Here is a 56,521-nt window from a genome sequence, read left to right on the forward strand (position 1 = left end):
GCGTGGTCGTTAGAAGGGGATAGGGAAGGAACGCTTGTCATGCCGTGACCATGACGACGCTTCCACAACAGGTCGAAGTGTGCTGATTTCGAATTTATTCCGGGATCGATACACTTGCCATTGCATCACGCCATTCTCGCCACCCCTGTATCTCGCTCCGGATTGTCTCGCCGCTGATCGTCGCTGGCGGATCGGACAGCAAGGGAACGATGGTATTCACGAAGTCTACAAGTGGGCCCCGACGTTCGGAAGTTATGCCGTCGGTGCTATAGCTGACCCGGCGACCGATGCGCTCCCAGAACTCGAAAATCTGCCGAAGGACAATGGTTCGTCTTTCGTCTCTGGCCCTCCGTTTGTCCGGTTCGTCGAGCGTGTGTGCGGAATGCTTCCCAGCGCTTCGGGTCAGGCTGTGGTCAATGTGTTCGACCGTGGTCACGGCGTTATGAAACATGCGGCGCCAAAACTCGTTGGGATCGTCTGCTCTCTGCCCTGCGTTCGGATAGTCGATGTGGAGATTTGAGAATCCTTGTGACGCTTTCTTCAAATAGTGCTCTGCCCGGCGGAGATCCTGTAAAAAGGCCTCCAACTGCTCCGGACCTTTTTCAATCTGTTTGACAATGGTAACTACGGATGTTTTGACGGTGTCCGGAGCCAGCGCAAACGCAAGTCTTTGTGACAGGTCGTCCAGTTTGCTGCGCTCGACACTAAACCTGATGGCCAGATCAGATTTCATGGCATCCTTCAACGCGCCTTCAGGGCCGTAGTTCCAGATGCCCCAGTTCACCGATTTTCTTGCCACGTTAGTCTGCTCCTCAGCACATTCTGTTCTTACATGTGGATCGTTTAGAACCACCAACCGCAGACCCTATACGGCTCAATAAGTGTTTTAAACCTCTCATCTGGCACGCAGCAGACGGTTCGAGACAGTCGGAGAGAAATGGGCTCGATCCCAATAGTGTACTGACCACAAAAACAAATTTGGATCGTCACACTTCGACCTTCCCATATACGTTTTCCACAGTGCTGCCAGACCTGCCGGAAGTCACCGACTGCTTCGTAAAGGTCCTGTGGCACGTGGTTTGGACCAACTGTTTTCCATCGATGCCGACAGGTCGAAAACAGTTGCCACGGTTTGCCTCTTCACCGGCCACTAAGAACAGGATATGTTCCGGGGACTACCCCATCCCGCGCCAGGTCGGCTCCTTCTGGACTGGCGCAGAAACGCGACAACGAAACCCACCGGCGGCCTGTCTTCCTCTACAAATGGAAATCGAGTTGATCGGGGACTGCCATTTCGCTTACGGGCTCTGGCGGGGCAGGTTTGAAGCCTGCGGGGAAGCGGCTGGCCACCGACAACAGGCATCGCGTGGATACGGACAGGAAGCGAAGGGCCTTCTCCCGCATGACGGGGGGAAGGAGCGGGGGCCGGGTATTGTCTGATAAATAGTTGGAGTAAAGTACCGCTTTCAGTGAAGAGCGAGAGAAGCACATGCCCCGGCGGGCTATCTAGCACACCACCCCAAGTCTATGGCCGTTTTGAGTGTCTGACGTCAGACACTTGTGGTGTACTGCGGTAAACACGGCTTTTCTTACCAAGATTTACAAGAAATCATAGCAGAACGAGGCATTGACTACGTTCTCGGCGTTGCCTTCCGTTTGATGGCCAAATAGGCAAACTTACCACTTCGGCCATTCCGTATACGTTGCTGGACCAGATCGACCTGTCCTTCTTCAAACAATGTGCGGGCTGTGTTTGCCAGCATCACGTTCGTCAGAAACCAGCCCCGAGCATAGACTACCTTTACCCCCGGAGCCGCCCGCTCAATCGCTTCAACCAGCGCTTGCGCGGGTGAAGCGCTGTCCGAAATGTCTATGGTTTCTAAATGGGTTGCATGCATCGGATCACATTTGCGGTAGCGGTAAAGCCGGATAAAAAGCCTTGTCCATCAATTCTTCTTCGAAAGGGAACTCTGACAGCAGTTCGACACCGGATTCGGTGACCAACACTTGCTGTTCCAGCTTGACGCCTTCGTGGCCACCGTCTTCACCAATATAGCTTTCTACACAGATGGTCATTCCTGCCTCTATTACACCGTCATAGCCGGCATTGGGGAAATCGCCACAGTGATAGAGATAGGGGTATTCTCCAGTCATGCCGCAACCATGGGACGAAAGATAATAGCGGTTGGCATAGTATTTCTCAGGGATATCCCAAGCGCGATCTGCGTAGTCACGAAATGTCATGCCCGCCTTAAGAATACCCATGTTGTGGTACACCTGTTCCAGCGCGGTTTGATACAAGCTCTTTTGTAAGTTGGTTGGCTTGTTCGGTCCGGAATGAAAGGTGCGGGAAAAGTCACTGTAGTAACCATGACAGCCCACAACATCTGTATCTAAAGCGACCAGTTCGTTACTTCCGATCAGGTTGTTGGCGGTTTCCTGAAACCAAGGGTTTGTGCGTTCGCCTGCGCTGAGTAGCCGTGTTTCACAATAATCGCCATTTTGTTCGATCACCGATTTATGAAGCACCGACCAGAGTTCGTTTTCTGTGAGGCCGGGTTTCAACGCGCCGCGCAGTTTTCCAACACCAATTTCCGCTGCACGCAATGAGGCACGTACACACTTCATCTCTTCTTCCGATTTGATGGCGCGCGCCATTTCTACTGGTTCCTGCGCATCGACGATCTTGAATCCGGCCTCTTGCATGGCAATGGCTGTACCTGCGTTCAGCCGCTCCATACCAACGATAGTACCTTTGCCGAGGAGACCCACAATCAGATCACCCACCTCCCGAGCCCATTCTCTTTCACGTGACGCAATATGCGGACCGGCTGCAACAAAACTTGCAGTCTTGGCAGGGCGTACCTCGTCTATGGTCTCGTAACCATCCGCCAGATGCATACATCCTGTAAATTCAAACAGGATCGAGCGGTCAGCAGTCAACAGCAGATAGCGAGACGGTGCATTGCGCATCGAAAAAATCTGCATGTTGCGGGTGCCTGTGGCATAACGAATATTGATTGGATCAGACAGGATTACCGCACCAATATTGCGCTTGGCCATTTCGGCCCTCACTCGACCCAATCGGTACTGGCGAACTGCCGTTAAGTCGATACCCTCGCTCTCAGGTGAGCGATCAAGCAATGCAATCCCGGAAAGATCGCTGCGTTCTGCGTGCCAGTCGAAGTTTGCCATTTGAAGCTCCGAAAAAATGTTTCGGCTTATGATAGAAAATCTTGTAGCAAGGTGTAAAATTCCGAATAATCAGAAAATTGCCCAACTTTAAGTTATGAAAAGCTATCGCCACTCCTTGCCACCACTAGATAGCCTGATCTTCTTTGAAGCATCGGCACGTCACCTGAGCTTTTCTGATGCAGCGCAAGAATTGTTGGTCACTCAAACCGCCGTCAGCAAACGAATTCGTCAGTTGGAGGAGCACCTTGGCGTGGCCCTATTCGTACGAACTGGGAGGGTAATTGATCTGACAGACGAGGGCCGCAAATTAGCCGATCAGAGCGCAATTCTATTAGACTTCGCCCAGAGAGCCCTAGCCAGCATCGCGACGCGCCCCGATGCCCCGCTTCGGATTGCCGCAAACAGTGCAGTATCGTTGTTCTGGTTGGGGCCGAGGCTTAAGGACTTTGGATTGTCCGAGCATGCTTGCCCGGTTGAACTGGTATCTACTGACCAACCTGGTACGCTTCAAGATGGTTCCAATGACATAGCCATCCTGCATGGAACCGGGGAATGGCCGGGACGTGTGGCTAGCCCCTTAGTTCCCGACCTACTGGTTCCAGTTATTGCCCCCTCGCTTGCTGATAAGGCGAGTATAATGTCTGGTCAGTCTCTTTCGTTGATTGAAGCAAAGGAATTGGCGCCATTGCTGAACTTCCCACGTGTTACCCCAGACTGGACAAACTGGGACAATTGGGAAAACACGGGTTTGGTATCAGGGTGGCCACGCATCGAATGCGGAACATATGCACGTTCGATCGGAGCGTCTTTACAAGGGACGGGCATCGCCCTTGCTAACCCGCATTTTCTGTCTGCTGAACTGAACGAAGGATCACTTGTCCAACTTGGCCCGTCGGCGCAATCCACACGATGCGCGTACTTCTTAACTTACGCGGACACCCCATTGCGACCAGGCGTTGAGCGATTTCTGGATTATTTGGCTATCTTACCAGACTAAGTCTTTTTGGCGCAAATCCTCCTTTTGACTACTGGTTTGTTTTCGGAATTAACCGGCACCGCAGAACACATCAGAAATCTGGCAGGGGATTGAATGAATTTCCCCCGACGCTGTCGTCAAGCCCAGGGTACGCCGAGCTGTCTTGGCGATTGTTGCTAGGATAAGTAGCTGGCTCGGCTAAGTCTATTCGGGCCCGAGTTCAACGCCTAAGGAAACGGCGGTCCTATTCGACAACTATTTTTGCCAACTGAATATCTCCTTCGGCATCAAGCAGCCATGAATCTTAATGATCTTGTCACTTGCTTCGATACCGTAAGTGTTAGTGCCCCTTCCGCAAACGACAGTTTTTACAAGACGGTCACGGGTTTAAAAATCTTGGTAAAAATCTCGTAAACCCTGCAATGTTGCCGCGTTTCAATAAACGATTGCGAAAAAAAAGGCGGCGTGGAAACCCACACCGCCAGTCGGGGAGATAGAACGAAATTTGCTATTTCTTCAAAGCATCGATCAGTCGAACGAGTGCCGCCATGCCCGGATCTTCCAGGCCAATCGATTTGTCAGCATATACTCGAGCCCGGCCGATCTTGTTGGGCTTGTCTTTGTAAGTGTCGCGCGCTTCTTACGCGGCGATGGCTGCTGCAGTGTACAACGCTTCCGGATCCACTAGTCCTTTTGTGGCGGTGATAACTGCATCCATGGAGTCAAGTATTGTCTTGTCCCCTAGGTTGGCACCGCCTCTTGAAATCATTGCGTCTTGCGCCCTTGGGAGATCATTGGACTTGCTTACTTGGAGCTTCGCAAGGTTTTGCCGTAAATTTCGCTCATGCTAGAACGCCAAGCGGCCAACCGACCATTAATCGGCCATGCAACAAACATCTCGGCCAGGCCGCGTGTCTCTCAACCAATTTCGCAGGTTGCTTTCGAGCGCTACATGCTAGAAATACTTGGAGTAGGGTAACCGCTTCAGAGAGCGGAAGAACGCGTGCGAAAGGCTGTAGTTGTGAAGCACCAAGCTATACAAGACGACTTAATTTACGATTTTGGCGTGCACAAAGGATATGATACAGAGTTCTATCTCAAAAAAGGGTTTCGCGTGCTTGGCCTCGAAGCCGTGCCAGAACTGTACAACGCGGCGGTTGAAAACATCAGTGCGTTCGGAACCCGTGCGACACTTATTAACAAGGCCCTGTATCACCGGGCAGGCGAGACAGTTTCTTTCTTTACGGTTCCCAATAAGGATGACTGGGGCAGCCTGGATCGCAACATCGCCGAAAAAGGCGTGGAGACTGCGGTCGAGATCGAGGTTCAGACAGTGGATCTCATGACCCTCTTCGAGACCTATGGCACACCGTATTATCTCAAATGTGACATGGAGGGCGGCGATTTGATCATGCGTGAGCAGCTCTTGTCCTGCGTGCAGCGACCTCGTTTTGTGTCAATCGAGATGAACGACGGGAACGAACCCGACATCTTGATTAAATGCGGCTATGAGGTTGGACAGATCGTCAACCAGTGGTTTAATCCATTCAAGACCCCGCCGAAGCCCCCGCGCGAGGGCAGCTTTGTCGAGGCACAGTTCACGGGCGAAATGAGCGGGCTTTTTGGACGCGAGCTGGACCCTGCCAAGTGGCGCCCGCTAAGCGAGATTGCCGACATCTACCGCCAATGGCACACATTGCGGGCGCTCGACCAGGAGCTTGCCCCCGGCTGGCTCGATCTACATGTCTGCCGGGCCGCGGCCCTTGCCTGATGGCCTATGCCCGCTGCGCTGACCAAGCCACTCTTAACCGACATTCCCCACGGCGCATGGCCAATTTGCCAAGCCGCAGTACCGGGTCTCCACCTAAATCTTAAAACGCGATTCCAGGCTTTGCATCCATTCCAGGGCAAACAAGGTCCGCTCTAACCGCCCCAGTTTACGTAGGGCGATTGCTAGTCCGTTTTGCCGCGGGTATGCGGACAAGCTTTTGAGGATCGCTGATGCGGTGGTGGTCCCGGCCTTGATGGACGTTGCCAGCCTGAGGATCTCGGGCCAGTTTTCGACAATGTGACCTGCTTTGATGGTGCCGCCAATGAAGGGTGCCATGATGGGCAGGGATTTCATGCCGGGCAGGAGATACAATTTGCGATCCTTGAAGTTTCGAAAACGCGGTGCGAAACGGAAGCCCAAGAGATAACACAGGGCAAAGACCTGATCCGTCGCGCCACCAGTGTCCACATGATGCTCTTCGATTGCGACGCCCGATTGGTGGCGAAGCAGACCATCCAAAACAAAGGGCGCTTCGCTTTCTGTAGCGTTGATGACCGTCGAGTGGAACGGGCTGAACTGATCGGAGATGTGGGTGTAAAACTTGAGACCCGGGGCACGCCCGTATTTTGCGTTGATATCTGCCGAGCTTCACCGCGAGCGCGCAATCGAAGAAGCGATCAACGCTGAGTTTCTGGCGCATGGACGAAACCTATCTCCGTGTGCGCGGGAAGTGGATGTATCTCTATCGAGCGGTCGACAAAGCGGGAAACACCCTTGATTTCATGCTGTCTGAGCGACGAAATCGTCCAGCAGCAACCAGGTTCTTTGCCAAAGCACTGTCGTCCAACGGGATCCCAAACAAAATCGTCATCGACAAAAGTGGCGCAAATGCAGCTGGCATTCGAGAAGTGAACAGAATCCTGAAGCGGTTCCGTTGCCCAGCCAAAGTACAGACGATTAGGTCCAAATTTTTGACCGACATGAACAAACAGGGCCATCGGTTCAAAAAACGACGTGTTCGGCACATGTGTGGGTTTAAGTCGTTCGAATCCGCTTCCGCCACTTTGGTCAGCATCGAGGTCGCCAACATGATCCGGAAGCGGCAATTCTCTAGTGATACGACTTCCGGCTTTCGGATGTTTGCTGAGATCGCAGGATAACTGCGTCTAGCATATCGCTGGCTTTCGTCGTTCCAAAAGTTTGCGATACTACCTCTTGTCTTACATGAATCCTAGCGTCAGTATGCCAGTGACATTGTTCCGCTCGGGATATGTTACACAAATGGATAAACAAATGACGTCGAAACCAAATCCCTCAACATCGCTACCAACCGAGCCGGCTCAGATGCAGGTTGTTGCAGCGCAGGAAGACCCCGCCGAAGCACTCGACCCGCTCGCTGAACACACTTTGAACCCCGATGTGCGTCCGCAAGAGCAGAACATCGACAATGAAGAAGGTGCTTTCGGTACGACCCCGCCTGTGCCGAGACCATTTGGATCAACTTTCACGCCAGACATCTTAGCCGCTTACCATGCTGGTGTGATGAAGTATCAGTACCGGGGAGTGACATGTCTCAAGAGTCCCATTGATCTCGCCGTCTATATGTTGATCCTTTTTGAGAAGAAGCCGGGCACCATCGTGGAAATTGGATCGTTCCACGGTGGCGCTGCGATGTTCTATCGAGACATCACCCGAGCATGGGGACTTGATACCCAGGTCATCACCGTGGATTTCCGCTCTAACCAGTATCAAGACGAGCAGGTTGGGACGGAAGGGATCGAATTTGTGCAGACCGACGCACTAAAACTCGATGGTAGCGATTTGGAAGAGCGACTGAAAACCGCGCCAAGGCCGTGGATGGTGATCGAGGATAGTGCGCATACGTTTGAAGTGTCATACGCGGTATTGGAATACTTCAAATCACGCATGCAAACGGGTGAATGCCTTATTGTCGAAGATGGCATCATCGAGGATCAAGGTGCGAATTGGCGTTATGATGGTGGCCCGAACCGCGCTGTTCATGAGTTTTTCTTAAATAATCCCGATGAGTATCGCCTTATGGATAACTACAACGACTTTTTCGGATATAATCTTTCATTCAATCCAAACGGATATCTGGAAAAAACCTGAACAACTTTTAGCGCTCAAGCGGGCGCGCTAGGACGACAGATTCTGGAGGATGTTTCGTGATAGTGCGACTGGGAACGACTAAGCTTGAGCGACTTCCTGCTGAGAGGTCCGGTATCGCCAGAATGCGATCCGTAGAGGCAACCCAATTCTTGATTGGTAGCAGTGCCTAAGCGGCCGGGCGGAAGGGTTCCTTCAACCGGCAGCTACGTCCGCGACCGGGTCATTGCTGACCCTGAAAGCACTACAGGTCGTACGAATGGCGGGAATGCGAAACCTGGAACCTCACGGCAGGTCCTTCAATCACCGGCATCCAAGCGCAATGTCCAATTCGGGCAATGTCCACAAACCGCAGTTTCCTGCCGTTCAGGCGTTCCTGCCCTACGGCAACTCCGTCCCGCGTCTTGCTCATTGCTTGACGAAATCTCGCTGCGCCCGGTGCCAATGGCCGCATTCTACGCCGCATTGCAGAACTCAGGATGATGCATGCGCGGCAAAATCCCTGCTGCGAGCGCGCGCAGCAAGAAAACCCCAGGTACTACTCGGGCTCGTTCGTTGAATTTGCCGCGCTTTGCCCGAACGGCTGGTCTGGGAAACGGGGGTTTCCCAGACACCGCGACGTCCCAGAACACTCGCCCAGAGACCTTGAATAATATTGTCCGGAAGTCCCGTCCGAGTATCTACGTTCAGCGCCGCAATTCTCAGATGGGAAGCCAGACGTATGCAGGCGCTTAAAAACAAGTCCAAAATCCTATTCGCATTTAATGTGAACCCGGGGCGGATGATTGCAAGCTGGTCGCACACAATCTGGGCTCATTCTCAAATAATGTGGGTTTGGCGCCCCGGATAGTCGCAGTTAATTCGGGCGAGAATCCGGGATGTTTGCAAGCCGAACGGATTGTGATTGCAGGTCATTACACTTAACCACCGATTTCAGAATGCTCTGGTGAAGAATCTGTCTTGTTCACCTCCAGATTCTGTTTGCGCTCCAGGAGGCGGCCATACACTCGACTCGGTGCTGTTGGGTCTAACAGGCGTCGACCCCTTGAAAGCGTGCGCAGACGGCAAAGTGGCAGCGTAATTGCCCCACACTTTGCGGTGCCTCCCACTCGTGGGGGCTCAGGTCTATTGCAACCCAAATATCGCTGTCGTTCAGGTCCAGGAGTCCTGCAGGCGCAGGATTTCGCCATCGCCCAAAGGCGCACGAATGCCGCCGACGGAATCCACCTTGCTCATCTGAGAATCGGTCCGCGCTCGTTTGAAATGCATGGTGCCCGCCACAGGTTTGTGAGGAATACCTTTGGCAATCGTGATCGCGTTCCAGTGCCAGTCTTCGTGGCCAAACCCCTTGGAAAGCTCGTTGGCTTCAAACGGGGTATCCCGATAGATCTGAGTTTTGGCAAGACTGAGTGAATCCCAGTAGTTGCTCCAATCCAGATAGGATTTGTCAAAACCGTCGCTTTCTGAATCCATGTGCCAGAACATGAGTCTCTGGAACCCAAAAACCATGTTGCAGGCGGAATGGTGAATGGCATCGGGACGTTTCCGGGCGGCCGCGATAGCCGCTGAAATCCAGTTTTCAGACCACAGATCATCGGCATCCAGAAAACACGCATGTTCGCCCGTGGCGGCGGCAATTCCAGTGTTCCGTGCGAGACCGGGATCGCCAGTCGCACTTTCGACGTATTTTGCGCGTTCGCCCAATGCGCCGTTCAGAACATCGCGGGTCAGGTCATCGGCAATGTCCAGAACCACGATGATCTCGCAGCTGATATCCGCCTTTTCAGCGTCTGCCACAGCGGCCAAAAGACTGCGCGCCGCAGGCCCGGCCATAAGGCCTTCGCGATGCGCTGTGACAATGGCTGATACATGAGGTTGATCCGTCATGATATATACGCCTTAAATTGAATCAATTGAATCGACAAAAGCCTGCATCGAATGTCTTTCCCGCACGCGTTGCTGAAGCGCGCGGCCGCGCGACACGCGGGCCTCGGGATCATCAATCATAGCGCGAATCTGAGCGACATACTCATCGACACTTGCGGTTTCCGGAACAAGCCAGCCGGTTTCCTCGTCAATGAGTTCAGGGACGCCTCCGACGGCGCTGGCTGCGATCGGCATGCCCAACGCGCCCAATTCAATGAGGATTGTCGGCAGCCCATCCCATTCAGATGTGTAAAGCCAGCCGTCACAATCCCCCAAAGGCAACTCATCATAATCCTTAAAGGGAGGATTAAGGTGAAGATTTTCAGGCGCCTTTTTCATCGAAGGGGCTTTGTCGAGAACGGCCTTGCCCCAGCACAGAAAGTCGACATCCGGCATCCCGCGGGCGATCTGTACCACCAGATCAAAACGTTTTTGACGATCAAGCCGCCCACCCCACAAGATGCGGGGGCGGCTGCGATCCGGTTCTGACTTGTGGCGTTCGGAAACCGGCAGTTGCTCGGCGTCGACCTGGGCGGGCGTATAGATGGTTTTCAGACGCTGGGTTTCTGACAGCGGCAGGGAGAACCGGTTCTCGAGTATGTTTGCCAAATATTTCGTATCGAGGATTGCCGCATCCAGGTAGCGGAAAATGTTGTGGAAAAACAGAACAGGATAGCCTGTTTCGCTGCCGTTCTCGGTCCGGTCCGCGCAGAAATAGTACGCATACAGCTTGAACTGGCTGGCAAGCTGGGCCCCATAGGACACCATGGTCTCAAACGCCAAGCGGCTGTTGACGTTAAAGATTTGTGGCGCGGCGATTTCGGTGAGAATGACGTAAAGCGCGCGGTGGCGGACCGGGATGCCTTGGTGTTGGTTCTGGATGTCTTTCAGATACGGGGAAATATCAATGGAATCGACATCTTCCGGGTACCAGTGCGGGCAATCCCAGTGCGAGTCGTCGGTGCGAAGAATTAAAACTTTCTTGGATTTGACTAACGCTCGAACCAGGATGGCGGCGACCAAATCCGCGCCGCCCATGCGGCCGGCGGGCATCAGAACAACCGAGTCGTATCGTGATTTTGGCAGGATCTTGGTCGCCTCACGCAATTTTTCGTAGCCTGCATCATTCGCACGCGGCTTCAAATGCGGCTCATCGCCGGTAAGTTCCCCGATTTCGGGATCAAAGCTGCGGGCTTTCGCAACCAAGCTCAGCATCTCAGCGGACATGAAAAAGTCGTCCCCCCGTGACGCTTTTCGCGGCGTGGTGGTGTCAACCTGATGCGCCGTCTCGTTGCGCAAGCGCCGCTTCTTTATTGAGCGCCGCAATCTGCGCGAGAAATCGCGCGGGAAATATTTGATCTTTCTGCCCAATTGGCGAAATAGCCAAGACGATCGCGTCGAATTCCGTTCAAAATATGCGAGCCTGTCGTAAAGGTATTCGATTTCATCTGGTTGAGGCATCTGAATTTCGGTCCTATTTGATGGCCAAAAATGTAGAGGGTCGCACGTTATTTCTTATGGTCTTCTGAGTACTGCCTATATTAGCAGTGTGTAATGCATTTGCACATTAACTGGATGTGTTTTGCAACCATTGCCAGGTTTGTTCCAAGGCTCGGTCGAAATCTGCCGATGGGGCCCAGTCAAAAAGCGTCTTGGCCCAAGAGATATCCAAAACGGAATAGCGCACATCGATTTTTCGACCAGGTTTGAAAACAGGCTCAAGCGGCGTTTTGGTCACGCGCGAGATCGCATCGATCACGTCGAGCAGGGATCGGCCCTGTCCAGACCCCGCATTCACGGCCCCGCAATAATCGGTCTCGGCGGCCTTAACGCAAAGATCGGCCAGATCTTCGACATACAGGTAATCTCGTACGACCTGCCCGTCCCCCCAAATCTCGATCGGTTCATTTTCGTAGATGCGTCTCAAGAACGTGGAAATGACACCCTGAACGCCTGTATGTGCCTGACGTGGGCCAAAGGGGTTGGCAGCGCGAATTGCGATCGGCTTTAGCCCATGACTCTTTTGGTACATGTTCAGGTATTGCTCGATCGCGACCTTAACGATTCCATACGAGTTTATTGGGTTAAGAGGGTGATCTTCGGGAATAGGATGTCCTGGGGCTGGTCCATAAACGGTGCCCCCTGACGACAGATAGACCAGACGTTCGATCCCCATCGAGTTCATCGATTCAATTAGGCTTAGCGTGCCGATCAAATTCCCGGTAACATCCGCTTTGGGGTCCAGATTGGCCGTACCGGGAAAAGTCGTGCTGACGAGATGAAAGACCGCGTCCTTGCCGTTCAGGGCTTCGGCTATAGCCATCTTGTCCTGAAAGTCGCCCAGAAAAAATTCTACCCCCGGCAGGGGGTCTCGAAATTTGTCTGGCACGCGATCAAAGACCGTGACCGTGTGCCCGCCGGCAAGCAAAGCATCGACAACATGTGAGCCGATGAATCCATTGCCTCCCAACACAATAGCACGCATGATATTTCTCTCTTACAAAAGGTCCTTACGTTCGACGAACGTATCTGCTGCTCAGAGTGGTTTCCGCATCAGCATCACATCCTGAAAGCTCGGATGACGTCTGCGCAATTCCAGCAATTCCAGCTGACGCGTCCAATGACTGGTCAAATAGTCGGACTTGTAAAAGACATTCGAGGAATACGACCGCTCAGCCAGCCAACGCAGCACCATGCGATCGCCTTTGAAGTTCCGATTTTCATCCAAAAGCGATGGTGAATCCGGGTGATCCATCGTCGGTTTCCAAAGCGGCCAGCCTTCGTTCATATCGGCCAGCGTATGTTCTGTATGCACCGTCAGCCAGGCAATGCCCCCAGGTTTGAGGACGCGACGAATTTCAGCAAGCCATCCGGTTTCAAGTGCTTCGATATGCGTAAAGACGCTATAGGCTGTAACCGCATCCAGTGAATTGTCTTCAATCGGCAGCGACGGAATCGAATGGTTCTGGAACACAGAGCAGTTCGGCGGGAGATGTGCGTTGCACCATTCGACGTGAAGACGGTTGATATCACAGCCGATGGCCCGACAATTCGGGTTTTCCAGTGCCAAATGGCGCAGCACGCGCCCCGAAGCACATCCAAGATCAAGACAGGCTTTTAGCTCGCCGGTGCCATGTTGTCTTACAACATCGTCCAAAAGCCGGGCATCTTTCAGGCCGCTTGCCCAATAGCTAAAGTGGTCTGTGCCATAATACCCTTCCCTATCCGCGGTTTCAGGGATCGGATAGTGATCGCGTTCAAGCGCGGCGTGATAATTGAGATCGCCCCAATCAGCTGCTCTGGAATCTGTCGCCAGATATTCACCGGCCCGGGACAGCAATTCAAAGTTCGGTTCAACGTCGGAGTTCAGTGTTACTAGGTTTTCCCAGATATTTGCCATGGATTCAGAGTCCTCCCGCTGATGTGATGCGGTTTCTGTTGCTTGGGGGCTTTTATCAGCCATTGCCGGTGCTGGAGCGCTTTTGCGGTTCAGTACCTTGATGGCCCTGGAAATACGATTCATGTGCCCACTCGTTTTGGTTGGTACTGGAATGTTTTAGGCGAAGTATTTTTGTAGATGTCCAGGCCACGGGTGTGGCACGTTTGGATCGGGTATGTGATCCGGAACGGTCACATTGCCTCTCCATGCAACACCCATGATCTGCATTGTATTTATTATGCGTGTTTCAAACCCGGCTTTGCGAAAAACGTCAAGCCCGGCTTCGACAAATGGTGACGTCAAGTCGTGGAACATGACCATGCAATCTTCTGCGAGATGTGGCAGAACTCCGCGCGCATCATCGCGCGGAGCATGGTCATCATGGTTGCCGTCAATGAAGGCAAAGGACCAAGGTTCAGGATCCGAATCCCTTACCTTGCTAATGCATTGGGGCGACGACTCTGCCCAAAGCGTATAGCCATTTGATCCCGGAACTTTGTCCAAGACATTGCGAACGTCCCAATCAACATCTGGCATCGAGAATGCGGGATCGACGCAATCCAAACGAAGGCCCGCCGCCATAAGATGCGCAGCGGTCCAGCCATAATAGGTACCGATTTCGATTCCGCGCTTGCCGGCAAATTGCTTGGCAAATGTATAAAGACAGGCCGCTTCTTCAACTGACGCATTCCCGGTGACATAGCCCTTGTGTCGGTCGTCATACCGCCACACATGGGGGGCAGAGCAACGAAGATAGGGCCAGTTTACCGTCCAAGGATTCCCGGCAACAGCGTGGGGAAACAGCGAATGCAGATCGGGCGGTTCCATCCCCGGCGGGATGTAGTCATAGCGCTCGATCTCTGTCGTACCCGTGGGTTCGATCTTAACTGCACCCCGACCCGTATAGTCGATGACCCACAGCATCGGGCGTTTGTGACCTGTTTCTTCAACCGTCTGGAAATACTCTTCCACGGCCTTTTGGGCGCCTTGCCAATGGCCATAGTCGTCAATGATCATAACGCCGCCTTGGGACAGGCGCGGATATAAATGGTTCAGCTCGGCCAGTGTGCTGTCGTAAAAATCCGTATCAAGCCGCAGCAACGCGATGTCGAGCGTTTGCGTCTTGAGAAGTGTGTCGCAGACATTCCCTTCGACAAAACGAACAAGACGCATGTCATAGCCGGTGCTTTCGACAGCCTCGCGAACTTGGTCAAGCGGAGCTTCGGCTTTGACGAGTTCCGCGATTTCGGGGCCGTGTTTGCCTGCCATGAGAACAGAGGCATGATCCCCGCTGATATCGATATCTTCGGGCAGTGGGTCAGACATGCCCGAGAACGTGTCGAAAAGCACAATATCACGTGCGGCACCGCGCTGATTGAGCGCCAAAGCGATCAGCATCGCTGACCCGCCCTTCCAAACCCCGCATTCGACAATGCACCCTTTGATGTCGTTGTCGATTACCGTGTTGACGGCACACCACAATGCATACCCGCGTTCGCGGCTGGTCATGGTGTAATCTTTGACGGTCTCCCATGCTGCATCGAACTCAGGATCTGTTATTTTCAAGTCGGACATGCAGGTTCAAATCCCCAAGCAGCACATTGAAGCGATAGATAGCCGTTTGCTGTTCGGGGGTAAAGCGCAGAAAGCCGTTCGGCTTACGAAGGAAAACGAGCGATTGTGACGCGCGGTGTCTGATCTGACGTTGGACAAGCTTATCCTAGCGGAAGCCGCAAAGGGAAACTTCTAAACCCAGCTCACCGCTGAGCTTGCATCGATAACACACGCAGCCAGTTCAAGGTATCCGAATGCGGGGACTGTCTGGTGATGGGACAACATCGATCCACCCAACGGCGTATCCTGCAAGGTCGTGCAAGCGCAGTGATTTTGCGTCACAACCTCACCGTGTTTCGTTCGAAGCAATCAAACGTATTGGTCAATGAAATCTGTGGACACGATAGGGGTGTGAAGGATGTGAATACAGCTTCGAACCAATACACAGGAACGGTGGTTTTCCATGGCTCGATTAGAACTGTCACCAATGCAGAAACGGCACCTTGGTAAGATCATTTTTGATATCTCAACCGACAAAGTCGATGTGCAATAAATCGGCATACTAGGTCTGCTTCGCGAGTGGGGAGTGAGTGTTCCCGACGAGGTTCAAGAAATAAAGTTTCACGGCTCGACCGAGGAAGTCTTGCACATGGTTGTGCCAGAACCCAGCGATGTTACTCAGGACGTCCGGGAGCAAGAGGTAGTCATAAGAAACGAGCACGCGGCTTATGTGGAGGCGAAAGAGGAAATCGACCGGGAGAAAGAGAGCAATGGAAGGATCCCGGATCGAACTGTTTCAAAGGCCTATTTGGAGTTGATCGGGCATCAAGCACTTTCGTACTGCGCACGATTGCGGGACTAGGCAGCCGACTCATAAAACTCGATCCACAGCCTGACCGAGGCCAGTTTGATCATCGACAGGACGTTTCGTGATGTCTTCTCGTATTGGGTTGCGATGCGGCGGAACGAGGATTTCAGTCTGCCAAAGAAGCGCTCGATCTTGTTGCGCTCTCGGTAGATTTCAGGGTCAAATTCGGCGGGTAGTTTGCGGTTGACCTTCGGAGGGATCACGTCGATTGCCCCCTGTTCCCAGATCATGTCCCTGATCTAGTCTGCATCATATGCCTTGTCCGCCAACACATGTTGGCCTGGTTGCAGGTTGTCCAAGAGCGTCTTGCACGGCGGCGCGTCATGGGCTTGGGCGGGTGTCAATTCATATCGGATTAGCAGTCCGTCTTGATTGGTAAGCGCATGAATTTTCGTTCCTAATCCGCCGCGAGAGCGACTTAAACACCGGCGCGGGTCTTTTGCGGAATGGCCCGCCCCTCCCGCCGGTACCAGGCTATGGTGCCGTTGTTTCAGAGAGGAAGGAGCGAACCGATGACTATTGTGACCCTTGGAATCGACCTGGGCAAGAACCTGAACAGCGTGGTTGGACTGGATGAGACTGGGCAGATCGTTCTGCGCCGACGCGTCAGGCGGGCGACGCTTGCCGATCTTGCAAACAAACTTCCGGCTTGCACCGTTGCCATGGAGGCGTGCTGCAGGGCGCATCATGTCGGTCGCCAGTTCGCCGCGAACGGGCATGAAGTGCGACTGATGTCGCCGGAATACGACCGCCCTTATGTCCGCGCGCAGAAGAACGATGACAACGATGCGGCCGGGATCGCCAAAGCGGCGACGCGACCAACGATGCGTTTCGTCGAGATGAAAAGCCAGGATCGGCTCGACCTGCAGACCTTGCACCGGGTCCGCTCCCGTCTGGTGACCGCGCGCAAGGCGCTCTTGAACCAGCTTCGCGCGATCCTGCTTGAACGCGGCCATGCGTTCCGGCAGGGGCGCAAGGTTCTCGAGCGAGAGCTTGGCCCGTTTCATGCCGAACCGCCGTCGGAACTGTCGCCCCGTATCGTGACGCTGATCGAAGACATGCGCGCCGAGTGGCGGTCGCTTGATGGGCGGATCGATGCATTGAATGACGATCTGGCCGACCATGCACGGTGCGACGCGGCGGCGCGCCGACTGACGTTGATCCCCGGGATCGGTGTGCTTGGCGCGACAGCCCTGGTTGCTGCGGTCGGGGACGGTGAGGCATTCCGTCGGGCGCGCGACATGCCGGCCTGGCTCGGTCTGGTGCCGCGGCAGATGACGACCGGCGGCAAGCCGAAGTTGCTGGGTATCACCAAACGAGGGAACCGATACCTGCGCACGCTGCTTATACACGGTGCGCGGGCGGCACTACCCAGCCCGTCGCGTCAGGAGACGGCGCTGGGCGCCCGCGTGGCGCGGGAGCTGGATGCGCTTGTGCGGGTCTATGGCAAGCCTGACAGCATTGTCAGCGATAACGGGACAGAGTTCACCAGCCGCGCGATCCTGAAGTGGGCGAACGACAATGGTGCTGAATGGCACTACATCGACCCAGGTAAGCCCCAGCAGAATGCCTTCATCGAGTCGTTCAACGGTAGCCTGCGTGATGAGCTCTTGAACGAGGAGATGTTCGACAGTCTGGGCGATGCCCGACGAAAGCTGGCGCTGTGGCGATACGATTACAACAACGTCAGACCGCACTCATCGTTGGGGAACAAAACGCCCGCAGAAGCGCGCCGGACGCTTGAGCAACTTGAGGGCTCCGCGCCCGGCGCGCTTGCCCAAATCAACGACGAAGAATATGAAAACCAGAACCGCAGACTCTCGTTATGAATGAGGGAGCCTCGGGGGCAGGTCAGGCAGGACTGTCGAAATTAGATTTGGTCTAGGCATTTCTGCTTAGGAGCGAAGTAGTTCGGCAAAGGCCAAATCCTGCTCCCGCAACCAACTTTAGCGAACAGTCGTCGGAATCAAGGCCCGCCTCATCAGCGGGTTTTGCTTTTTTGGGCATAGTGATCAAAGCGCCCTGCATGTCCAGGATGCGGTTCTTGGCTCCATGGTCGTATGAAACAACAACCCGATTCAGCAGTTCGTTCAACTCAGAAGTTCGTGCAACTCATCGCTCGTTCTGTAAGTTGCTCTGATACCCAACCTTCTGCCACTTGGGCATAGTGTCTTCCACCTTGTCTCAGTATGGCGGGCTGGTATCGCCATGTGGGTTTGCCAGCATTGCCGGTGGGATGTTCCCGATGGTGCTGTGCGGTCTTTCTTCGTTGTCGTATCTACGCCATTCCTCCATCTTTTCGCAAGCATCTGCCAGCGACAGGAACCAATGCGTGTTCAGGCATTCTGCCCTGAACTTTGAGTTGAACGCTTCGATGAAAGCATTGTCGGTCGGTTTGCCAGGGCGGGAGAAGTCGAGCGTAACGCCGTTGTGGTAGGCCCATAGATCCAAAAGTCCCGAGAGATGAAATCGCTGCCGTTGTCCACCCGTCTCGTCGCTGGGAATCCGATCTGCCGACACACTCGATCCAGCGTGACAACAACGTTTTCGCCCTTTTGGCTGAACCTTGGGGCAATGACGGGTGAGACGCGCGAGAACGTATCGACCACGGTCAGAATACGTAGCTTGCGGCCAGTCGCAAGCTGATCATGAACGAAGTCCCTTTCGGCAGATTGCACTTGCGCAATCGCCTATCGGGCAAGGCATGACCCACACATCATTGGGCCTCACGGCATCCGAACGATCCTCTTTCAGCTTGGCTTTCACCCGCCGTTTTGGTGATTTGTTCCGTAATTGCAGCCTCATTGCGTGGTAAATCCTGTGGACTTTCTTGACGTTGGCTGGCCAACCCTCCGGGCGCAACAGATAGTGCACACGCCTGTATCCATAGCGAACACGGGTCTCGCAGATCTCCTTGATACGCCGATTCAGGACGGCCGGATCGGTGCGCCGGGAAACATACTGGCAGGTCGATCTGTCGAACCGCAACACCTTGCAGGTGCGTTTGACAGACACTCGCCAGTCTTCCCGAACACCGTCGATAAGCTCACGCTTCCGATCAGGCCTCAGAGCTTTCGCTTGATGACGTCCTACAACATCTCCCGATCCAGCGTCAGTTCGGCCACGATGCGTTTCAGACGGCCGTTCTCGTCTTCAAGCTTTCGCAACCGCCGCATGTCGGATGGCAACATCCCCGCATACTTCTTCTTCCATTTGAAGTAGATTGCCGAGCTGATCCCAGCTTCTCAGCACACTTCGGCAACCGTCTTGCCTTCTTCGACCTGCTTCAAAACAAACGCCTTCTGTGCGTCCGTAAATCTCGCTGCTTTCATCGCTTCCGATCCCGCTCCAACCAGGGATTCGTCGCGGAATACTCTAATCACAAAAGGCCGGCAAATCAGGTTTCAGAGCATGAGCTCTGAGCTGTCAGTCTTTCGTGCCGACGTTTTCTTCGAACGCAACCTTGAAGGCGGCCTGTTTCTCGGGGCTGGCCTCGGTTTGATATTTCGATTTCCATTCATCCATCGTCATGCCGTAGAAAATCTTGCGGGCTTCATCCTTGCCCAGTTCGATTCCCTTTTCGTTTGCCGCTTCCTGATACCAGCGCGACAGGCAGTTGCGACAAAACCCGGCGAGGTTCATCATGTCGATGTTCTGAACGTCCGTGCGGTCTTCCATCAGGTGCTTTCGCAACCGGCGAAATGCGGCAGCCTGAAGTTCAATTTCGGTTTGCTTGTCCATGATCTGGCTCCGGATGGCGATTGAGTTGCTGCTGACCTAACAATCCAGTGGACCCGTTACAAGAAACGGACGTGCCGAAGCGCCTTTTCACATCAGTTTCAAAGCCAGCCACGGCACGATGCAGAAAACCAGCGTCAGGATTTTGTAGTTCGCAAGATACCTGAAATAGGCGCGTTTCACATCCGGGCGTTCCATCCGAAACATCCTGCCGTGAATGCCGGCAATCCAATCCTGCAAAAGCAGAACCATCAGGGTGGTAAACAGAAGCACCGCGATATTGAGCACGGCCATCCAACCAAAAAACATCGTCAAAAACTCTTGTGTCATGATGACCCCCTTTCCCCGTTGATATGGGAAATGAAGGCCGTGCTCACAACAGCGTGATGCGCGGAAAAGCATGCGCAGGACTTGCGGTCAAAGGTCGCCGGCTTCCAATGCGTCCTGCAGGATTACCGCCAACCGCTCGGCCCATTCCCTTTGACCCGTATGGTCTGCGATCAAGTCGTTGCGCAGCTCGATCAGTGCGTTGGGGCGTCCGAACGCGGTACAGTGTTTGTCGATCGCATCCCCCGGCAGAACTCCGGTATACGGCTCGTTGACGCCAACGCACAGATCTTCCTCGGCCTGAAGCCTTTCGATCAGCGGGCCAGAGAACCGCTCGTCCGAGGTGTGCAGCACGCCAATGTGCCATGGGCGGGGCTCACGACCGCGCAGCTGGCGCGTAAAGGAATGCATCGAAACAATCACAGCATGGGGCAGGGCCGCCATTTGTGCCAGTGCCTCGTGGTAAGGGCGGTAGCACATATTCAGGCGACGCTCGCGTTCGTCATCATCTGCATGGCGATTTCCGGGGATGATTGACCCGTCATAGAGCTTCATCAACAGCGTGGGATCGTCTTCACCCCGGTTAGGGTCGATGACCAACCGCGAGAAGTTGGCGGCAATCACCGGTGCGTTCAGGATCTCGCCCAAGTGTTTAGACACCTCATACGCGCCCACATCATAGGCGATGTGGCGTTCCATATCCTCGCGCGGCAGGCCGAGGTCGCCACCATTTACGTCTGGGGGAACAGTGTTGGTTGCATGGTCGCATGTAATCAGCCAGCGAGACGGGCGATCCGCACCGTGGACGAAAAATGGAGTGTATGTCATGAGCCTGTCATCTTGTTTGCCGCAGATGTAGGGCAGTTGCTTTGGAAAGGGAATTGCGCAATAAGCATCGAAATGATGTTTGCGGTAACATTTCGCGAAATCTGATCTGCAAACTTGAGATGACGTAAGGAGGTCTATGCCAATGCGACGCCTGAGAAATGTGAAAATCGTGGCGACGCTGGGGCCAGCGTCAAATGACTATGACACAATTCGTGCCCTGCACGAGGCTGGCGCGGATGTCTTTCGTCTGAACATGAGCCATGGCAGCCATGATGAGATCCGCGAACGGCACAAGATCATTCGGCAGGTGGAAAAGGATCTGGACAGCCCGATTGCCATTCTGGCCGACCTTCAGGGGCCCAAGCTGCGCGTTGGTGTCTTTGCCAATGAGGCAGAGGAGCTGGAAGAAGGTGCGTCCTTTCGGCTCGACCTCGACCCTGCTGCGGGCGACACCAAACGTGTCTGCCTGCCGCATCCCGAGATTTTTGCGGCGCTTGAGCCGGGCGCGCGCCTGCTGGTGAATGACGGCAAGATCCGACTGATCGTTCAGGACTGTGGGCAGGATTTTGCAAATTGCACGGTCGAGGTGGGTGGCACGATCTCGAACCGCAAGGGTGTCAACGTTCCTGATGTGGTGCTGCCGCTGGCGGCTTTGTCGGCCAAGGACCGAGAGGATCTGGAGTTTGTCTGCCAACTGGGTGTGGACTGGTTGGCGCTGAGCTTCGTGCAGCGCGCCAAGGACGTTTTCGAGGCTCGCGCGCTTGCGGATGGTCGCGCAGCGATCCTGTCCAAGATTGAAAAGCCTGCGGCAGTTGAGGCGTTTGACGACATCCTTGATGCGTCGGACGGGATCATGGTGGCACGCGGCGACCTGGGTGTGGAACTGCCCGTGTCTGCCGTGCCTCCGATCCAGAAACGACTGGTCCGTAAATGCCGTGGGGCAGCCAAGCCCGTCATCGTCGCCACACAGATGCTGGAAAGCATGATCGAAAGCCCGATGCCGACCCGTGCCGAAGTGTCGGACGTTGCGACGGCGATCTACGAAGGCACTGATGCCATCATGCTCAGCGCGGAATCGGCTGCCGGTGCCTATCCGATCGAAGCGGTGCAGACGATGAACAAGGTTGCCATCGAAGTCGAAGCCGACCCGACGTATACGCAGATCATCGCAGCCTCGCGTACCGCCAAGGGAACCACCGTTGCGGACGGGATCGTTGCCGCCGCGCGTGAAATAGCCGAGAAAACCGATATCAAGGCGATCTGCTGCTTTACGCAAAGTGGCACGACAGCCGCATTGACCGCGCGCGAACGTCCCGGTGTTCCGATTATCGCGATGACGTCGCTGATGGGAACGGCGCGCAGACTCTGCCTGAGCTGGGGTTGCAACTGCGTCATGACGCCCGAACTCGAACGGTTCAAAAGCGCGGTTGTAAACGCAGCGCGCGCCGCAAGGGCAGGGGGCTTTGCAACTGAAACTGACCAGATCGTTGTCACCGCCGGGGTGCCGTTCAACGTACCGGGAACCACCAACATTCTGCGCGTGGCACCTTGTGACGAGCGACTGATCTACAGCACGGATCCCGAATAACCAGAACGGGTATCAAAGCCCGGACACCCGTTGACCAACCGGCTCTTTCACGGCCTCCATGACCGTGAATGAGCTGGTTTGGTGAATCCCGGGCAGCTTGTTGATTTTCTCGCCCAGTATCATCCGGAAATGCGCGATATCGCGGGTGCGGACAGTCAAAAGATAATCGAACGACCCTGCCACCATCAGGCAGCTTTCGATTTCCGGCACATCGCGTACGGCCTCGTTGAATTTTTCCAGGGATTGCTCGGCCGTTGCGGTCAGCGACACCTGTACGACGGTCAGAAGGGCCAGGCCCATTCTCTCTTTGTCGACGATGGCGCTATAGCCCTTGATATAGCCGTTCTTTTCCAGCCGTTTCACACGTTCGGAACAGGGCGTATTCGTAAGGTTTACGCGCGCCGCAAGCTCAACTATTGAGAGCCGGCCATTGGCCTCAAGCTCGTGCAGGATGCGTTGATCGATATTGTCCAATTCTCTACTAATCAGTAAAATTTCCTGTTATTTTAGTGCAAAACGACAATTTCCACTGAGTATAGACCAAAAAAATCCCCAATTCCTAGTGAAAATTCCTGATACTTACCAAAGGGTGGTCTTATTGAAAGTTCCAAGTTCCGGCTGCCCTGCCGGGGGCACGGGCCTCGGCCAAATGAAAAATAATGGAGGAACGACATGACAACAAAGATTGTCATAGGACTCGACGGGACAGAGACCGGTGAGCGCGTGATTGCCTTTGCCAAGGATTTGGCAAAGTTGATCGGGTCGTGTGAACTGGTGGTCGCTTATGTGATCGAATGGTCCCCTTACACCTTTCAGACACCGGAAGAAAACGCACAGCGTCACAAGCGACGGGAAGAAGAGGTTGATCTGGCGACGTCACGTATCGTGACACCTGCCGTTGAGGCCCTCAGAGAGGCTGGTTTTGAAGCGCACGGTGTCGTTCGCCACGGCGACGTGGCCGAGACCTTGAACGCCATTACAATGGAAATGGGCGGCTCGCAGATCGTTGTCGGCCGGTCTTCGGCGGACGGGATCAAGAAACGTATCTTCGGCAGCTCGACCCAGAACCTTGTGATGCATGCCGATGTTCCGGTCACGGTTGTGAACTGAAGGGAGGGACAAAATGAGAATGCTCAAACAACTCGGCGCCTCGATGGCAGCCGCCATTGTCGCCAGCCCTGCCTTTGCGCAAGATGCTCCGGGGCTTGATGAAAAAATCAATCAGACATTCGCTGATCTGACCGGTCCATTCGTCAGCTTCATCTTCGCGCCATTCCCCGGGACCAGCTTCCCATGGATCGTGATGTGGCTGGTGATCGCTGCGACGGTCTTCACGCTGTATTTTGCTTTTGTGCAGATGCGGTTTTTTGGCCACGCAATCAGTCTTGTCAAAGGTGACTATTCCGACCCCAATGATGCAGGCGAGGTCAGCCATTTTCAGGCTCTGGCCACAGCGCTGTCCGGAACAGTCGGTCTGGGGAATATCGCGGGTGTTGCCGTCGCCGTCGGCATCGGCGGACCGGGCGCAACCTTCTGGATGATCCTGGCCGGTCTTCTGGGGATGGCGTCGAAATTCACCGAATGTACGCTGGGCGTGAAATACCGCAACGAGTACGAAGATGGCACCGTTTCGGGTGGCCCGATGTACTATATGTCCAAAGGGTTCAACGAACTGGGCTTGCCGGGTGGCAAGATCCTTGCGGTTTTGTTCTCGATCTTCTGTATCCTTGGCGCGCTGGGTGGGGGCAACATGTTCCAGGCCAATCAGGCGCATCAGCAGATCGCGGGAATCGTGGGTGACTATCCGGGCTGGATTACCGGGCTGGTCTTCGCAGCGGTTGTTTTCATGGTCATCGTCGGCGGCTTGAAGTCTATCGCACGGGTGACCGAGAAGGTGGTGCCGTTCATGGGCGTTCTCTACGTTCTGACCGCTCTGGTCATCATCTTGATGAATGCGGATATGATCGGCTGGGCCTTTGGTCAGATCTTCGCCGGCGCCTTCACCGGTCTGGGTGTTGCAGGCGGCATGGTCGGGGCGTTGATCCAGGGCTTCAAACGTGCGGCGTTTTCGAACGAAGCGGGTGTTGGCTCGGCAGCGATTGCGCACTCGGCTGTTCGGACCAAGGAACCGATCACGGAAGGCTTCGTTTCCTTGCTGGAACCGTTCATCGACACAGTGGTGATCTGCACAATGACCGCTCTGGTCATCATCATCACCCAGCAATTGATCATCGATCCGGAAACCGGAAACTACATGCTGAATGAGGCCGGCACGGCGATTGCCACTGTTGACGGCAACTCGGGTGTCAGCCTGACTTCTGCCGCCTTCGGCAGCGCGTTCGGTTTCTTCCCGTATATCCTGGCGGTTGCGGTGATCCTGTTTGCCTTCTCGACCATGATCAGCTGGTCCTACTATGGCCTCAAGGCCTGGACCTACCTGTTTGGTGAGGGTCACACCAAAGAGCTGGTGTTCAAGATCATCTTCTGCATCTTCGTCGTCATCGGTGCCGCAGCCAACCTTGGCCCGGTCATCGACTTCTCGGATGCGGCGATCTTTGCGATGGCGGTGGTCAACGTCTTTGCGCTCTACTTCCTGATGAAAGTGGTGCGTCAGGAGCTGGCTTCGTATTCCGAGCGCCTGAAAACCGGTGAAATCCGGAAATTCGAACACTGAACCCAATCACTGGGGCGGCCTTTGTCGCCCCAGTGCCCGATCAGCCGGCAAAAAGCGCAGAATCTGATCCAAACCCCCTTGCCAGTATGACCGAACTTGCGTAAACGGCGCTTCTGATCGCGTGACCGGCCGAGATGGCATGCCGAGTCGCGTCTGGAACCGAACCCGAAAAAGGAGACGGAAATGCCTAAGATGAAGACCAAGTCGAGCGCCAAAAAGCGCTTCAAGGTGACTGCGACCGGTAAGGTCCTTGCTGGCCAGGCCGGCAAACGGCACGGCATGATCAAGCGGACCAAGAAATTCATCCGCGACGCCCGTGGCAACACCACCCTGTCCGCCCCCGACGCCAAGATCGTCAAGGGCTACATGCCCTACGACCGCTAAGAGGAGATTAAGAGATGTCCCGCGTTAAAGGTGGAACCGTAACTCACGCCCGTCACAAGAAGGTCATCAAGGCCGCCAAAGGTTACTATGGCCGCCGTAAAAGCACCTTCAAGGTTGCCCGTCAGGCCGTCGACAAGGCCAACCAGTATGCAACCCGCGACCGCAAGAACCGCAAGCGCAACTTCCGCGCCCTGTGGATCCAGCGTATCAACGCTGCTGTGCGTTCGCATGACGAGGCACTGACATATTCCCGCTTCATCAACGGCCTGAACCTGGCCGGTATCGAGGTGGACCGCAAAGTTCTGGCCGACCTGGCCGTGCACGAACCGGAAGCGTTCGGCGCGATCGTCGCCAAAGCTCAGGCCGCTCTGGCTGCCTGATCCTCTTTCGAGAGACAGTGAAAGAAAGGCCGTCCCATTTGGGGCGGCTTTTTTGTTTTCCATGGATTGGACGTCGGTGTTAAGCACACTCTGGACATCGTCCGGCAGTCGTGCGCACCTTAAACTATGACGCTGGTACAAGACTTTGAGCAAGTTTTAGAAACTGCCTTGCCACGTGATCCCAGCTTTCGGCGGATCGAACAGACGGCGATAGACAGTTGCATTAGTGATGCCCGAAGATACGCTTCAGAAGGTTTAAAAGAGGCCTTTCTGTTTTCAACAATGCGCCTACTGGCACTTCCCGACAACGGGCACACACGGCTGATTCCGAATGATGCCATCTCGGTGCTCCCGCTGAGATTCGTGAGCATCGGAACTGCCATCCAGTTAGTTGGTACGGCACCAGAAACAACTGCGCCCAGAGGAAAGCTGGTTGCAGTCAACGGTACACCGTTAAGCCAAATCGAAGCCGCCTCAGGAACATTTCTGGCAGGAACGCGCCAAAGGAAACGGGTAATCGGATCGATTATACTCGTGTGGCCCCATGCTTTGGCTAGTCTCGGTTTTTCCTCAAAAGACGAAACGACCGAGTATCGCGTGCAAGACGAGAACGGTCAGATATCCGAATTCAAAGTGGAAAACAGTCATACGGTTCCTGCATCAACGCTCTACCCGAGAAACGAGCATGGCCGGGCCGATCCGGCTTGGACACCCGAGAGACTTGTGGAGACTAAGGGCTGGCGGGGACTTGGGCTTTCGATACTGTTGCCCAGTTTTCTCGATTCAGGAGAAGGTGCGCTGCCGAAAGCCATCTCAGGTGCAGCAGAACAAGTAAGCGTTTGCTCGGAAAAAACGCTCTTGATTGATATTCGTGGAAACACCGGTGGCGACTTTCTTAAAACGATGCCCTTGATCGACGCCATCTCTGAAAACGCAAGCAGGCAGGTTGTTGTGCTTGTCGATAAATTCACGTTTTCGGCTGCGATAGTTTTTGTCGCCATCCTCAAACATCGATTGGGACCTAGGCTCAAGCTCATAGGGGAAGAAATGGGTGACGGGTTGACGTTTTTTGCCGAGGGAGGTTCGCTCGATTTGCCCACCAGCGGGGCGGTCGTTCGATACTCATCGGCTTTTCACGATTGGGAGAACGGAACCAGCGATGAAACCACACCAGCCGAGATCGCGCGGGAACTAGTTCCGGCTGGACCACTGGATTTGGATTGGGAATTAATCAACGAACCTACCGCTGAAGATGCAAACGGCGCGTTCTATCAACGAATTCTCAGAAGTCTGAGAAATTAGAGGAATGGCAGGAAAGTCCGCGTAGATGCCATGCGAGCGAAAAAACCGGCGCATTTTAGCGCCGGTTTTCATAGGTTCCGTTAAGGTAACTTATCCGAACACACGCCCCAGCGCGCCATCGACCGCGTCGGTGATCTGGTCGATGTCATCCGCCGTGGCGATCAGGGCGGGCGAGAAGCACAGCGTGTTGTTGCGGCTTGGGATCGAGCGGTTGGTGACGCCGATGATCACGCCCTGGTTCATACAGTCGGCCACAACCGCCTGCGCCAGTTTCTCGTCCACCGGCTCTTTTGAACCACGGTCTGCGACCAGCTCGGCACCCAGGAACAGGCCCTTGCCGCGCACGTCGCCAATAACCTTGTGCTTTTCCATCAGCGCCTGAAGGTTGCCCATCATGCGGTCACCCATGGCCGCGCAATTGCCCAGCAGGTTTTCATCCTCGATGATGCGCATGTTTTCGATCGCAGCCGCCGGACCGGCAGTGCAGCCACCAAAGGTCGAGATGTCGCGGAAATAGCTCATCGGGTCCGAAGCATCATCCTTGAACATGTCAAAGACCTCCTCGGTGGTGACCATGCAGGCAATCGCGGCATAGCCCGAGGCGACGCCCTTGGCCATGGTCACGAAATCCGGCTTGATGCCGTATTGCTGATAACCGAACCATGTGCCGGTGCGGCCCACGCCGCAGACAACCTCGTCGATATGCAGCAGCACGTCGTATTTCTTGCAGATCTCCTGCACGCGCTGCCAGTATCCTTCGGGCGCTTCGATCACGCCGCCACCTGCGGTCACCGGCTCAAGGCACAGCGCGCCAACGGTGTCGGGGCCTTCGCGCAGGATGACCTGTTCGATCTGATCTGCGGCCCATTCGCCGAAGTTCTCTTCCGGTGCACCATCCAGCTCGTGCTTGCGGTATTCCATGCAGTGCGGCACGCGGACGAAATCAGGTGCAAAAGGTCCGTATTGTGCGGTGCGCTCGTCCTGACCGCCTGCCGACATGGTTGCCAGAGTCGAACCGTGATAGTCGCGGTCGCGATACAGAATCTTGGTCTTCTTGCCGCCGTACTTCTTGTGCGCGATCTGGCGCACCATCTTGAACGCCTTCTCGTTCGCTTCAGAGCCCGAATTGGTGTAATACACGCGGCTCATGCCGGGCATCTTGTCGATCAGTTGCTCGGCAAAGATCGCGCCGGGGATCGAACCGGCCGAATTGGCGAAATAGCACAGTTTCATCAGCTGGTCGTAAACGGCCTTGCAAATCGATTCGCGGCCATAGCCGACGTTCACAGTCCAGACGCCGCCGGAAACCGCATCCAGATGCTCTTTGCCTTTCTGGTCCCAGACGCGCATGCCTTTGCCTTCGACAATGATGCGGGGATCGTTGGTTTCAAAGGGTTTATGCTGAATCAGATGGTGCCAGATATGGGCGCGGTCGGCTTCGACCACGCGGGAAAGATCGTTTTCGTTGAACGTGCCGTCCATGACAAGTCCTTTCAGTGAGGTGCGGTGCACGGGGTGCGGAGATGGCGTGCCCCGGCATATGTTTAAGATACTTCAGATCACCGCGAATGGCCGGATCTAAGTAGGGCCAGATCGCACCATCCCGTATTGCCAGTCAATAAGGGGACCGTAATACTACGGATTTGTCAGAGCACCAAGTTTATGCTCAAGTCGCGCAAACCGAGTGCAGGGAGGATCAGCAGTTGGCAGCGACCAATATCTATGAGCGTCATTTGGACAAATGCCGGGCGAATTACACACCCTTGTCGCCCCTCTCCTTCATTGAGCGCACGGCGCAGGTTTATCCCGATTACCCGTCGGTCGTTTATGGTGAGCGGCGGTATACCTGGGCTGAAACCTATGCCCGGTGCCGCCGGCTGGCGGGGGCCCTGAATGCGCGGGGTATCGGAAAGGGAGATACCGTATCAATTATTGCCGCAAACATCCCCGAGATGTACGAAGCGCATTTTGGTGTGCCCATGGCGGGCGCCGTTTTGAATGCCATCAACACGCGTCTGGATGCTCCGATAGTCGCTTTCATCCTGAACCACGCCGAAACCAAGGCGTTGTTGGTTGACCCCGAGTTTTCCGGCGTCGTGAAGGAGGCGCTGGAGCAGGTTGATCATGATATTCTGGTAATCGACATCGAGGATCCCAGCTTTGAAGGCGGTGAAAGGCTTGGCAGCCTGACCTATGACGCCCTGATATCAGGGGGCGACCTGGAATTTGATTGGTCACTGCCCGAGGACGAATGGGACGCGATCACCCTGAACTATACGTCCGGCACAACGGGCAATCCCAAGGGCGTGGTTTATCACCACCGCGGCGCCACCCTGAATGCACAATCGGATTTGCTGGACTGGGACATGCCCAAGCATTCGATCTATCTGTGGACCTTGCCGATGTTTCACTGCAACGGCTGGTGCTTCCCCTGGGCCATGGCCGCCAATGCGGGCGTGTCCGTCTGTCTGCGCGCCGTGCGTGCCGAGCCGATCTATGCGGCATTCCGCGACGAGAAGGTCACCCATTTCTGCGGTGCTCCTATCGTTTTGAACATGCTGGCCCACGCGCCGGATGAACTGAAAGACTTTGACCATCAGATCAAGGTGATGACCGCTGGTGCTCCGCCGCCGGCCGCCGTGATCGAAGCGATGGAGGCGATGGGGGTCGAAGTCACGCACGTTTATGGCCTGACCGAGACTTACGGGCCCTCGGTCGTTTGTGCCTGGAAGGATGAATGGAACGACAAGGGACCCGAAGACCGTGCTGCCCTGAAAGTACGGCAGGGCGTGCGGTATACGGCCCTGTCTGGCCTGATGGTGGCCGATCCCGAAACGATGGAGCCCGTGCCCGCGGATGGCGAAACCATGGGCGAGATCTTTATGCAGGGCAACGTGGTGATGAAAGGGTATCTCAAGAACCCTGATGCCACCGATGGGGCCTTCAAGGGCGGCTGGTTTGCATCCGGCGATTTGGGCGTCATGCATCCGGATGGCTATATCGCGCTCAAAGACCGGTCCAAGGACATCATCATTTCAGGTGGCGAGAACATCTCCTCCGTCGAGGTCGAGGGCATTCTCTACAAACACCCGGCAGTAATGGAAGCGGCGGTTGTGGCCCGGCCAGACGAGAAATGGGGCGAAACCCCCTGTGCCTTTGTCGAGCTGAAGCCTGGTACAACCGCGACCGAGGCAGAGCTGATTGCCTTTTGCCGGGACAACATGGCCCATTTCAAAGCGCCCAAGACCGTGGTGTTTGGCACCCTGCCGAAGACTTCAACCGGCAAGGTGCAGAAATTCGTTCTGCGGGATCAGGCGCGGGCGCTGGGCTGAAGCGTGTCAAAGATCGACAGGTCCAGATCCAGCATTTCACCCATCCAAATCGCGCGATCGCGGTGATCGGCCAGATGGTCGCCAGTTTCCGGGTGGGTGAAAACGGTAAGACCTCGCCGGTTCAGCATCAACCACGGAGTGACCTGATCGAAGGCATCAGCGGCAAAGCTCAACTGGCAGCTCCAGCGCGGGTGGGGGCCAACATTGCGGCTATGCATGCGCCCCATCCGGACGGGGAACAGACGGGCGGCCTCTTCGCAGACCTGTTGCGCCGTGTGCTGCGTATCGGCGTCGAAATAGACATGGGCGTGGTATCCGGTGATCTCGGGCATCAGAACCTCTTTTGCTTTGATGAAACAAAGCTAAGTCCGATTGCGACGAACGCCTAGGCACACCGGCACACAGGACCTGTGCAAGCTTATTGGGGTGCGTGCCTGTCAGGATGCGCCGCGACAAATGCGGGGTGATCGGCACAGGCCTTTTCGACACCCAGCAGACGCGGCATGTCCGACAAGTCGACCTTCCACCGGCGTGCATTGTAGATCTGCGGGATCAGGCAGATGTCGGCGAGGCCGGGCTGTGAACCAACGCAATAGGGGGTTTGTTCAAACTCACCCAACATGGTCTCGAAGGCCTGCAACCCCGGCCGGATGAAGTGCCGCATCCACTCTCCGGGCATGTCGGTCGGATCTTTGCTGAGGGTGGTCGCATGGCGAGCAACTGAAAGGTTGCAAACAGGGTGAATGTCCACCGCAATCGCATAGGCCAGCGCCTGCACGCGCGCGCGCCCTGCTGCATCGTCGGGCAGAAGGTTCAATTCACGTGTCTTGTCCAGATAGTCGAGAATGGCCAGAGACTGAGTCAGCTGCTGCCCGTCAATATCCAGCACCGGAACCAACCCTTGTGGATTTCGCGCAATATGTGCATCGCCCTTGTGTTCGCCGCCCACCAGGTCGACGACAACCGCGCGATAGTCGATCCCGGCCAGATTCAGGGCGATCCGCACCCGATAGCTGGCCGAGGACCGCCAATAGTCATAAAGGACGGTTTTGCTCACATTCGAATCCGTCACTTGTCGGCCAGGGTGACGGCGCGAATAGCGTCAGACAACACCGCCTTGTCGCCGATGTGATTGGCCAGCACCAGAACCAGTCGGGCGTTCAGCGCGTCACTGTCGGCTTTTTCAAGCCCTTCATGCGCGGCCAGCAGCTCGGCATAGAAGTCGTCAGCATCGTCGATATTCGGGGAAAGGATCAGGTCAGACATCTCGCTCACTCCTTACCACAGGCTCTGCGGATTGCATGGCGGAAACTGTTTTCTTCATAACTGTCCCGGCGCGCCGCCACGTGCTGATCAGGACGGATCAGATAAACCGCGCTGGTTGCGTCGCCCAGATAGCGACGTTTCAGCGCCAGGGTCTGGTCATCCTTGACCGACAGCGCCAACCGCGTGACCTCGACCCCGTCTTCTTCCAGCACCTCCGGGGCATCCGCGTCAATCGTCAAAAGGGTGAATTTGCCTGCCAGTTTGGGCAACAGGAACGCATCACCCAGCGGCGCGTCCGGGCAGGCCGAGCCGGGGCGCGTTTCGGCTGGGCCATCCAGCGCGTCGGCAGAATTCAGGGTCGAGCCGTCATAGGTGCAAGGTTGACTCAGGCGTCCCGAATTCACCAACGGACGCGCAAATTCGTACTTCTCGCTGAGGTCCAGAACCGCATCCCGCAGAACCCGCGACATTTCGGATTTCGGCGTGATGAAATCGGTGGAGCGGCTGGATTTCTGGATGTTCTCATCAGCCCCGTGCACGCGTTCCGCGTTGTAGCTGTCCAGCAGGCTTTCGGGGGCTTTCCCATCCAGCACCAGTTTCAGTTTCCAGCACAGGTTGTCAGTGTCTTGCAGGCCGGAATTGGCACCGCGCGCGCCAAAGGGGCTGACCTGGTGCGCGCTGTCGCCTGCGAATAGGACGCGCCCTTTGCGGAAGCTCTCCATGCGGCGACACTGGAACGTATAGATCGAGACCCACTCCAGCTGAAACTCGACGTCATCGCCCAGCATCGCCTTGAGGCGCGGGATCACATTCTCGGGGCGCTTTTCGCGTTCCTTGTCGATGTCCCAACCCAGTTGCAGGTCAATACGCCAGACATTGTCGGGTTGTTTGTGCAAAAGCGCGGATTGCCCGCGATTGAACGGCGGGTCAAACCAGAACCAGCGTTCCGAGGGGAAATCGGCATCCATGATCACGTCCGCGATCAGGAAATTGTCTTCGAAAACACGCCCTTCGAAATCGATGCCCAGCATGCGCCGGGTGGGCGACGCGGCACCATCGCAGGCGATCAGCCATTCGGCCTCGAGTGTATAAGGGCCTTCGGGGGTTTCGACCTCCAGCCGAACGTGATCTTCGTGCGTACCGATTGCGTCAACCTTGTTGCGCCCGCGAATTTCAATCGGTGCGCCTTCTGTCTGCAACTCGCGCACGCGTTCCACAAAGAAGTTTTCAAAATGGTATTGCTGCAAGTTTATGAAGGCCGGGTTGGCATAACCTTCGTCCGGCTGAAGGTTGAAATCATAGACCTGACGGTCGTCGAAAAAGACCTTGCCCCGGTCCCACAGCACACCTTTGTCGACCAATTGCTGGCCGCAACCCAGCCGGTCTGCGATTTCCAGCGTGCGCTGAGAAAAACAGATGGCGCGGCTGCCGAAGCTGACTTTGTCATTCTCGTCCAGAACCACAACTTCGACCCCTTGCTGGGCCAGATCGATGGCGGCGGCCAGACCAACCGGCCCCGCACCGATAACGATCACCTTGCGCCTGACGGGCGTCGGGCTGTCCAGATCCGGGCTGCGTTCATATCCGTAAAGCGGCGTTTCAAAGATCTTGTTCATGGGCTCCCCCCGAAACAGATGCACCGATGTGCTGCATGTCCTGTCCCCCGGCGACGGGCGCCGGAGGTCTTAGATTATGGTTTCATCGAATCCCGCCGCAAAAAACGATCTGGATCAAACTCGACCGTTTTTCGTCAGCCTTGCAGGGCTTCCCACATCTCGAGGTCGCGCTGGGCGGTCCAGATGCGGGGCGTGTCAATGCCGCGCGCCTCGTCATAGGCGCGGGCCACGTTGAACGGCAGGCAGTGCTCGTAGATTGCGTAGTCGGCGAACTTCGGATCGCATTCAGCGCGGACTGCGTCCCAGGCCTCTTTCAGGGACCCGCCGCGCGCGGCAACCTTCGCCGCCGGCCGGTATGTGCTTTCGACAAAATCGCGGGTGTTCTCGATGGCCGCATTCACCATGTCCTTGCCAACCAGCGCGTTACCGCGCCCCGGTGCGATGGCGTCGACGTCGAACCACTTGATCTCGTCCAGCGTGTCGCCCCAATCGCTGAAATGACCGTCGCCGCAATAGCAGGCCGAGTGATATTCGACGATATCGCCGGTGAACATCACGTTCTGATCCGGCACATGGATGACGATATCGCCAGCTGTATGCGCGCGGCCCAGATGCATCAGGTCGATCCGGCGGTTGCCTAGATACACCGTCATCGTATCGCTGAAGGTGGTGGTGGGCCATGTCAGGCCAGGGATGCTTTCATGCCCTTCAAAGAGGCGCGGGAAGCGCTGGAATTCGCTGTCCCAGTCTTCTTGACCCCGCTCGACGACCATGGCGCGGGCCATGTCCGACATCAGGATCTGCTGCGCGCCGAATGCGCTTGCGCCCAGAACACGCACTGCGTGGTAGTGGGTCAGGGCCACATGCGTGATCGGTTTGTCGGTGACGGAACGCACGCATTCGATCACCTTATTTGCCAGACGCGGAGTCGCCTGCGCCTCGACAATCATCACGCTGTCGTCGCCGATGATTACACCCGAATTCGGGTCGCCTTCGGCGGTAAAGGCATAAAGCCCTTCACCGACTTCAGTAAAGCTGATCTTTTTTTCCGACATGTCCCCCTGGGACGCGAATGCCTTGGCCATGGTGGGTTCCTTATCGTGAATATGGGTTTTCAAGAGCGGGCAAAACGGTGCCGACACATTCACCGAAGCCGATCGTGTAGCCGTCGCCACGAGCTGCGCCGGTAAGCGTCAACGTGTCGCCATCGTCGATGAAGCTGCGGGTTTCACCGCTGTCCAATGTCAGAGGTTCCTTGCCGCCCCAGCTAAGCTCCAGCAACGAGCCACGTTCAGGTTTGGTTGGCCCGGAAATGGTTCCCGATCCCAGCAGGTCGCCCGTGTTCATGGGGCATCCTGATGTGGTGTGATGCGCCAATTGCTGCGCAGCGGAATAGTACATCTGGTTGTAATTGGTCCGGGCAATCGTCGAGGCGGGTTGCCCGGCAGGTGCCATGGTGATCGCCAGATCGATGTCATAAAGCATCGGGCCGCAATCCTTGAGGTGATCCAGAAGCTCGAACTCGCGGGGTGGCGTGTCACAGCGGAATGGCTCGAGCGCCGCCTTGGTCACGATCCACGGGCTGATCGAGGTTGCCGTGGCCTTTGCCTGAAACGGGCCCAGCGGCTGATATTCCCATGCCTGGATGTCGCGCGCAGACCAGTCATTCAGAAGCACGTAGCCGAAGATATTGTCATCCGCTTCCTGAACGGTGATCGGACCATCCGAGGGCGTTCCGACAATCGCGCCCATCTCAAGCTCGATGTCAAAACGGCGACTGGGCAGGAAGGCGGGCAAGTCCTGATCGGGGGCTTTCAACTGACCCCAGGGGCGGCGAATATCCGTGCCTGATACCACGACCGAAGATGCGCGGCCGTTGTAACCAATGGGAATGTGCAGCCAGTTCGGTGGCAGGGCGTTTTCCGGCCCCCGGAACATGGTGCCCACGTTGAAGGCATGGTTTCGGCCTGCGTAGAAATCGGTGTATTCGCTGACCGCAAAGGGCAGATGCATTTCCGCATCTTCTTGTTTGACAAGCAGCGGTTCGACCTTGGCTTGTTCATCTGAACCCTCGGCCAGCAGGCTGATCAGCCGCTCACGCAGGGCCGCCCAGACGGCTGGGCCTTCCTCCATGAGAGGGTTCCAGAACGGCATGTCGAACAGCGGCTCATCGCTCAGGGTGATCAACCCCTCGGCTTCGGCGGCGGTGACGTCGAGGATCATGTCACCGATGGCCACACCACAGCGGGGATCATCACCTTCGGTCGAGAAGACACCATAAGGCAAATTGTTCAGTGGGAACGGATGTGTCGCGTCATTGGCCGACGCCACCCACGAAGTCATCAAAGGCATATCTTGCCCCTATTTTGTTATATTCTAAGAGGTTCGAGAGGATTTTAGCTTTGGAACGGCGATAGCAAAAGCACGAAGCCGCCGCGGTTGTGGCATGTCATATGCACGAGGCGTCACTGCACACCGGTTGCCGAGGCACGTTGGCTCGGAAACCGGTTCAACTCCGGCATGTTCAGCGCGGGCAGGACGACGGCAATGAAACTGAACCGATGGGTGGCTCATTTCTTACCCGGCGTTCCGTCGAACTTCTTCTCAAGCGATGTCCAGCAGTCGATATAGTCATCCTGCAACGGCGCTTCGGTGGCGGCAAACGAGGTCAGGTGCTGCGGGAAGCGGGTTTCGAACATGAACGACATTGTCTGGTCCAGCTTGTCCGGCCCCAGGTTTGAGTATGACGCCTTGTCGAAGGCCTCCCTGTCGGGGCCGTGTGGGATCATCATGTTGTGTAGGCTTGTGCCGCCGGGAACAAAGCCCTGCGGTTTCGCGTCGTACTGGCCGTAGATGTTGCCCATCAGCTCGGACATGATGTTCTTGTGGTACCACGGCGGGCGGAACGTGTCTTCCATCACCATCCAGCGTTCACGGAACAGGACAAAGTCGATATTGGCCGTACCGGGCTGGCCGGACGGAGCCGTCAGAACTGTAAAGATCGACGGGTCGGGGTGGTCAAACAGGATCGCGCCGACGGGGCAATAGTTGCGCAGGTCGTATTTGTAGGGCGCATAGTTGCCGTGCCATGCCACGACATCCAGCGGGCTGTGGCCGATCTTGGTTGTGTGGAATTGCCCGCACCATTTGATTGTCACGGTAGAAGGGGTTTCACGATCCTCATAAGCGGCCACCGGCGCCTTGAAGTCGCGCGGGTTGGCCATGCAGTTGGCACCGATTGGTCCGCGACCCGGCAGTTCAAACTTCTGACCGTAATTCTCGCAGACAAAGCCGCGCGCAGGGCCTTCCAGAACCTCGACCCGGTACAGCAAACCGCGTGGAATGATAGCGATCTCCTTGGGTTCCAGGTCGATGATTCCCAATTCCGTCGCAAATCGCAGGCGTCCTTCCTGTGGCACAACCAGCAATTCGGAATCAGCCGAAAAGAAATAGTCATCCACCATGGATTCCGTGACCAGATAGATGTGGCTTGCCATGCCGACCTGCGTGTTCACGTCACCTGCGGTCGTCATGGTCCGCATACCCGTCATCCAGTTCAGACCTTCATCGGAATGCGGGATAGGATCCCAGCGGTATTGTCCAAGGCTGATCACATCCGGATCAATGCAGGGGGCCGATTTCCAGTAGGGAAGATCGATTTTTTCATAACGGTGTGAGTGCTTTACCGATGGGCGAATTCGATAGCACCAGGTGCGCTCGGGCGGGTTGGCGGTAAAGGCGGTGCCGCTCAGCTGCTCTCCGTAAAGACCATAGTTGCACCGTTGCGGGCTGTTCATGCCTTGCGGCAGGGCCTCGGGCAGGGCCTCGGTTTCAAAGTCATTTCCAAAGCCAGGCATATAGCCTGCATGAGTTCCGACAGGCGTCGCAGCCTGTGTCAGCGTATGCGGATCAGTCGGACGATTCATTGCGTTTTCCTCCGTTTGCTGCTTGTCGGGTAATAGTTGATTTTGTAACTAACAAGCATGACACACGATGAATCCGAAAAAAATGATGACTTTTATCTGCAAAATTTTCTGCCCTTCCTGCTGAATCAGGCGGCCGAACGGGCTTCGCTAGAGTTTCAGGCAGTTTACAAGGGCCGCTATGGGATGCTCAGAACCGAATGGCGGGTATTGTTCCATCTGGGTTTGTTTGGCGAGATGACCGCCAAAGAAATCGGCGAGCGCGCCAGAATGCACAAAACCAAAATCAGCCGTGCTGTCGCCAAGCTGGAACAGCGTCGATACCTGAAACGCACACGGGACGAAGCGGATCGGCGGGCGGAATGGTTGACACTAACACCAGCAGGGCAAGCTGTGTATCGTGACCTGCGCGGCGTAGCTGCCAATTACGATGCGAAACTGTCAGGCCTGTTCAAACCGGAAGAGGCCGCGTTATTGCGACAAATGCTGCAAAGGTTGGCTGGTTTGGACTGACCTATGGCAATTGACGCGGCCTGCCCCCAAATGGGGATCATACTTGATACGGACAACAAAATGACATTGCCAGATTCCGCTTCAGTTTTCTCACATTCCCTGATCGAATGGCTGGTCAGCAAGGGGCTGGAGGGCGCCGGGCAAGAAGAGCTGTTGGAAGGGTTTTGTGCCCGATTGGTGGAAATGGGTATTCCTTTGATGCGCTTTCATGCGGCGCAGTCGACTCTGCATCCGGTTTACGGAGGTACCGGTTACAGCTGGTACAACGGCGCGGGCGGTGAATCCGAGAAATTTGAGTTCACGGAAACGCCCAGCGAAGTTTGGCAGCAAAGCCCACTCTATACGCTGCTGAACGGTGATCTGGATGAAATCCGGGTCAAACTGGTCGACCATAATGAACCCAGCCGCTTTCCCTTGTTGAATGATCTGCGTGAAATCGGAGCGACCGATTATTATGCCACCGGCCTGTCATATGAAGGGGCCAGACAACTGCGCCCCGACGGTACGAAAAAGGTCAGCGATGGTGTTCTGATGTCCTGGACCAGCGACGCACCGAACGGATTCGAAGACAGCGATCTGAACCAAATACAAACTGTACTGCCGCATCTGGGGCTGGCGCTCAAATCCGCCAAGAACCAGGAACTGGCCAAGGATTTGATGCGGGTTTATCTGGGGCGGGATGCCGGTCGCCGGGTTCTGTCGGGTGAAATTCGGCGTGGGTCTTTGCAGCAAATCGACGCTGTGATCTGGAATTTCGACCTCGAAGGCTTCACCACGCTGTCCGAAGACCTGCCGGGGCATGAGATCATCGACATGCTGAACGACTATCTGGCCGTCGCCGTGGGTGTGGTGCATGACAAGGGCGGCAACATCCTGAAATTCATGGGTGACGGCCTGATGGCAATGTTCGATGTCGGAGAGATCGACGAAGACGCCCGTGCCGCGCTTGAGGCCGTGCCCTTATTGCAGTCCCGCATGGATGAACTGAACGCAAGGCGCCGCGCGCAGGGTCTGCCGGTGGCCAACTATACGCTGGCCTTGCATTCGGGCGAGATTCTCTATGGCAATATCGGGTCCGAGACCCGGCTGGACTTCACGGTGATCGGCCCGGCTGTCAACCAGGCCGCCCGCATTGCGGGAATGCACCGGTCTTTGGGTCAGAGGATCCTGATCTCGGATGATGTCGCCCGCGCTGCACAGCCCTGCGCGCAGGAGCTTGTCTCGGTCGGTCGCTACATGCTGCGCGGGGTGAATGAACCGAAAGAGCTGTTTACGGTGTACAGCCCCGGCGGGCCATCGGAAACCAATTGAAACTGCGGCTATTCCTTCCAGCGGTGCCGAAGCTGAAAAACGTGATGGAACGCCTTTGACCCGCCGGGATTGATCGGATAATCGCGTATGTTGTGGATTTGAGCCAGTATCTGGTTCGAACCCAGATCCACCGATGCTGCACCGGGGACAAGCGACAGAACCTCACATAATTCTGATATCTGCCGGAAAAGGTGACCCAAGCCGGTCTTGGGTTTTGCCAGCTTTATTCCTGCTGCCATGAATCCATGCCGACTTGGGTCTTGCCAGTTTCAATCCATGTAGAACTCAGCCTCCGTTTGAGTTCGCCAGCGGCGGTTGAGCAAAGTCATTGGCTGGCGCTGTCAGGTCCGCGGCTCCGGTTCCGGGCATCAACTCGAACCCAAGATCAAACTGGTCCAGAGTCGAAGCCAATTGCGACACAACATCGGTGTTGCCCTCGGATTGAGCGGTTCCGTCCGCCAGCATATCGACAAGCTTGCTCTCTCCGGTCATGACTTTCTCCAGATCCGCTCTGTTCAAGACGATCGACAGGTCTGCGTCGGGTGCCTTTCGATCAACGATGTGGGTCAGCGTGGCGTTGCTCATCTCGACGACGATGTTTTCATCCCGGTCCGGAATCGACAGGTTGATCGTGAATTCCATACCCGCCGCCTTTTCGCTGTTGACGCGGATGGCTATGAAATCAAGCCACATTGAGGTTTCCATCGCCCGGATCGTGTCAGGGCCGGTGGTTTCGATAGTTGCACCTTGCGGGATGCCGTTGCGCAATTCGTAAGCGGCACCAAGGAACGAGTTGCGAACCGAAGGGCTTTCTTTTTGATAGCCGATCTGCTCGAACGCATCAGCCAGCAGGTCCTTGGCTTGCTGATTTTCCGGTTCGGCATAGACCAGTTTGTTCAGGATCTCGGTTGCGTGCAAGTATTGCCCTGCGTCAATCAAGTCCTGCCCCTTGGACAGGATCGGATCGGCACCGCCCATCATCTCAACATACAGTGGTGCGCTGTCCTGGGGCGACAGAGGCGTCAAGGTGGTCGGGTTCGCATCCCAATACCCAAGATACCGGTTGATCACTGCCCGGCTGTTATGTTCGACCGAGCCGTGATAGCTGCGCGCAGCCCATTGCTGCCGAAGACTTTCGGGGACCTCATAGACATTATGGACCTCATTGATGGTCACACCCTTGTTAGCCAGATTCAACACTCCGTTGTTGAGGTTGGCGTAGGTGTCGCGCTGTGCACGCATGACCTCTTGAATGCGATCATTGCCGAAACGCGGCCAGGAATGCGAAGCGAACATCAACTCAGCTTCCTGCCCGAACTCATAAAGCGCGTCATTGATATGCTTCGACCAGCTGAGCGCATCGCGGACCAGCGCGCCGCGCAGGGTATAGATGTTGTGGATCGTGCCGGTGATGTTTTCCGCAGCCCAGAACGCCTTGAGGTCGGGGAAATAGGTGTTCATCTCGGCAGGGGCTTCGGTGCCAGGCGTATTCTGGAAGATCATGCGCACACCGTCGATGGTGATCTCTTCATAATCGTCCGAGACATAGCGGGTCGGCTCGATCAAGCCGGTGGTTCCGGCCGAGATGTTCTTGCCGATCGACTGATCCACATGACCATGCGGATCGCGCGGCAGCAAAACACCGTATTGGAAGAACAGACGGCGGTTCATCACGTTTCCTGCATAGACGTTCTCGGACACTGCATGTTCCATGAACCCTTCGGGTGCGATGACCTCGACCCCATTGGCCACATCTTCATCGGTGATGACACCACGGACACCGCCGTAATGGTCGGCATGTGAGTGCGAATAGACAACCGCCTTGACCGGCAACTCGCCTACCGTGTCATTCAACAGTTTCAACGCCGCCGCCGCCGTTTCCTTCGATGCCAGTGGATCGAAGATGATCCAGCCGGTCTCGCCGCGGATGAACGAGATGTTCGACAGATCGAAGCCGCGCACCTGATAGATCTTGCCTTCCAGAATCTCGTAAAGACCATAGTTCATGTTCAGGATCGCCTGACGTTGCAGCGATGGATGGATCGAGTCGAAATCCTGCCCTTCTTCCAACAGGAAGTCATAGCTGCCGATGTCCCACGCGACAGTGCCGTCTTCGGTCTTGATTTGGCGATAATCCGGAACGGCGATCAGACCTTTGCGGCTTTCTTCAAAATCGCGCTGATCGTCAAATGGTAGAGAGTCGCGCATCTGCTCCTGAAATTCGACCGTGAATTTCGATGGCATCTTGCCCTTGGGGTCAAAGTGATCCTGCGCGACCGCGGCACCAGCCGTCAAAATCGAAAGCGCGGTAGAGAAAAAAAGTGTATGTCGGCGTGCCATGTTCAAACGGTTCCTGTCGAGTTGAATGCAAATAACGAAAGCGACAAGGAAGCAGCAATAAAATCACACCACTAGGGAAAATCAGACCGTCCGCACGGGACGGTAGCTGTTTTGAACACAAATGCCACTTCCTTGAGGCTCCGGCGCCTGCCTGCGTGGCAAACTGCACGTTCCTGCTAACCTGAGAAAAAGATCAGTGAAGTGCGAACATGTTGCCACCCGAGTTCAATCCCATGTATGAACGTTCCCGTAGCTCTCTGAGTGCTTAATTTATAGGAACTTTTTACGGGACCGGGATTCTTCAGTTGGGCTTATCGGAAAATGACATTCGGGCGCAGTTGCACCGCCTTTTGAAGCATCAAGATTTCACCGCCACACCCCAGCGCCGCGCTTTTCTGTCTTATATCGTGGATGAGTATCTGGCCGGGCGCGCGGACCAAATCAAAGGCGTGTCCATCGCCATGTCCGTTTTCGGCCGGGATGAAACCTTCGATCAGCAAATTGATCCGATTGTCAGGCTTGAAGCGAGGCGACTGCGTCAAGATATAGACGGCTACTATGCTGGGCCCGGCCGATCAGATCCCATTCGATTGACCATTCCCAAGGGCGGCTATGCCCCAAGGTTTGAAAGCGTTGCCTCCCCGGCGGAACCAGTACCGGCACAGCCTGCGCCCCCTCTTGTTTCCGGCTTCGGCCCCCGGCGATTTTTCAGGGCTGGATTGGCTGTTTTCGGGGCTTTGGTACTTTGCGCCTTGATCTGGGTTTCTTTTTTTGCGTCGCCCACAAAAACGGCTCAGCTCTCGGTTCAGCCGTTGCCGCAGGGTCCTGTGGTTGCGGTACTGCCATTCGACACTCTGGGTGAGGGGCCAAGCTATTTCGCCGATGGCATTACACAGCAACTGACCAGCGAGCTGGTCCGGTTTCGTGATATTTGGGTTCTCCCTTTGGGCAGCGTGCGGAGGTTTTCGCAAGGGGGCACGGATTCACAAGCTTTGCGCGCAGAGTTCGACGCGGATTTCGCGCTGGAAGGCAGTGTCATGGACATGGGCGACACGGTAGAATTGTCTGCCCGTCTCATAGACCTCAAGAGCCAGCGCTACATCTGGGTTCACGAATACAAGGTTGGCAGCTCACCCAGTGACATCTATGCCGCGCAAGACATGGTCATACAGGATGTGATCGGAAAACTTGCGGGTAAATACGGTGTTCTTACGCAAGACGCGATGAAGAAGGCGGCGCGCACCCCGCCCGGAAACCGTGATGCCCTTGACTGCGTGTTGAGTTACTACAGCTATCAGGTCACAATCGATCTTGATCGGCACCACGCAATCAAGGCCTGTATCCTGAGAGCGCTTGAACAAAACCCCGACTATGCCGAAGCGTGGGCAGTACTGTCCAACCTGTATCTTCAACAAGTCCGGTTTAGTCTTGGCGGAGACCGCCAAGATCTTTTTGCCGCCGCGGATGCGGCTGCGCGTCGGGCGGTGGAGATTGATCCAAATTTGGCTGCCGGGCATTTGATGCTGGCCAACATGCGCTTTGTTCTTGGCGATATTCAGGGGTTTCGCCAGGCGGGTCAGGTCGCAATTGATCTGAGCCCGAATGACACGGCTGTTCTGGCGCATTACGGAATGAGATTGGCCTTCAGTGGCGAATGGGACGAAGGGCTGACCTTCGTGGAACGGGCCATCGCCCTGAACCCGGTCCATCCGCACTGGTATCGTTTCCCGCGTGTCATTTATGAGTTCGATCAGGGAAACCACCAGCGGGCCCTGACAATTCTGGATCAAATCGACATGCCGAACTTCTTTTGGACGCATCTGTGGGGGGCTGCCTTGAATGGTGAGTTGGGGAATCAAGAAGCGGCCCAGGCGTCATTGAATGAACTGCGGGCGCTACAGCCAAATTTCGCATCAAAGGCGCGGGACATTTTTTCAATCTGGCAATTCGATGACTCGTTTCAGAGGAAACTGATGAACAGTCTTCGTAAAGCCGGCCTGCAAGCCGAAGCTTGACGACATCTGACCGAAGGAAATCTTCGAAGCCGGGAATTCTGAATGCCGTCGCCCCCGAGCCGTGCCGAGGTGTCGGCGGCGGGCTCGACCGTCACGTCGCCGAAGATCAGCCGCAGCTGACCGCCCGGCTTTCACCGCATCCGGCCACCGACGAAGCCCGCTCTCGGAGATCCCTTCGCCATGCGATCCGGGAAATGCAGTCTGAGCATCCAACGCAAAACGTACTCTCCGTCATGAGATAGACATCGCCTCGCGGGCCGGCCGGGGCGAGCAGTGTGACGCTCAGCCGCCGCGCAGCTCACTTTGTCGGCATGGCGGTCGCCGGGACAGCTGATCAGAAATCAATCTCTACACCCGGCAGGTTCAGCTCTTTCATCATGTCACGCAATTCCTGCCGGGCGGCGATGTTCGAGATGTTCAGCTGTTTGACGCCTATGTCCTTCAGGTCCAACAGGGTCAGGCCGCGCGGGAACAGTTCGCGGAAGATAACCCTCTCGGAAAAGCCCGAGGCGACGCGGAAGCCGATGCGCTGGGACAGCATTTCGATCGCGCGTTGCATCTTTTCCTTGTTGACCATGCGCTGCGTACCGACCCGGTTGCGGACAACGACCCAGTCGATCGGCTTCAGCCCCGCCTGTGCCCGCAGTTGACGAGCGTTCCAGACCATTTCGGAATAGACGGACGGGCCAAGGATTTTTTCGCCCTTCGAGTCGATCCGCGCCAAAAGGTCGAAGTCAATGAAGCTGTCGTTCAACGGGGTGATCAGGGTGTCGGCCAGCGAATGCGCCACCTGACTCAGACGGGTGTGAGACCCCGGGCAGTCGATCAGAATAAAGTCGCTGTCGCTTTCCAGCTGGGATACGGCAGCAGACAGGCGATGGTCATAGATGTTCTCGCCCGGTTTCAACGTTGCGGCATCGATCTCGGGCAGGTCGTGATGGCGCGGGCTGGGAAGGGTCAGGTCCGAGCTCTTGAGGAAGTTGTTGCGGTTCTCGAAGTATCGTCCCAGACTGCGCTGACGCAGATCCAGATCCAACGTGCTGACCTTGTGTCCCAATCGGGCCAGCGCGGTCGCCACATGCATCGACACGGTCGATTTGCCTGCGCCACCCTTTTCGTTCCCGACCACAATGATATGTGCCATGCTTGTATTCCCAAGTCCCGCCGTGCTTCACTACACGTTGTTGTCAGCCACTATATGTTGTGTCGGCGGCGAAGGAAAGAACCTCAAGCGGCGCTTTCGGGCAATATCAGACTCCAATCGGGAAAACCCAACGCCGTGCACGGGTTACACAGGGCGCTTGCCATTGCAATGGCACTGATTCACTGTCGACAAACGGTTTCGGCAAGGAGTTTTTTGCTTGGAGCACCTGTTCCTGAATGTTTTGAACGTGGTTCTGCCTGTCCTGATCTGCGCTGGTATTGGCTATGTTCTTGCCGTGATTCAGGCGCCTTTCGACAACAAGGTCATTGGCGGGATCGTCTCAAAAGTCGGCTATCCGACATTGATCATTTCTCATCTGTCGAGCACCAAACTGGCCGTGGGCACGTTTCTTGACATGATGACCGCCGCTGCCCTTGCGGTGGCCGGTTTCGGGGTGTTGGGGTATGTCGGGCTCAAGGTTCTTCGCTTGCCGGTGAGGGCCTTTCTGACGCCGTTGATGCACGGGAATGTCGGCAACATCGGCCTGCCAATCACTTTGCTGGCGCTGGGCGATGCAGGTATGGCCTATACCATGGCGTTCGTGGTGGTTGTGCTGATCAGCATCTTCACCGTCGGCATGTGGATCCCGGCCGGAGAATTCTCGCCCAGGAAACTGGCGACGTCCCCGATTATTTATGCCGTGGGCCTCGCCCTGATCCTGATGGCAACGGGGCAGAGCCTGCCGCAACCGGTCGCAAAGTCCTTTGACATTTTGGGTGGATTGTCCATCCCGCTCATGCTGCTGACCCTGGGGCATACGCTCGCTACGCTGCGTGTGAAAAGCCTGGGTCGCGCGGTTCTGCTAACGGCCCTGCATCTGGCGATGGCGGTTGCAATTGCCAGTGTTCTGATCTGGTTGTTTGGTTTCACGGGAACCGAGCGGGGTGTGCTGATCCTGTGTTGCCTGATGCCTTCTTCCGTGGCGACTTATCTGTTTATCGACCAGCATGTTCCGGAATACGGGCCGGATGTGGCGGGGTTCATTCTTGTCTCGACGCTCGGTACTGTGCTGGTGCTGCCCGTTGCGCTGTCTTACTGGATCTGACGCAACTCTATGCGCAGGGCCAGAAATCGTTAAACTGATGATGATTGTATTTAACATTCTTCGTCAGTGGGTGTTTTATGGCCGATGAGAGCTCGGCAAGTGTATCTCCGCAGTCCCGCGCCCGCGTGGTGCTGGCCATGACGGCCATCTGCATGATGGTCGTGGGGTTCAACACCACCGCTGTGTCCACCATATTGCCCAATCTCAGGGCCGAGTTCGATTTGACCCCGTCGGGTTTGCAATGGGTGATGGCCACGTATTCCGTGACCAGCGCCACACTTGTCTGCATCGTCAGCCGGCTGGGTGACATTACCGGCAAGATGGGCGTGTTCTTTTTTGGCATGATCGTCTTTGCAATCGGGTCTGCCTTTGCCCTGTTGGCGCAGGATGGGGCGATGCTGCTTATCGGGCGCGGCGCGCAAGGCGCGGGCGCGGCTGCTTTGTTCGGCACGTCCCTGTCACTGTTGACGGCGGCCACGCCTGAAGAGCAGCGCGCCAGCGTTACCGGCGTCTGGGGGGCGATTGTCGGTCTGGCGATCGGTGTCGGGCCCATCGTCGGTGGCGCTTTCGGCCACTATGTCAGCTGGCGCGCCGTCTTTGCAGCCGACCTGGTTCTGCTGGCTGTGGCCTTTGCCATCGGGCTGCATGTCAGCAAACGGAAATACGTTCCCGATACCCGCCTTGCCGGGGCAAAGTTCGATTATGCGGGGGCCGTTGCCATTCTGTTTTTCCTCGGGCCATTGTCCTTTGCGCTCAGCAACGGGGAAAGCGGCGGGTGGACTTCGCCTTTGACACTGGTGCCCCTGGTCGTGGCGGCCGTGTCGACAATTGCCCTTGTCATCGTATCCCGCCGCAGCGACGATCCTTTGATCGAGCTTCGGTACTTTCGCCATCCGCGTTATCTGATGGCTGCGGCGGGGATGTTCTTTACTGGCTTCACGCTGTTCTGCTTCTTCGTCTATTTCAATACATTCGTCCAATCGCCCGATGCCTTTGGGTATTCGTCCATCGGTGCGGGGCTGGCGATCATGCCGCTCAGCCTCAGCATGTTTTTGATATCGGCCACCGCACCCCGCTTTCTTGCCCCCTACAGCTTTCAATGGCCGATCGCCATTGGCCTGGGGGCGATGGCCTGCGGGTTCCTGCTGCTGATGGCAACAACGAACACAACGCAGTTTTCCGAAATCTGGTGGAAGCTGCTGATCGTCGGTGTCGGGTTGGGCATCTGCTTTTCGCTGTTGCCACGTCTGGGTCTGCGCCTGCTGCCCGAGCAGCATGTGGGGCAGGGTTCTGGGGTCATCAACGCCTGTCTCTACTTCGGAGCAACCCTTGGTGCCGTGGTGGGCGGTCTGGCTGAAGCGATTACCAGACGCCGAGGTCTGTCCGAGGTGATCGACGCGTTGCCTGCCGGGTCAACCCAGCGCGAGAATCTGGCCCATGCGCTGACACACGGAACGCCGAACCAGATACAGCAATTGATCTCGGGGATGGATCCGACTGCGGGAGACACATTGGCGAAAGCCCTGCGGGATGTGCAGGACAACGCCTTTGACAATGCCATGTTGGTTGCCGCGATTGCGGCACTGGCCGGAATGACACTGGCGCTGATGTTGTTGCGCGGGCCGGTTCCCCCTGTACACAGTGCGGCGGAATTGACCCGCAATCCGCGACAACCAAGCCCCTAACCGCCGAGGTAAACCCCTTTCTGCGGGCGAAAAAAGACCTTCTGATCGTGTAGCTTGCCCAGAAGTTCGTGAATGCGCCTCAACGTGTCTTCCCGGTCGGTCCTGCTGTCCTCTGGTTCATCCGAAGCAACATGTGACAACGAAGCGATCGAGTCGCGCAAAGCCGTTTCAATCAGATCCATATCATCGACTGAAAGCTCGATCATGTCATTGTACTGGGGCATGTCCGGATCTCCGTGGAAGCTGAGCGTTGGTCAACCGGAGTGTAGCATCCCTGGGCCTTTGCCAAAACGCATCTTGTTCGGTTAGTCCGGTTTCGCGTCCATAAGACACATGGAAGCTTCCAACAAAAAGGCCGCCCCCAAGGGACGGCCTTTCGAAATCGAAACCGGTCAGACTTAGAAGCCCAGACCTTCGTATTTCTTTTTGAACTTCGACACGCGGCCGCCGGCGTCCATCAGGCGCGACGAACCACCAGTCCATGCAGGGTGCACGGAGGGGTCGATTTCCAGAGCCAGCTGGTCGCCTTCGGCGCCCCAGGTGGATTTCATCTGAACCACGGTGCCATCGGTCATTTTGACGTCGATGACGTGATAATCGGGATGGATGTCTTTTTTCATCTTTCCGTTCCTTACGCTTCGGCGCCAGCCTTGGGCTTGTAGTTCGTGACCTCTGCGATACGTGCGGATTTACCGCGGCGGGTGCGCAGATAATACAGTTTGGCGCGACGAACGCGGCCACGGCGGACAACGGTGATGCTGTCGATGTTGGTCGAATACAGCGGGAACACACGCTCCACGCCTTCGCCGAACGAAATCTTGCGAACGGTGAACGAACCGGCAATGCCATTGCCGTTGTTGCGCGCGATGCAGACGCCTTCGTAGTTCTGCACACGGGTGCGCGACCCTTCGGTCACCTTATAGCCGACACGAATGGTGTCACCGGCCTTGAAGTCGGGGATGTCTTTCCCCAGGGCGGCAATCTGTTCCGCCTCAAGCTGTGCGATAAGATCCATCGCAGGTACTCCTATATGCTCGTGGTTGGCCCACGAAGTTTGGGCACGGCCTGAGAGCTCTTGGTCTTCACCGGGTCCTGCATGCAGCCCGCCAGAGGTCAGATCGAATGTTCCTTTGGTCTGGTTTGATCTGACACATCCCCGCCGAAGAAAGCCGGGCTTTAAGCCGATAATCAAACCAAAACACCGGAGTCGCAGCATGCGGCACCGGATTGCGGTCGTTTAAGGGTATTGAGTGCCGGGATCAAGAACAAATCGTATGGCGAAGCAGTGGGAATCCGCCTTTCGAAAATCCTACCGTTGCCACAGCGGTCAGATCAGGCATTCTGAAGGAAATTGAAAGAGCAGAAATTTCAGACAGGACCCCATGATGCGAATTGCACTTATGCTGACGATTGCAGCCGCTTTGCTTATGTCGTGCGGACGCGGCGGCCCGAAACCGCAGGTCGTGGAGCCCACGCCTGGCGTGGACAGGACGGCACCGTCCGTAATCTATCCTGATTTTGGGGACGCCGATCCGCATGAGTGGGAAGGCCGTCACCCTGGCTTGTATCCGATCCACGGGCTTGACGTCTCGCGCTGGCAGGGACCGATAGACTGGCGTACGGCCAAAGCTTCGGGCGTAAGCTTTGCATTTCTGAAAGCAACCGAAGGCGGCGATGTGGCGGATCCATTGTTCGGCGACCACAGGCGCGGTGCTCAGGCAGCGGGCGTGCCGTGGGGGGCTTATCATTACTATTATTTCTGCCGATCGGCCCAGGAACAGGCGCGTTGGTTCATTCAGAACGTCCCGAAAGGGGCAGATCTGCCGCATGTTCTTGACATGGAGTGGACGCCGCATTCCAAGACCTGCACGTTGCGGCCCGATGGCAGAACCGTCCGCGCCGAAGCGCAGCGCTTTCTGGACATTCTCGAAGGGCATTATGGCCGGCGTCCCATCGTCTATACGACAGTGGATTTCTTTGCGGATACGGATATCGGGCGTTTGCCCAAAACCGAGTTCTGGTTGCGATCCGTCGCAGGCCATCCGCGTCAGGTCTATCCCCGCACAGTCTGGCGGTTTTGGCAATACACCGGCACCGGGCTGGTGCCGGGGGTTCAGGGCAGGGTGGACATCAACACGTTCAACGGCACCCCAGAAACTTGGGCCAGCTGGAAAGCGCGCCGCTAGTTTTTGGCTGTTCCGTAGGTTTCGATAGTGCCGCCCCCGACCAGGTGGTCCAGCCGCCGTTCGCGTTCATCACCAAAGGCGTTGCGCACCCAGAACGATTCACCCGCGGTCAGTTCGCGCCGCTCGAAACCGCGTGCGCGCAGGCAGCGATCAACCTGATCGATTTCGCCCTGTTGGCGCAGCTCGTCCTGAAATGGCGCGGTGACCGCAGGCCCGATGATGATGCCCCAAAGCAGGATATTGGTTGCATAACCGCCAATTACGGCGCTGTTGCCGCCCTCGTCAGCTTCCTGAGAGCAGGAATCAACGGCAACCTTCGCAGAGTGCAGATTGTGACCGGCTTGCGTCGGAACGGACATCCCAAGCGGTTTGGTGGTACAGGCGGAGGCAACCAGGAACGTGCCTAGCAATAGCTTTTTCATAATGCCTTCTATTTCACTTCTTATTACCCAAAAACCAATGGGGCATGGAAGTGAATAAGTTTAGGTGTGTTCAACTTCAAATGGCATTCTGACAAACATCGAAACTGAGGCATCCCGGCCACAACGAGCGGGTCTAGTCCTGGGTTTCCGATGTGGCTTTGACATATTCCGCCCAGATATCAAGACGCCGTTCGCGCGTGATGTCTTCTGCCATTTTATGCCGCCATTCCGCGATCCGGCCATGATGGCCCGACATCAGAACCTCGGGGATCGGGCGCCCTTTCCAATCTGCGGGGCGGGTATACTGGGGGTGTTCCAGCAAACCCGAGGCAAAACTTTCCTCTTCTGTCGAAGCCTGATTTCCAAGCACTCCGGGAATCAGCCGTACCGTGGCATCGATCAGGGCTTGTGCCGCGATTTCGCCGCCGGTCATGACGAAATCACCCAACGATACCTCTTGAACGCCGTAATGTTCCAAAACGCGCTCGTCAACGCCTTCAAAACGACCGCACAGAAGGGTCATGCCGTCACAACGGGCAAGATTCTGCATCATGCGCTGGTCCATGCGACGCCCGCGCGGGCTGAGGTAGATCAGCGGCCAGTTTCCTTGAATGCCTGCCATCGCATGTTCGATCGCGTCACCCAGAACATCGGCCCGCAGAACCATGCCCGCGCCACCCCCGGCCGGGGTGTCATCAACATTGCGATGTTTGCCTATTCCGAACTGTCGCAGATCCACTGTTTCCAGTTGCCAAAGCCCCTCCTGCAAGGCCTTGCCTGTCAGGCTTTCACCCAGAACACCGGGAAAGGCGGACGGGAACAAAGTGATGATCTTGGCTTTCCAGACCCCGTGCAGATCAGGGCTCGGCGTCATCAGCTCGCGTGGTTTCAGGGAAGGACGGATCGCCTTGCGGCCGTGGGATCTGCTGGGTTTCTCTGTCATGTCTGGCGGGCCAGTTCGTTCTGTGCGGATTGAATCAGTGCTTTCTTCTGGGTGATCATGGCGGCGTCGTCCAGCGAGGATCGGTTCAGCGCCAAGATTTCCTGTAGCACATCGTCTGAAAATGTTGGCGTGCCATGTGCAGGCCCGACAAGCTGTGACGAAAGCTCGGGTGGCAGGTTCAAAAATTCGGCCAACGGCGCACCTGCACCAAGGCGGTGGTTCTGCAACGCTTCCATCCACTCTGTTCTGACCGTGACGGATGGCAGCCGATTCCGGACCGCATCAGCAGTTTCCTTAAGGGATGGCAAATGGGCAAGTTCGGAGGAAAAGGCGTCCAAATCCTGCACCATGCGTGATTTCTGCAAGTCGTGTGCCCACAGGCTCCGCAGCCATTGATCGCGGGCGCGCAAGGATATGTAGATCGTGATGTCGGTTTCATGACCCAGAAACCGACGCCGCACGACGCTGACCAGAGTTTCCGCCAGTTCCGGTGCAGCACCGTATCCTTCTCGCTTGTTTCTGCTGGGGCGCAAGCCTGCGAAATTCTCTTCGCTCAGGATCAACCCCCGGCGTGCGCCGAAATCCAGATCGTCCAGAAACGCGTGCAGGTGGCTTCCAAAACCCGCCAATGTGGAATCCAGCCGGTAAAGCGAGTGACGCGTGGCGCTCTCGCTCAAGCCGCTGTTGCGCGTTTTGTAGGGCAGTACCAACGCGAAGCGCGGCCAGATCAGTTTCCGGTTTTCATGGAGGAAGGACTGTGCTGCGGTCATGCCTGTCTTGTGCAGGCCCAGATGCAGCAGGACCCGACGCATCAGATCAGGCCTTCGGGCGGGTCGGCCACGATACGGCCTTGTTCCAGATCCACCGTGGGTACAACTTGCATCGTGAAAGGCAGCAAAACCGTGGTTTTCAGGCCCGGCCCGTGCAATTCCAACAAGTCCGCGGCGCCGTGGTTCTGCACCGATTTGACCTTGCCCAGCAAGGTGCCTCCGGTGTCATAGACATCCAGCCCGATCAGATCGTTGTGGTAGAATTCATCATCGGGCAGCGACGGCAGCTGATCGCGCCTTGCATAAAGGCGCAACCCATTCAGGGCATCCGCCTGTTCCTTGGTTTCAACGCCACCAAGGCGGGCCGCGAATCCGTTTTTGATGGCGCGCGTCAATACCACCGGATAACGCTCTTTGCCCGCTTCATCGGTCAGCGGCGAATAGGTCTCGATATCTTCGGGAACGGCGCAAAAGCTTTTCAGCCTCACCTCGCCTCGCACACCGTAAGCCCCCGCAATGCTGCCGACGCAGATCAGATCACTCATTGGCTGCCCCAGTCGTCAAACATATCCCGTTTCTCCATTCGCCAAGCCCGTTGCAGGCTTCACGCTGGTTGTTGCGCTCGAAGAACACGCCCACAATAAAGGCGATCAACAGCAGAATGGGAAGTCGTATCAATCCGAACATGAGGCCTTACCTTGTTTCGATCGTCAGGCCCTGCGCCCGGGTTTCCCAGCCGACCTGTTCCAGTTCAGGTGTATCCGACATCTGTTCCGGCCGGCCGACACAGAAATAGCCGATCAGGCGCCAGGTTTCAGGAGCATTCAGATCGCGCTTCATCTGGTCGGGATCCAGAATGGAAACCCAGCCCAGCCCCAGCCCTTCGACCCGAAGTGCAAGCCAGAACAAAGTGATCGCCGACACGACAGAGTAGCGCCGCATCTCGGGCATCGTGCCGGCGCCAAGCCCCAGCCCTTTTTCGGTGCTGTCGTCGCAGAAGACGGCCAGTTGCACAGGCGCTTCCTGCATCCCGGAAAGCTTCAGACTGCTGTATAGCTGCGCCTTGTCCCCCGAGTAGCCCGCCAAAGCGTTGTCATTGGCGGTGCGAAAATTCTTCAGCGCTGCGGCCTTTGCCGCTTCGCTTTCGACGCGGATCACGCGCCAGGGTTCGCTGAGCCCCACTGAAGGGGCCAGTCGAAATGCGTCGAGGCAGCGCGCCAGCACTGCCTCGTCAATCGCATCGGTGCGGAACCGGCGCACATCGCGCCGGAGCCGCATCAACAGATCGAACTGCGTGCGAAAATCGTCGGTAAAAGCCTGATCCCGCACGTGCCCGCCTGCTTATTCTTCTGCCGCAGCTTCTTCAGCCGGTGCAGCAGCAGCTTCAGCCGCCTCAGCAGCTTTGGCCGCTTTTTCTTCTGCGCGTTCCTGAGCTTTCTTGCCCGGAGTACCCTTGTTGGGGTTGTTGCGCTCGGCCTTGTCGCGTGCGCCAGCAGCTTCCAGCATGCGTGCGATCCGGTCGGTGGGCTGTGCGCCCTGATCCAGCCAGTACTGGATGCGCTCCATGTTCATTTTCACGCGCTCTTCGCTGTCTTTCGGCAGCAGCGGGTTGTAGGTGCCCAGCTTTTCGATGAAACGACCGTCGCGCGGCATGCGGCTGTCAGCAGCCACGATGCGGTAGAAGGGACGCTTTTTCGAGCCGCCGCGGGCGAGACGAATTTTCATTGCCATGGTGGTATCTCCTTTGAATGGCATCACGCCAGAGGCGTGTCTTTGTTTGAGCCGGCGTGGGTGCCGGTTAGTTCTGGTGTTTGTTGAACCGGAGGTTCACTCTTGATGCTTCCGGTGGTGTCGGATGACTTCCTGAATGATGAAATTCAGGAAAGCCTTGGCGAAATCGGGGTCCAGATCGGCCTCATTCGCCAGGTCTTCTAACCGTGCGATCTGCGCAGCTTCGCGCGAGGGATCGGACGGGGGAAGGTCGTGTTCGGCCTTGAGCTTGCCAACGGCCTGCGTGTGCTTGAACCGCTCGCCGAGCGTGTAGACGAGGATCGCATCCAGCCTGTCGATGCTTTCGCGATGCTCTTTCAACAGCGTGGCAGCCTGTGTCACGGGGTTGGTCATTGGCCGGTCCTTTCGGTGGTCAAGTCAATCTGCGGATGGCGCCAGATCTGAGCGAGCTTGCCCAGAAGTTCGGCATTCTCAAGCTCCAGCGTTGCACCAAGCCGTTCAGCCAAAGCGCGCGAACGATCATTTGCATGGGCGATGTAAGAGATCACACCATTCAGGCCCTGATGCCGGGCGGCATGATCACGCGCAGCCGATGCAGCTTCAAAGGCCAGCCCCTTGCCTTCGGCTTCTTCCATCAGGGTCCAACCCAGTTCCGGTTCGGCCCAGCCCGGTACGTAGATCATTCCGGCCCAGCCGACGAATGTGCCGCCGGCCTTTTCGGTCAGGTGCCACAGGCCATAACCCCGCAACGCCCAATGACCCAGCCGGTTCGACAGAGAGCTCCAGCATTCGAACGAATCCTTCGGGCCGCCCACCATATGGCTGCGCTCGGTCGCGAAGAATGCGGTCATTGCGGGCAGGTCATCCAGATGCGGCGCGCGCAGGATCAGGCGTTCGGTTTCAATGGTGGGAATGGTGAAAGAGGTCATGCGTATGCCTCCATTCCGCCATTCACCAGATCCGAGGGCGCCGGGTGCCGCCAGATTTCGGATTTTCCGTACTTGGGGTGGTCATAGTGATACTCGAACTGCGCGCCCAGACGCTTGGCCACGGCCTTGCTGGCGTGATTGTCCAGGTCGATCAGTGAGATCGCGGTTTCCCAGCCCAATACATCATAGGCGTAGGCGCGTGCGGTCAGCGCGGCCTCGGTCGCATAGCCCTTGCCGGTGGCGTGGTTCAACAGGGTCCAGCCAACTTCGGGTTCCGGCCAGCCTTCGGGAAACCAAAGCCCGATCCGCCCGACATAGGTGCCGGTGTCTTTTTCATCGACGCTCCAATACCCATAGCCGCGCAAAGCCCAGTGCCCCAGCAGCGAGGCGACCACCCGCCAAACCTCATCCCTGCGCAGAGGGCCGCCGACGAACTTGGCCGCATCGCTTGCAAAGAAGGCAGTGTCCGCATCGACATCGGCCTCGGACGGCGCGCGCAGGATCAGGCGTTCGGTTTCCAGCGTCGGGATCGGCAACGCGAATGTCATGCCTGCACCTCGCGGTAGCGCCAGACATGCTGGGTTGGCCCAAAAGCGCTTTCTGCATCGGCATCACGCGCTGCGCCCAGTCGTTGGGCAAGCGCGTTCGAACGGGCGTTGGATTGCGAAACATAGCTTACGAACTGCCCCGATCCCAGCAGGTCAAATCCGAAATCACGCACGGCGGCGCAAGCTTCGGTGGCATAGCCCTGCATCCGGTGTTCAGCGCCGAACATATAGCCAAGTTCCGGTTCGTGATCGTCCCATTCCAAGCCCAGAACGACGAAGCCAATGGCCTGATCATTTCCTTTGAGCGTGACCGTGAACAGGCCGTGACCATGCAGAAGCCAGCCCGCGGTATAATAGGAAAACTCGGTCCACGCGGCTTGCGCGGTGTCACCAAAGCTGTCTTTGCAGATCGACGTCCACACCGGCAGGTCGTCCAGTGTGGGCACGCGCAGTACCAGCCGCCGGGTCTGAATGACCGGCAGGGCTGCGCGATATTGCGCTGCTGCCATCGCCGCCTTTCCGGACGGGGGCTGGGTACAGCGTGCGGGGGTCACTTTTTCTTTCCGAACCCGCTCAGGCCCGGAGGCAGACCCATGCCGCCGCCCAGACCGGGCATTTTGCCACCCATGGCCTTGGCCGCCTGTTCCAGCGCCTTGGGGTCCATGCCTGCGGCCATCTCCTCGGGGCTGGGGCCGCCTTTGCCGAACATGCCTTTCATGGCCTGTTTCAGCATCTTGCCTTTGCCCATCTTGCCCATCTTCTTCATCATGTCCGACATCTGCCGGTGCATCTTGAGCAGCTTGTTGAGGTCGCTGACCTCCATCCCGGACCCCGCCGCGATGCGTTTCTTGCGGCTGGCCTGAAGGATCTGCGGGTTGGCGCGTTCGCGCTTGGTCATCGACTGGATCATGGCGATCTGCTGGCGCAGAATCCTGTCGTCCAGACCGGCCTGATCCATCTGCTTGGCCATCTTGCCCATGCCCGGCATCATACCCATCATGCCCTGCATGCCGCCCATCTGGATCATCTGTTCCAGCTGCATTTTCAGGTCGTTCATGTTGAACTGACCCTTGACCATGCGCTTCATCATGCGCTCGGTCTGTTCCATCTCCATCGTTTCCTGGGCCTTTTCGACCAGGGCAACGATGTCACCCATGCCCAGAATCCGACCGGCGATCCGGTCCGGCTCGAAGGTTTCGAGCGCGTCCATCTTCTCGCCCAGACCGACAAAGCGGATCGGCTTGCCGGTGACTGCGCGCATCGACAGCGCCGCACCACCGCGCCCGTCGCCGTCCATCCGCGTCAGAACCACGCCCGAGATGCCGACCTTGGCGTCGAACTCTTCAGCGACCTCGACGGCGACCTGCCCGGTCAGGCCGTCAACCACCAGCAGCGTCTCGCGCGGGTCAACGGCGTTGCGGACCTGTTCGACCTCATCCATCAGGACTTCGTCGATGTGCAGACGACCCGCGGTGTCGAGCATGTACACGTCGTAGCCACCCAGCGTCGCCTGCTGTTTGGCGCGCTTGGCAATATCGACAGGTTTCTGGCCGGGAACGATCGGCAGGGTGTCCACCCCGATCTGAGTGCCCAGAACCGCCAGCTGATCCATCGCCGCTGGGCGGTAGACGTCCAGCGAGGCCATCAGGACCTTTTTGCCCTCTT

General features: G+C 56.5%; 56 protein-coding genes and 3 pseudogenes (1 of these 59 cut by a window edge). 19 read left to right on the plus strand and 40 right to left on the minus strand.

Translation table 11 applies throughout. The features are described 5' to 3' along the window. Positions 1 to 94 precede the first annotated feature (94 nt). Together I9184_RS16990 and I9184_RS16995 are read right to left on the minus strand one after the other, a co-directional pair. Complete coding sequence (locus I9184_RS16990; protein WP_209835247.1) at positions 95 to 799, minus strand: hypothetical protein; 705 nt, start codon at positions 797 to 799, stop codon at positions 95 to 97. 1,103 nt (positions 800 to 1,902) lie between these two features. After that, a complete protein-coding gene (locus I9184_RS16995; RefSeq protein WP_209835248.1) occupies positions 1,903 to 3,195 on the minus strand; it encodes a Xaa-Pro peptidase family protein in 1,293 nt (430 codons plus the stop codon). A 94-nt stretch (positions 3,196 to 3,289) separates the two neighbouring features. Here I9184_RS16995 and I9184_RS21060 point away from each other — a divergent pair, with 94 nt between their 5' ends. Next, positions 3,290 to 4,192, plus strand: coding sequence for a LysR family transcriptional regulator (locus I9184_RS21060; RefSeq protein ID WP_209835249.1), 903 nt, complete (start codon positions 3,290 to 3,292; stop codon positions 4,190 to 4,192). Between the two features lie 982 nt (positions 4,193 to 5,174). Further along, positions 5,175 to 5,942, plus strand: coding sequence for an FkbM family methyltransferase (locus tag I9184_RS17010; protein WP_209835250.1), 768 nt, complete (start codon positions 5,175 to 5,177; stop codon positions 5,940 to 5,942). Positions 5,943 to 6,035: 93 nt separating this feature from the next. On the opposite strand, the pseudogene I9184_RS17015 reads toward I9184_RS17010, so the two are convergent. Then, positions 6,036 to 6,581 (minus strand): annotated as a pseudogene (locus I9184_RS17015) (Tn3 family transposase); the annotation flags it as partial. Here I9184_RS17015 and I9184_RS17020 point away from each other — a divergent pair. Next, positions 6,581 to 7,102: an IS6 family transposase gene (locus tag I9184_RS17020; RefSeq protein ID WP_209835346.1), complete on the plus strand. Its 522-nt coding sequence runs from the start codon at positions 6,581 to 6,583 to the stop codon at positions 7,100 to 7,102. The pseudogene I9184_RS17015 and the gene I9184_RS17020 sit on opposite strands and share 1 nt — an antisense overlap. A gap of 121 nt (positions 7,103 to 7,223) precedes the next feature. Beyond that, a complete protein-coding gene (locus I9184_RS17025; RefSeq protein WP_209835251.1) occupies positions 7,224 to 8,072 on the plus strand; it encodes a CmcI family methyltransferase in 849 nt (282 codons plus the stop codon). A 1,149-nt stretch (positions 8,073 to 9,221) separates the two neighbouring features. On the opposite strand, the gene I9184_RS17030 is transcribed toward I9184_RS17025, so the two are convergent. The 5 genes from I9184_RS17030 to I9184_RS17050 form a co-directional block, all read right to left on the minus strand. Beyond that, a complete protein-coding gene (locus I9184_RS17030; protein ID WP_209835252.1) occupies positions 9,222 to 9,956 on the minus strand; it encodes a glycosyltransferase family A protein in 735 nt (244 codons plus the stop codon). A 12-nt stretch (positions 9,957 to 9,968) separates the two neighbouring features. After that, a complete protein-coding gene (locus I9184_RS17035) occupies positions 9,969 to 11,138 on the minus strand; it encodes a glycosyltransferase family 4 protein (RefSeq protein WP_209835253.1) in 1,170 nt (389 codons plus the stop codon). A gap of 424 nt (positions 11,139 to 11,562) precedes the next feature. Then, entirely contained in the window at positions 11,563 to 12,480 is a 918-nt protein-coding gene (locus I9184_RS17040; RefSeq protein ID WP_209835254.1) for an NAD-dependent epimerase/dehydratase family protein, read from the minus strand. Between the two features lie 51 nt (positions 12,481 to 12,531). Continuing rightward, on the minus strand, positions 12,532 to 13,518 hold the full coding sequence (locus I9184_RS17045; protein WP_209835255.1) for a class I SAM-dependent methyltransferase: 987 nt from the start codon (positions 13,516 to 13,518) through the stop codon (positions 12,532 to 12,534). 33 nt (positions 13,519 to 13,551) lie between these two features. Further along, positions 13,552 to 15,009, minus strand: coding sequence for a TylF/MycF/NovP-related O-methyltransferase (locus I9184_RS17050; protein ID WP_209835256.1), 1,458 nt, complete (start codon positions 15,007 to 15,009; stop codon positions 13,552 to 13,554). Positions 15,010 to 15,070: 61 nt separating this feature from the next. Here I9184_RS17050 and I9184_RS20995 point away from each other — a divergent pair. Then, positions 15,071 to 15,309, plus strand: a pseudogene (locus tag I9184_RS20995) (IS3 family transposase); the annotation flags it as partial. A gap of 537 nt (positions 15,310 to 15,846) precedes the next feature. On the opposite strand, the gene I9184_RS17055 reads toward I9184_RS20995, so the two are convergent. Then, positions 15,847 to 16,086, minus strand: a complete 240-nt coding sequence (locus I9184_RS17055) for a transposase (RefSeq protein WP_209835257.1) — start codon at positions 16,084 to 16,086, stop codon at positions 15,847 to 15,849. Positions 16,087 to 16,368: 282 nt separating this feature from the next. Here I9184_RS17055 and I9184_RS17060 point away from each other — a divergent pair, with 282 nt between their 5' ends. Beyond that, entirely contained in the window at positions 16,369 to 17,685 is a 1,317-nt protein-coding gene (locus I9184_RS17060) for an IS110 family transposase (RefSeq protein ID WP_245218192.1), read from the plus strand. 355 nt (positions 17,686 to 18,040) lie between these two features. On the opposite strand, the pseudogene I9184_RS17070 reads toward I9184_RS17060, so the two are convergent. From I9184_RS17070 to I9184_RS17085, 4 genes and pseudogenes are all read right to left on the minus strand, one after another. Next, positions 18,041 to 19,188 (minus strand): annotated as a pseudogene (locus I9184_RS17070) (IS3 family transposase). Positions 19,189 to 19,282: 94 nt separating this feature from the next. Then, positions 19,283 to 19,597 carry a DUF1244 domain-containing protein gene (locus tag I9184_RS17075; RefSeq protein WP_209835258.1) on the minus strand — a complete coding sequence of 105 codons (315 nt, stop codon included), beginning with the start codon at positions 19,595 to 19,597 and terminating at the stop codon, positions 19,283 to 19,285. An 87-nt stretch (positions 19,598 to 19,684) separates the two neighbouring features. After that, the gene (locus tag I9184_RS17080; protein WP_171637671.1) at positions 19,685 to 19,924 is read right to left on the minus strand and encodes a DUF6868 family protein; all 240 of its coding nucleotides are present in this window, start codon (positions 19,922 to 19,924) and stop codon (positions 19,685 to 19,687) included. An 87-nt stretch (positions 19,925 to 20,011) separates the two neighbouring features. Then, positions 20,012 to 20,749 carry an N-formylglutamate amidohydrolase gene (locus tag I9184_RS17085; protein ID WP_209835259.1) on the minus strand — a complete coding sequence of 246 codons (738 nt, stop codon included), beginning with the start codon at positions 20,747 to 20,749 and terminating at the stop codon, positions 20,012 to 20,014. Between the two features lie 142 nt (positions 20,750 to 20,891). On the opposite strand from I9184_RS17085, the gene pyk reads away from it, so the two are divergent. Beyond that, the gene (gene pyk / locus I9184_RS17090; RefSeq protein ID WP_171637669.1) at positions 20,892 to 22,337 is read left to right on the plus strand and encodes a pyruvate kinase; all 1,446 of its coding nucleotides are present in this window, start codon (positions 20,892 to 20,894) and stop codon (positions 22,335 to 22,337) included. A 12-nt stretch (positions 22,338 to 22,349) separates the two neighbouring features. Here the strand turns inward: pyk and I9184_RS17095 are convergent, their stop codons facing one another. Beyond that, positions 22,350 to 22,811, minus strand: coding sequence for an Lrp/AsnC ligand binding domain-containing protein (locus tag I9184_RS17095; protein WP_245218193.1), 462 nt, complete (start codon positions 22,809 to 22,811; stop codon positions 22,350 to 22,352). Positions 22,812 to 23,009: 198 nt separating this feature from the next. Between I9184_RS17095 and I9184_RS17100 the strand changes: the two genes are divergently transcribed. The 5 genes from I9184_RS17100 (at position 23,010) to I9184_RS17120 (ending at position 27,077) form a co-directional block, all read left to right on the plus strand. Then, positions 23,010 to 23,447 (plus strand): universal stress protein, encoded by a 438-nt coding sequence (locus I9184_RS17100; protein WP_171724812.1) that lies wholly within the window; start codon positions 23,010 to 23,012, stop codon positions 23,445 to 23,447. 13 nt (positions 23,448 to 23,460) lie between these two features. Continuing rightward, positions 23,461 to 25,011, plus strand: a complete 1,551-nt coding sequence (locus tag I9184_RS17105; protein ID WP_171724813.1) for an alanine/glycine:cation symporter family protein — start codon at positions 23,461 to 23,463, stop codon at positions 25,009 to 25,011. A gap of 183 nt (positions 25,012 to 25,194) precedes the next feature. Further along, entirely contained in the window at positions 25,195 to 25,395 is a 201-nt protein-coding gene (gene rpmI / locus I9184_RS17110) for a 50S ribosomal protein L35 (RefSeq protein ID WP_010443552.1), read from the plus strand. Between the two features lie 14 nt (positions 25,396 to 25,409). Then, positions 25,410 to 25,775 (plus strand): 50S ribosomal protein L20, encoded by a 366-nt coding sequence (gene rplT, locus I9184_RS17115; RefSeq protein ID WP_008756009.1) that lies wholly within the window; start codon positions 25,410 to 25,412, stop codon positions 25,773 to 25,775. A gap of 126 nt (positions 25,776 to 25,901) precedes the next feature. Next, positions 25,902 to 27,077, plus strand: coding sequence for a peptidase S41 (locus tag I9184_RS17120; RefSeq protein WP_209835260.1), 1,176 nt, complete (start codon positions 25,902 to 25,904; stop codon positions 27,075 to 27,077). Between the two features lie 90 nt (positions 27,078 to 27,167). Here the strand turns inward: I9184_RS17120 and I9184_RS17125 are convergent, their stop codons facing one another. Further along, positions 27,168 to 28,559: an aminotransferase class III-fold pyridoxal phosphate-dependent enzyme gene (locus I9184_RS17125; protein ID WP_171229222.1), complete on the minus strand. Its 1,392-nt coding sequence runs from the start codon at positions 28,557 to 28,559 to the stop codon at positions 27,168 to 27,170. A 221-nt stretch (positions 28,560 to 28,780) separates the two neighbouring features. Here I9184_RS17125 and I9184_RS17130 point away from each other — a divergent pair, with 221 nt between their 5' ends. Continuing rightward, positions 28,781 to 30,409, plus strand: coding sequence for an acyl-CoA synthetase (locus I9184_RS17130; protein ID WP_171637663.1), 1,629 nt, complete (start codon positions 28,781 to 28,783; stop codon positions 30,407 to 30,409). Here the strand turns inward: I9184_RS17130 and I9184_RS17135 are convergent. The 7 genes from I9184_RS17135 to hmgA form a co-directional block, all read right to left on the minus strand. Next, on the minus strand, positions 30,388 to 30,741 hold the full coding sequence (locus I9184_RS17135) for a DOPA 4,5-dioxygenase family protein (RefSeq protein WP_152457005.1): 354 nt from the start codon (positions 30,739 to 30,741) through the stop codon (positions 30,388 to 30,390). The two genes, I9184_RS17130 and I9184_RS17135, sit on opposite strands and share 22 nt — an antisense overlap. A gap of 86 nt (positions 30,742 to 30,827) precedes the next feature. Continuing rightward, positions 30,828 to 31,466 carry a maleylacetoacetate isomerase gene (gene maiA / locus I9184_RS17140; protein ID WP_209835261.1) on the minus strand — a complete coding sequence of 213 codons (639 nt, stop codon included), beginning with the start codon at positions 31,464 to 31,466 and terminating at the stop codon, positions 30,828 to 30,830. Positions 31,467 to 31,477: 11 nt separating this feature from the next. Continuing rightward, complete coding sequence (locus tag I9184_RS17145) at positions 31,478 to 31,675, minus strand: DUF2783 domain-containing protein (RefSeq protein ID WP_209835262.1); 198 nt, start codon at positions 31,673 to 31,675, stop codon at positions 31,478 to 31,480. A 5-nt stretch (positions 31,676 to 31,680) separates the two neighbouring features. Continuing rightward, on the minus strand, positions 31,681 to 33,291 hold the full coding sequence (locus I9184_RS17150; protein WP_209835263.1) for an FAD-dependent oxidoreductase: 1,611 nt from the start codon (positions 33,289 to 33,291) through the stop codon (positions 31,681 to 31,683). 134 nt (positions 33,292 to 33,425) lie between these two features. Continuing rightward, positions 33,426 to 34,376 carry an MBL fold metallo-hydrolase gene (locus I9184_RS17155; protein ID WP_209835264.1) on the minus strand — a complete coding sequence of 317 codons (951 nt, stop codon included), beginning with the start codon at positions 34,374 to 34,376 and terminating at the stop codon, positions 33,426 to 33,428. Positions 34,377 to 34,386: 10 nt separating this feature from the next. Further along, the gene (gene fahA / locus I9184_RS17160; RefSeq protein WP_209835265.1) at positions 34,387 to 35,643 is read right to left on the minus strand and encodes a fumarylacetoacetase; all 1,257 of its coding nucleotides are present in this window, start codon (positions 35,641 to 35,643) and stop codon (positions 34,387 to 34,389) included. 218 nt (positions 35,644 to 35,861) lie between these two features. Beyond that, positions 35,862 to 37,217 carry a homogentisate 1,2-dioxygenase gene (hmgA, locus tag I9184_RS17165; RefSeq protein ID WP_171232726.1) on the minus strand — a complete coding sequence of 452 codons (1,356 nt, stop codon included), beginning with the start codon at positions 37,215 to 37,217 and terminating at the stop codon, positions 35,862 to 35,864. Positions 37,218 to 37,274: 57 nt separating this feature from the next. Between hmgA and I9184_RS17170 the strand changes: the two genes are divergently transcribed. Together I9184_RS17170 and I9184_RS17175 are read left to right on the plus strand one after the other, a co-directional pair. Further along, positions 37,275 to 37,727 (plus strand): MarR family transcriptional regulator, encoded by a 453-nt coding sequence (locus I9184_RS17170; protein ID WP_171120356.1) that lies wholly within the window; start codon positions 37,275 to 37,277, stop codon positions 37,725 to 37,727. A gap of 60 nt (positions 37,728 to 37,787) precedes the next feature. Further along, on the plus strand, positions 37,788 to 39,038 hold the full coding sequence (locus tag I9184_RS17175; protein WP_171637654.1) for an adenylate/guanylate cyclase domain-containing protein: 1,251 nt from the start codon (positions 37,788 to 37,790) through the stop codon (positions 39,036 to 39,038). An 8-nt stretch (positions 39,039 to 39,046) separates the two neighbouring features. Here the strand turns inward: I9184_RS17175 and I9184_RS17180 are convergent, their stop codons facing one another. Both I9184_RS17180 and I9184_RS17185 read right to left on the minus strand, forming a co-directional pair. Then, positions 39,047 to 39,277: a hypothetical protein gene (locus I9184_RS17180; protein WP_209835266.1), complete on the minus strand. Its 231-nt coding sequence runs from the start codon at positions 39,275 to 39,277 to the stop codon at positions 39,047 to 39,049. A gap of 46 nt (positions 39,278 to 39,323) precedes the next feature. Next, entirely contained in the window at positions 39,324 to 41,378 is a 2,055-nt protein-coding gene (locus I9184_RS17185) for an alkyl sulfatase dimerization domain-containing protein (RefSeq protein ID WP_245218194.1), read from the minus strand. Positions 41,379 to 41,728: 350 nt separating this feature from the next. Between I9184_RS17185 and I9184_RS17190 the strand changes: the two genes are divergently transcribed. Next, positions 41,729 to 43,393, plus strand: a complete 1,665-nt coding sequence (locus tag I9184_RS17190; protein ID WP_209835267.1) for a hypothetical protein — start codon at positions 41,729 to 41,731, stop codon at positions 43,391 to 43,393. Between the two features lie 334 nt (positions 43,394 to 43,727). On the opposite strand, the gene I9184_RS17195 is transcribed toward I9184_RS17190, so the two are convergent. Then, complete coding sequence (locus I9184_RS17195) at positions 43,728 to 44,537, minus strand: division plane positioning ATPase MipZ (protein ID WP_152457022.1); 810 nt, start codon at positions 44,535 to 44,537, stop codon at positions 43,728 to 43,730. Positions 44,538 to 44,754: 217 nt separating this feature from the next. Between I9184_RS17195 and I9184_RS17200 the strand changes: the two genes are divergently transcribed. Together I9184_RS17200 and I9184_RS17205 are read left to right on the plus strand one after the other, a co-directional pair. Further along, complete coding sequence (locus tag I9184_RS17200) at positions 44,755 to 45,642, plus strand: AEC family transporter (protein ID WP_209835268.1); 888 nt, start codon at positions 44,755 to 44,757, stop codon at positions 45,640 to 45,642. A gap of 77 nt (positions 45,643 to 45,719) precedes the next feature. Next, on the plus strand, positions 45,720 to 47,327 hold the full coding sequence (locus I9184_RS17205; RefSeq protein ID WP_171724820.1) for an MFS transporter: 1,608 nt from the start codon (positions 45,720 to 45,722) through the stop codon (positions 47,325 to 47,327). Here the strand turns inward: I9184_RS17205 and I9184_RS17210 are convergent. The 3 genes from I9184_RS17210 to rplS all read right to left on the minus strand — a co-directional run bounded on the left by I9184_RS17210 (position 47,324) and on the right by rplS (position 48,342). Beyond that, the gene (locus I9184_RS17210) at positions 47,324 to 47,551 is read right to left on the minus strand and encodes a hypothetical protein (protein WP_171637644.1); all 228 of its coding nucleotides are present in this window, start codon (positions 47,549 to 47,551) and stop codon (positions 47,324 to 47,326) included. The two genes, I9184_RS17205 and I9184_RS17210, sit on opposite strands and share 4 nt — an antisense overlap. A 174-nt stretch (positions 47,552 to 47,725) precedes the next feature. Beyond that, a complete protein-coding gene (gene rpmE, locus I9184_RS17215; protein ID WP_050605278.1) occupies positions 47,726 to 47,947 on the minus strand; it encodes a 50S ribosomal protein L31 in 222 nt (73 codons plus the stop codon). Positions 47,948 to 47,958: 11 nt separating this feature from the next. After that, on the minus strand, positions 47,959 to 48,342 hold the full coding sequence (rplS, locus tag I9184_RS17220; RefSeq protein ID WP_152457026.1) for a 50S ribosomal protein L19: 384 nt from the start codon (positions 48,340 to 48,342) through the stop codon (positions 47,959 to 47,961). 370 nt (positions 48,343 to 48,712) lie between these two features. Between rplS and I9184_RS17225 the strand changes: the two genes are divergently transcribed. After that, complete coding sequence (locus tag I9184_RS17225; protein WP_209835269.1) at positions 48,713 to 49,513, plus strand: GH25 family lysozyme; 801 nt, start codon at positions 48,713 to 48,715, stop codon at positions 49,511 to 49,513. Here the strand turns inward: I9184_RS17225 and I9184_RS17230 are convergent. The 12 genes from I9184_RS17230 to ffh form a co-directional block, all read right to left on the minus strand. Continuing rightward, a complete protein-coding gene (locus I9184_RS17230) occupies positions 49,510 to 49,935 on the minus strand; it encodes a hypothetical protein (RefSeq protein ID WP_209835270.1) in 426 nt (141 codons plus the stop codon). The two genes, I9184_RS17225 and I9184_RS17230, sit on opposite strands and share 4 nt — an antisense overlap. Before the next feature lie 133 nt (positions 49,936 to 50,068). Beyond that, a complete protein-coding gene (gene trmD / locus I9184_RS17235; RefSeq protein ID WP_209835271.1) occupies positions 50,069 to 50,878 on the minus strand; it encodes a tRNA (guanosine(37)-N1)-methyltransferase TrmD in 810 nt (269 codons plus the stop codon). Further along, complete coding sequence (locus I9184_RS17240; RefSeq protein WP_171724823.1) at positions 50,875 to 51,690, minus strand: hypothetical protein; 816 nt, start codon at positions 51,688 to 51,690, stop codon at positions 50,875 to 50,877. The genes trmD and I9184_RS17240 overlap by 4 nt, the downstream gene beginning before the upstream one ends. Next, positions 51,690 to 52,193, minus strand: coding sequence for a ribosome maturation factor RimM (gene rimM, locus I9184_RS17245; protein ID WP_171120329.1), 504 nt, complete (start codon positions 52,191 to 52,193; stop codon positions 51,690 to 51,692). Before rimM ends, I9184_RS17240 begins: the two co-directional genes overlap by 1 nt. Further along, the gene (locus I9184_RS17250) at positions 52,186 to 52,335 is read right to left on the minus strand and encodes a hypothetical protein (RefSeq protein ID WP_162896811.1); all 150 of its coding nucleotides are present in this window, start codon (positions 52,333 to 52,335) and stop codon (positions 52,186 to 52,188) included. Before I9184_RS17250 ends, rimM begins: the two co-directional genes overlap by 8 nt. A gap of 6 nt (positions 52,336 to 52,341) precedes the next feature. After that, positions 52,342 to 52,977 carry a 5,6-dimethylbenzimidazole synthase gene (gene bluB, locus I9184_RS17255; RefSeq protein ID WP_209835272.1) on the minus strand — a complete coding sequence of 212 codons (636 nt, stop codon included), beginning with the start codon at positions 52,975 to 52,977 and terminating at the stop codon, positions 52,342 to 52,344. 12 nt (positions 52,978 to 52,989) lie between these two features. Then, entirely contained in the window at positions 52,990 to 53,379 is a 390-nt protein-coding gene (gene rpsP, locus I9184_RS17260) for a 30S ribosomal protein S16 (protein ID WP_010437590.1), read from the minus strand. 96 nt (positions 53,380 to 53,475) lie between these two features. After that, positions 53,476 to 53,772 carry a chorismate mutase gene (locus tag I9184_RS17265; RefSeq protein ID WP_170344783.1) on the minus strand — a complete coding sequence of 99 codons (297 nt, stop codon included), beginning with the start codon at positions 53,770 to 53,772 and terminating at the stop codon, positions 53,476 to 53,478. Next, a complete protein-coding gene (locus I9184_RS17270) occupies positions 53,769 to 54,308 on the minus strand; it encodes a GNAT family N-acetyltransferase (RefSeq protein WP_209835273.1) in 540 nt (179 codons plus the stop codon). The genes I9184_RS17265 and I9184_RS17270 overlap by 4 nt, the downstream gene beginning before the upstream one ends. Beyond that, the gene (locus tag I9184_RS17275) at positions 54,305 to 54,856 is read right to left on the minus strand and encodes a GNAT family N-acetyltransferase (RefSeq protein ID WP_209835274.1); all 552 of its coding nucleotides are present in this window, start codon (positions 54,854 to 54,856) and stop codon (positions 54,305 to 54,307) included. Before I9184_RS17275 ends, I9184_RS17270 begins: the two co-directional genes overlap by 4 nt. Continuing rightward, positions 54,853 to 55,365 (minus strand): GNAT family N-acetyltransferase, encoded by a 513-nt coding sequence (locus I9184_RS17280; protein ID WP_209835275.1) that lies wholly within the window; start codon positions 55,363 to 55,365, stop codon positions 54,853 to 54,855. The genes I9184_RS17275 and I9184_RS17280 overlap by 4 nt, the downstream gene beginning before the upstream one ends. Before the next feature lie 41 nt (positions 55,366 to 55,406). Next, on the minus strand, positions 55,407 to 56,521 hold the 3' portion of the coding sequence (gene ffh / locus I9184_RS17285) for a signal recognition particle protein (protein WP_171120316.1). Its footprint extends 382 nt past the window's final position; the window shows 1,115 of its 1,497 coding nt (coding positions 383-1,497); its start codon lies off the right edge, out of view; the stop codon is at positions 55,407 to 55,409.

The sequence above is a fragment of the Ruegeria sp. HKCCE3926 genome, from assembly GCF_017872515.1.
Classification (GTDB): domain Bacteria; phylum Pseudomonadota; class Alphaproteobacteria; order Rhodobacterales; family Rhodobacteraceae; genus Ruegeria.

Bases quoted from the DNA above. Each gene is read 5' to 3' on its own strand.
- I9184_RS17270 (WP_209835273.1), bottom strand. From the start codon at position 54,308: ATGACCTCTTTCACCATTCCCACCATTGAAACCGAACGCCTGATCCTG.
- I9184_RS17210 (WP_171637644.1), bottom strand. From the start codon at position 47,551: ATGCCCCAGTACAATGACATGATCGAGCTTTCAGTCGATGATATGGAT.
- I9184_RS17175 (WP_171637654.1), top strand. From the start codon at position 37,788: ATGACATTGCCAGATTCCGCTTCAGTTTTCTCACATTCCCTGATCGAA.
- I9184_RS17275 (WP_209835274.1), bottom strand. From the start codon at position 54,856: ATGACATTCGCGTTGCCGATCCCGACGCTGGAAACCGAACGCCTGATC.
- I9184_RS17265 (WP_170344783.1), bottom strand. From the start codon at position 53,772: ATGACCAACCCCGTGACACAGGCTGCCACGCTGTTGAAAGAGCATCGC.
- I9184_RS17145 (WP_209835262.1), bottom strand. From the start codon at position 31,675: ATGTCTGACCTGATCCTTTCCCCGAATATCGACGATGCTGACGACTTC.
- I9184_RS17080 (WP_171637671.1), bottom strand. From the start codon at position 19,924: ATGACACAAGAGTTTTTGACGATGTTTTTTGGTTGGATGGCCGTGCTC.
- I9184_RS17040 (WP_209835254.1), bottom strand. From the start codon at position 12,480: ATGCGTGCTATTGTGTTGGGAGGCAATGGATTCATCGGCTCACATGTT.
- I9184_RS17060 (WP_245218192.1), top strand. From the start codon at position 16,369: ATGACTATTGTGACCCTTGGAATCGACCTGGGCAAGAACCTGAACAGC.
- I9184_RS17085 (WP_209835259.1), bottom strand. From the start codon at position 20,749: ATGACATACACTCCATTTTTCGTCCACGGTGCGGATCGCCCGTCTCGC.
- I9184_RS17050 (WP_209835256.1), bottom strand. From the start codon at position 15,009: ATGTCCGACTTGAAAATAACAGATCCTGAGTTCGATGCAGCATGGGAG.
- pyk (WP_171637669.1), top strand. From the start codon at position 20,892: ATGCGACGCCTGAGAAATGTGAAAATCGTGGCGACGCTGGGGCCAGCG.
- rpmE (WP_050605278.1), bottom strand. From the start codon at position 47,947: ATGAAAAAAGACATCCATCCCGATTATCACGTCATCGACGTCAAAATG.
- I9184_RS17250 (WP_162896811.1), bottom strand. From the start codon at position 52,335: ATGTTCGGATTGATACGACTTCCCATTCTGCTGTTGATCGCCTTTATT.
- rplT (WP_008756009.1), top strand. From the start codon at position 25,410: ATGTCCCGCGTTAAAGGTGGAACCGTAACTCACGCCCGTCACAAGAAG.
- I9184_RS17280 (WP_209835275.1), bottom strand. From the start codon at position 55,365: ATGGCAGCAGCGCAATATCGCGCAGCCCTGCCGGTCATTCAGACCCGG.
- I9184_RS17180 (WP_209835266.1), bottom strand. From the start codon at position 39,277: ATGGCAGCAGGAATAAAGCTGGCAAAACCCAAGACCGGCTTGGGTCAC.
- I9184_RS17230 (WP_209835270.1), bottom strand. From the start codon at position 49,935: ATGAAAAAGCTATTGCTAGGCACGTTCCTGGTTGCCTCCGCCTGTACC.
- I9184_RS17205 (WP_171724820.1), top strand. From the start codon at position 45,720: ATGGCCGATGAGAGCTCGGCAAGTGTATCTCCGCAGTCCCGCGCCCGC.
- I9184_RS17135 (WP_152457005.1), bottom strand. From the start codon at position 30,741: ATGCCCGAGATCACCGGATACCACGCCCATGTCTATTTCGACGCCGAT.
- rimM (WP_171120329.1), bottom strand. From the start codon at position 52,193: ATGAGTGATCTGATCTGCGTCGGCAGCATTGCGGGGGCTTACGGTGTG.
- I9184_RS17185 (WP_245218194.1), bottom strand. From the start codon at position 41,378: ATGGCACGCCGACATACACTTTTTTTCTCTACCGCGCTTTCGATTTTG.
- I9184_RS17075 (WP_209835258.1), bottom strand. From the start codon at position 19,597: ATGGACAAGCAAACCGAAATTGAACTTCAGGCTGCCGCATTTCGCCGG.
- I9184_RS17120 (WP_209835260.1), top strand. From the start codon at position 25,902: ATGACGCTGGTACAAGACTTTGAGCAAGTTTTAGAAACTGCCTTGCCA.
- rpsP (WP_010437590.1), bottom strand. From the start codon at position 53,379: ATGGCAATGAAAATTCGTCTCGCCCGCGGCGGCTCGAAAAAGCGTCCC.
- I9184_RS17045 (WP_209835255.1), bottom strand. From the start codon at position 13,518: ATGAATCGTATTTCCAGGGCCATCAAGGTACTGAACCGCAAAAGCGCT.
- I9184_RS17105 (WP_171724813.1), top strand. From the start codon at position 23,461: ATGAGAATGCTCAAACAACTCGGCGCCTCGATGGCAGCCGCCATTGTC.
- I9184_RS17125 (WP_171229222.1), bottom strand. From the start codon at position 28,559: ATGGACGGCACGTTCAACGAAAACGATCTTTCCCGCGTGGTCGAAGCC.
- I9184_RS17170 (WP_171120356.1), top strand. From the start codon at position 37,275: ATGACACACGATGAATCCGAAAAAAATGATGACTTTTATCTGCAAAAT.
- I9184_RS16995 (WP_209835248.1), bottom strand. From the start codon at position 3,195: ATGGCAAACTTCGACTGGCACGCAGAACGCAGCGATCTTTCCGGGATT.
- I9184_RS17100 (WP_171724812.1), top strand. From the start codon at position 23,010: ATGACAACAAAGATTGTCATAGGACTCGACGGGACAGAGACCGGTGAG.
- rplS (WP_152457026.1), bottom strand. From the start codon at position 48,342: ATGGATCTTATCGCACAGCTTGAGGCGGAACAGATTGCCGCCCTGGGG.
- I9184_RS17225 (WP_209835269.1), top strand. From the start codon at position 48,713: ATGCGAATTGCACTTATGCTGACGATTGCAGCCGCTTTGCTTATGTCG.
- I9184_RS17030 (WP_209835252.1), bottom strand. From the start codon at position 9,956: ATGACGGATCAACCTCATGTATCAGCCATTGTCACAGCGCATCGCGAA.
- I9184_RS17055 (WP_209835257.1), bottom strand. From the start codon at position 16,086: ATGATCTGGGAACAGGGGGCAATCGACGTGATCCCTCCGAAGGTCAAC.
- fahA (WP_209835265.1), bottom strand. From the start codon at position 35,643: ATGCCTTTGATGACTTCGTGGGTGGCGTCGGCCAATGACGCGACACAT.
- I9184_RS17240 (WP_171724823.1), bottom strand. From the start codon at position 51,690: ATGCGTCGGGTCCTGCTGCATCTGGGCCTGCACAAGACAGGCATGACC.
- rpmI (WP_010443552.1), top strand. From the start codon at position 25,195: ATGCCTAAGATGAAGACCAAGTCGAGCGCCAAAAAGCGCTTCAAGGTG.
- I9184_RS17155 (WP_209835264.1), bottom strand. From the start codon at position 34,376: ATGGCCAAGGCATTCGCGTCCCAGGGGGACATGTCGGAAAAAAAGATC.
- trmD (WP_209835271.1), bottom strand. From the start codon at position 50,878: ATGACAGAGAAACCCAGCAGATCCCACGGCCGCAAGGCGATCCGTCCT.
- I9184_RS21060 (WP_209835249.1), top strand. From the start codon at position 3,290: ATGAAAAGCTATCGCCACTCCTTGCCACCACTAGATAGCCTGATCTTC.
- I9184_RS17025 (WP_209835251.1), top strand. From the start codon at position 7,224: ATGGATAAACAAATGACGTCGAAACCAAATCCCTCAACATCGCTACCA.
- I9184_RS17150 (WP_209835263.1), bottom strand. From the start codon at position 33,291: ATGAACAAGATCTTTGAAACGCCGCTTTACGGATATGAACGCAGCCCG.
- I9184_RS17195 (WP_152457022.1), bottom strand. From the start codon at position 44,537: ATGGCACATATCATTGTGGTCGGGAACGAAAAGGGTGGCGCAGGCAAA.
- hmgA (WP_171232726.1), bottom strand. From the start codon at position 37,217: ATGAATCGTCCGACTGATCCGCATACGCTGACACAGGCTGCGACGCCT.